The sequence below is a fragment of the Alteromonas sp. Cnat3-28 genome, assembly GCF_022348265.1.
Taxonomy (GTDB): Bacteria; Pseudomonadota; Gammaproteobacteria; order Enterobacterales; family Alteromonadaceae; genus Alteromonas; species Alteromonas macleodii.
This window is the reverse complement of sequence record NZ_JAKREY010000026.1, coordinates 1-41,702: the sequence shown is the minus strand read 5'-3', so window position 1 is coordinate 41,702 and position 41,702 is coordinate 1. Positions and strand designations below refer to the sequence as shown.

The 41,702-nt window shown below is 46.0% G+C and carries 28 protein-coding genes and 1 other RNA gene; 16 read left to right on the top strand and 13 right to left on the bottom strand.

What is annotated here, in order from left to right; genetic code table 11:
* Positions 1-439 precede the first annotated feature (439 nt).
* A complete protein-coding gene (locus MHM87_RS18335) occupies positions 440-1,162 on the top strand; it encodes a YebC/PmpR family DNA-binding transcriptional regulator (RefSeq protein WP_014948360.1) in 723 nt (240 codons plus the stop codon).
* Positions 1,163-1,297: 135 nt separating this feature from the next.
* On the opposite strand, the gene MHM87_RS18330 is transcribed toward MHM87_RS18335, so the two are convergent.
* Together MHM87_RS18330 and MHM87_RS18325 are read right to left on the bottom strand one after the other, a co-directional pair.
* On the bottom strand, positions 1,298-1,729 hold the full coding sequence (locus MHM87_RS18330; RefSeq protein ID WP_014948363.1) for a group 1 truncated hemoglobin: 432 nt from the start codon (positions 1,727-1,729) through the stop codon (positions 1,298-1,300).
* Between the two features lie 12 nt (positions 1,730-1,741).
* Positions 1,742-2,689: a DUF3034 family protein gene (locus MHM87_RS18325; protein WP_039224570.1), complete on the bottom strand. Its 948-nt coding sequence runs from the start codon at positions 2,687-2,689 to the stop codon at positions 1,742-1,744.
* Positions 2,690-2,962: 273 nt separating this feature from the next.
* Here MHM87_RS18325 and MHM87_RS18320 point away from each other — a divergent pair, with 273 nt between their 5' ends.
* Positions 2,963-3,619, top strand: coding sequence for a nitroreductase family protein (locus MHM87_RS18320; protein WP_239260539.1), 657 nt, complete (start codon positions 2,963-2,965; stop codon positions 3,617-3,619).
* Positions 3,620-3,771: 152 nt separating this feature from the next.
* Here the strand turns inward: MHM87_RS18320 and MHM87_RS18315 are convergent, their stop codons facing one another.
* The 5 genes from MHM87_RS18315 to MHM87_RS18295 are packed head-to-tail and all read right to left on the bottom strand — an operon-like array spanning position 3,772 to position 12,967.
* Positions 3,772-4,692: an alpha-E domain-containing protein gene (locus tag MHM87_RS18315; protein ID WP_014948366.1), complete on the bottom strand. Its 921-nt coding sequence runs from the start codon at positions 4,690-4,692 to the stop codon at positions 3,772-3,774.
* An 11-nt stretch (positions 4,693-4,703) separates the two neighbouring features.
* Positions 4,704-6,179 (bottom strand): circularly permuted type 2 ATP-grasp protein, encoded by a 1,476-nt coding sequence (locus MHM87_RS18310; protein ID WP_014948367.1) that lies wholly within the window; start codon positions 6,177-6,179, stop codon positions 4,704-4,706.
* 10 nt (positions 6,180-6,189) lie between these two features.
* Positions 6,190-7,068: a transglutaminase family protein gene (locus tag MHM87_RS18305; protein ID WP_014948368.1), complete on the bottom strand. Its 879-nt coding sequence runs from the start codon at positions 7,066-7,068 to the stop codon at positions 6,190-6,192.
* Complete coding sequence (locus MHM87_RS18300) at positions 7,065-9,647, bottom strand: circularly permuted type 2 ATP-grasp protein (protein ID WP_239260537.1); 2,583 nt, start codon at positions 9,645-9,647, stop codon at positions 7,065-7,067. The genes MHM87_RS18305 and MHM87_RS18300 overlap by 4 nt, the downstream gene beginning before the upstream one ends.
* 20 nt (positions 9,648-9,667) lie before the next feature.
* The gene (locus MHM87_RS18295) at positions 9,668-12,967 is read right to left on the bottom strand and encodes a transglutaminase family protein (protein ID WP_239260535.1); all 3,300 of its coding nucleotides are present in this window, start codon (positions 12,965-12,967) and stop codon (positions 9,668-9,670) included.
* A gap of 288 nt (positions 12,968-13,255) precedes the next feature.
* Here MHM87_RS18295 and MHM87_RS18290 point away from each other — a divergent pair, with 288 nt between their 5' ends.
* The 4 genes from MHM87_RS18290 to rnpB all read left to right on the top strand — a co-directional run bounded on the left by MHM87_RS18290 (position 13,256) and on the right by rnpB (position 18,236).
* Entirely contained in the window at positions 13,256-13,570 is a 315-nt protein-coding gene (locus tag MHM87_RS18290; protein WP_239260533.1) for a hypothetical protein, read from the top strand.
* An 85-nt stretch (positions 13,571-13,655) separates the two neighbouring features.
* Positions 13,656-16,223: a protein translocase subunit SecD gene (gene secD / locus MHM87_RS18285; protein WP_239260531.1), complete on the top strand. Its 2,568-nt coding sequence runs from the start codon at positions 13,656-13,658 to the stop codon at positions 16,221-16,223.
* A 161-nt stretch (positions 16,224-16,384) separates the two neighbouring features.
* Positions 16,385-17,848, top strand: coding sequence for a potassium/proton antiporter (locus tag MHM87_RS18280; RefSeq protein WP_039230861.1), 1,464 nt, complete (start codon positions 16,385-16,387; stop codon positions 17,846-17,848).
* 37 nt (positions 17,849-17,885) lie between these two features.
* Positions 17,886-18,236: RNase P RNA component class A (gene rnpB / locus MHM87_RS18275), an RNA gene on the top strand.
* 68 nt (positions 18,237-18,304) lie between these two features.
* Here the strand turns inward: rnpB and MHM87_RS18270 are convergent.
* Positions 18,305-20,701 carry a TonB-dependent receptor gene (locus tag MHM87_RS18270; protein ID WP_239260529.1) on the bottom strand — a complete coding sequence of 799 codons (2,397 nt, stop codon included), beginning with the start codon at positions 20,699-20,701 and terminating at the stop codon, positions 18,305-18,307.
* Positions 20,702-21,101: 400 nt separating this feature from the next.
* Between MHM87_RS18270 and MHM87_RS18265 the strand changes: the two genes are divergently transcribed.
* Entirely contained in the window at positions 21,102-22,046 is a 945-nt protein-coding gene (locus MHM87_RS18265; protein ID WP_239260527.1) for an EamA family transporter, read from the top strand.
* Positions 22,047-22,065: 19 nt separating this feature from the next.
* Here MHM87_RS18265 and MHM87_RS19910 read toward each other — a convergent pair whose 3' ends face one another.
* The 3 genes from MHM87_RS19910 to MHM87_RS18255 form a co-directional block, all read right to left on the bottom strand.
* Positions 22,066-22,191: a hypothetical protein gene (locus MHM87_RS19910; RefSeq protein ID WP_275443921.1), complete on the bottom strand. Its 126-nt coding sequence runs from the start codon at positions 22,189-22,191 to the stop codon at positions 22,066-22,068.
* A 133-nt stretch (positions 22,192-22,324) separates the two neighbouring features.
* Positions 22,325-25,204 carry an ATP-binding protein gene (locus MHM87_RS18260; RefSeq protein WP_239260525.1) on the bottom strand — a complete coding sequence of 960 codons (2,880 nt, stop codon included), beginning with the start codon at positions 25,202-25,204 and terminating at the stop codon, positions 22,325-22,327.
* A complete protein-coding gene (locus MHM87_RS18255; RefSeq protein WP_239260523.1) occupies positions 25,201-26,379 on the bottom strand; it encodes an ABC transporter substrate-binding protein in 1,179 nt (392 codons plus the stop codon). The genes MHM87_RS18260 and MHM87_RS18255 overlap by 4 nt, the downstream gene beginning before the upstream one ends.
* A 336-nt stretch (positions 26,380-26,715) precedes the next feature.
* On the opposite strand from MHM87_RS18255, the gene MHM87_RS18250 reads away from it, so the two are divergent.
* The gene (locus MHM87_RS18250) at positions 26,716-27,213 is read left to right on the top strand and encodes an exonuclease domain-containing protein (protein ID WP_239260521.1); all 498 of its coding nucleotides are present in this window, start codon (positions 26,716-26,718) and stop codon (positions 27,211-27,213) included.
* A gap of 88 nt (positions 27,214-27,301) precedes the next feature.
* Here MHM87_RS18250 and MHM87_RS18245 read toward each other — a convergent pair whose 3' ends face one another.
* Positions 27,302-27,772, bottom strand: coding sequence for a hypothetical protein (locus tag MHM87_RS18245; RefSeq protein ID WP_014975740.1), 471 nt, complete (start codon positions 27,770-27,772; stop codon positions 27,302-27,304).
* A 239-nt stretch (positions 27,773-28,011) separates the two neighbouring features.
* Positions 28,012-29,157, bottom strand: coding sequence for a methionine adenosyltransferase (metK, locus tag MHM87_RS18240; RefSeq protein WP_014948382.1), 1,146 nt, complete (start codon positions 29,155-29,157; stop codon positions 28,012-28,014).
* 427 nt (positions 29,158-29,584) lie between these two features.
* Between metK and tkt the strand changes: the two genes are divergently transcribed.
* The 8 genes from tkt to MHM87_RS18200 all read left to right on the top strand — a co-directional run bounded on the left by tkt (position 29,585) and on the right by MHM87_RS18200 (position 41,588).
* Positions 29,585-31,576 (top strand): transketolase, encoded by a 1,992-nt coding sequence (gene tkt, locus MHM87_RS18235; RefSeq protein WP_239260519.1) that lies wholly within the window; start codon positions 29,585-29,587, stop codon positions 31,574-31,576.
* Between the two features lie 18 nt (positions 31,577-31,594).
* The gene (gene epd / locus MHM87_RS18230; protein ID WP_039219548.1) at positions 31,595-32,605 is read left to right on the top strand and encodes an erythrose-4-phosphate dehydrogenase; all 1,011 of its coding nucleotides are present in this window, start codon (positions 31,595-31,597) and stop codon (positions 32,603-32,605) included.
* Between the two features lie 116 nt (positions 32,606-32,721).
* Complete coding sequence (locus MHM87_RS18225) at positions 32,722-33,897, top strand: phosphoglycerate kinase (RefSeq protein WP_014948385.1); 1,176 nt, start codon at positions 32,722-32,724, stop codon at positions 33,895-33,897.
* A 301-nt stretch (positions 33,898-34,198) separates the two neighbouring features.
* Complete coding sequence (locus tag MHM87_RS18220; protein ID WP_131136011.1) at positions 34,199-35,098, top strand: fructose bisphosphate aldolase; 900 nt, start codon at positions 34,199-34,201, stop codon at positions 35,096-35,098.
* A gap of 222 nt (positions 35,099-35,320) precedes the next feature.
* Positions 35,321-35,635 (top strand): hypothetical protein, encoded by a 315-nt coding sequence (locus MHM87_RS18215; protein ID WP_230633693.1) that lies wholly within the window; start codon positions 35,321-35,323, stop codon positions 35,633-35,635.
* Between the two features lie 195 nt (positions 35,636-35,830).
* A complete protein-coding gene (locus MHM87_RS18210) occupies positions 35,831-36,916 on the top strand; it encodes an efflux RND transporter periplasmic adaptor subunit (protein WP_039224934.1) in 1,086 nt (361 codons plus the stop codon).
* Between the two features lie 9 nt (positions 36,917-36,925).
* Positions 36,926-40,111, top strand: a complete 3,186-nt coding sequence (locus tag MHM87_RS18205) for an efflux RND transporter permease subunit (RefSeq protein WP_075176026.1) — start codon at positions 36,926-36,928, stop codon at positions 40,109-40,111.
* Positions 40,101-41,588, top strand: coding sequence for an efflux transporter outer membrane subunit (locus tag MHM87_RS18200; RefSeq protein ID WP_239260517.1), 1,488 nt, complete (start codon positions 40,101-40,103; stop codon positions 41,586-41,588). Before MHM87_RS18205 ends, MHM87_RS18200 begins: the two co-directional genes overlap by 11 nt.
* Positions 41,589-41,702 lie beyond the last annotated feature (114 nt).

Here is a 41,702-nt window from a genome sequence, read left to right as displayed (position 1 = left end):
GCATTCATGGCTGTTTGGCCTCAGTGAAGTTTGGCGATTGATCTGATCACCAAACGTCATGAATGTTCCTATCTTTTTTTATCTCACTGATATCGTTATTTTATTTGTGGGGATACCTCAGGGTCAGAGTACATTTTGACCTCATTAAAAATGTGAAAGCTACCAACCTACCCCCTTTCTAGGGGCGTTCACATTGGTATTACACGAAAATTAAGGTAGAATTTCGCCCAAATTTTTTGTGTCGCTTAGCCTACCGTTATTTTGGGCAGTGTTTCGCTTGGCAATTTTTAGCACCGTCGCGTTCGACCATTTATTGAAACGTCGAGTTCGGCAATGCTACCAAGTAAGGCAGAGCGATGCGCCTGATGAACGGTCAGGCAACAGGTAGCCCGATAAAACCCAACGCAGCATTTCAAATTGCGAGAAAGAGAATTTTAAGATGGGAAGAGCATTCGAAGTTCGTAAAAACGCCATGGCAAAAACTGCCGGCCAAAAAACTAAAGTTTATTCTAAATACGGTAAAGAAATTTACGTATGTGCGAAAAATGGTGGTGCCGATCCAGACACCAACCTTTCACTTCGCCGCCTAATGGAAAAGGCGAAGAAAGACCAAGTACCAAGCCACGTTATTGAAAAAGCGATTGATAAAGCCGCTGGTGGCGCTGGCGAAGATTTCCAGCCTATGCGTTATGAAGGTTTTGGCCCAGGTAACTGCATGGTCATTGTTGACTGTTTGTCTGACAATGCAAACCGCACCATCACTGAAGTACGTAACTGCTTTACTAAAACCAACGCGAAACTTGGTGCACAGGGTGCGGTATCGCATATGTTCGACCACCAAGCGGTATTCCAGTTTGAAGGTGATGACGAAGACGCTATCCTAGAAGTGCTAATGGAAGCCGACGTAGACGTAACTGATGTTGAAGTTGAAGACGGTAAAGTTACAGTTTACGCGCCACACACTGAATTCTATCAAGTAAAAACAGCGCTAACGGAAGCCTACCCAGACATTAGCTTTATTGCAGAAGAAATGAGCTGGATGCCTCAGACCGAAACTGAGATAAGCGAAGAAGACATGCCGATGTTTGAAAAATTCATGGACATGCTTAACGACTGTGATGACGTGCAAGACGTTTACCACAACGCGATTACGCCTAACTAAGCTTCAGCTAATTTAGATTGATATAAAAACCCTCGCTAAGACGAGGGTTTTTTATTGTTGTATCTATAAAAAGAACTAGAACGTTAACGTACCTGCTTTATTCAACGTGTACAGGACAGATAAATACACGCTTCCCTACAGGTATACCGTTTCGTACTTGATTGGCGCTAGCAGCTTGAGAATACGATTTTCTTGTTGATAGGTTAGCCCCACATCGCGCATCGCGCCTTGGACATACTCCACCAATATGTAAAATTCACGCTCCTTAATATTGAGGCCCGTGTGAGACTCCAACATTGTTTTTCCATCATATTCGCAAGGCCCACCAATAAGCTCGCATGTTTGCAATACAAGTTGATCTCTTAAATGTTTTTTGGGAACACCTTTGAAGTAATGACCAATTACGGGGTCAGTGTAAATTCGCGTAATCGCTACGCCGTATATGGTATTGAGCGTTTTATGGCCTCCAATTTCTTCATAAAGGCTTTGTTCAGGAGCGCTGGCGCATGCGGTTATCAATACGCTTAACGCAGCAATTACCATCAACCGGAAGCAGTGTCTGATCATTTCGTTCCCCTATCAAAAAGTGCTGTTTACCGTTAGATAAAATCCTGAAGAACTTTCTTGCAAAGGTAAATTACCCAAATCCACATAGGCAGCGGTAATCGAAATAGATTTATTTGGGAAGTAGGCAATAAATGCATCAACAACGGTGTCTTCTTCAGCTAAGCCTCCTAATCGATTGGTTTGCGTTCTAAACTCTGTGCCAATTGCTGTGGTAGGGCTAATTAATACCGCTAAAGAGCCCTCCCATTCGAGCTTAGCGCTATCGTTGTTTTCAGAACCAAACCCAAGTAAGCCAAACACATTCGCCTTTGTATATCGCGCGGTAAGATTGGTGAGTAAATTATAACCTGATGGAGTGCCTAACCACAGTTTCGTGGCTGAAAGGTAAACGTCGGTACCACTGTCGTCTTTCGCACCTAGCAGCATTGGTACGCCTACGCCGGGCAAGGGGGTCGTACCGTCGGGTAGCGAAAGAGAGCTGTCGTAGTCTCTGTTTTTCTTGTATTGTGCGCCGATGGATACTTGGGGTATCCATGAGTTTTGAGTAAAGACGCCATCGCCAAGAACCTTAACTTTTGCACCGATTATATCTTGCTCAATGGTGGTGCTGTTGGCGTTTGTAATAGCACCTTCTGTGAGTAACGCGAAAACGTTGCTTGTTAACCCTGAAGCAATATCGAGGCGCTGTCGCTGCACGCTAAGCTCTATACGGTCAAACAAACTAACACTTGCCCCTGCTGTTGTAAGGGAATAATCGCTTAGGCTTAAGTACTGAATATTTGCCGAATAACTGACCTCTTCTTTACTCGCGTATCCGCCAATAAATGCCCAAGGCGTAATGCCGCCACCCGCAGTGCCCTCGAAACCTGTAATACCACCAGATGCAATTAAGCGAGATCCACTGTCTGCGAGTACGGGAGAAGATGCGAGAAAAAGAGGGAGGAGCAAATGCCTAATCATAAGGTAAACCTAATGTTTTTAAATGGTTTTTTGTAATTCTATTTATCAGCATAGCGCTTAACCCATGAATTGTGAAATGCACGCTGCTGGCGGTATTAACTATTATCGAATTTTTATTATCAAAAAATATTTGAAACTGATTCGTTTTTTATGGGGCTTATCATTGAAAAGCTGAATCTATACCATACACGCCATATTCATTGAGTACTTTAATTTTCTGTTCGCAGCATTCATGCGTGAACAACAAATAGCAGACGTATTGAGGAGTTAGTTGTGTCTCATCCAATTATTGAAGATTTAAATAAGCGTTACACGGTTAAACAGTACGATGCGAGTAAACGCATTTCAGCTGATGATCTGGCGACAATTCTTGAGGCGTTGAGACTATCTGCGTCTTCAATCAACTCTCAGCCATGGAAATTTATGGTTGTTGAAAGTGATGAAGCCAAGCAGCGTTTACACGATAGCTTTGCCAACAAGCATCAGTTCAATCAGCATCACGCAAAAGAAGCATCGCATACCATTCTGTTTGCCTATGATCCTACATTTACAAAAGAGAAATTTGTAAAGCGTGTCGATGCAGAAGTAGCGTCTGGTCATCTACCCGAAGATATGCGTGAAAACTTCATGGGCGCTTACGCATTTGCGGAAGCGAACACCGATGAAAACGGTAACAACGCGGCTTGGACCAAAGCGCAAGTTTATCTAGCATTAGGCAATGTTCTTCACACGCTGGCGCGTTTAGGCATAGCGTCTACGCCGATGGAAGGTGTTGACGCCGAATTGCTTGGCGAACAGTTTAAAGATGAGCTAGAGGGCCACGTTTGCGAAGTGGCACTTGCCATGGGCTACCCAGATACAGAACAAGATTGGAACCATGGTTTACCGAAAGCGCGCCTTGCAAAAGAAGATGTGATCGCGGTTGTGTAATACCTGACAACACAAGCTTGCTATGAATATAACAAAGCCCGCTTAGTGCGGGCTTTGTTTTGCTTTCTTACTTTTGTGTTCTGGCTTCCATTTCCTGTGTTCACTTATAACTTCTTTTACTTTGCGCACCGACAGACGCGGAAAAACGCGCACTAATGTAAGAAGTATTGCTCTGCGAGTTGTTGATGAATGTCGGCAAAATCAATTTGAAGCTCGTCGATATAGTTGTGCAGCGCTCGTCCTCGAAGTGTCGCAACAGGCTGCTTTTCTAAATCACTAATACTGTGGTCAATTCGCTCTATCATCGCTTCATTGTCGGGCAAGTTGAGGAACAAACTCTTTAGTTTGTTCAAGCAGAACAACACACTTCGCGGAAACTCCTTGCTATGTAGCATAAATAACAACACATCGCCCGGACGTATGCGAACGCCCATTTTCTGGCGATACATTTGGTAGCCGCTCAGGCTTCTAAGTACACTCATCCATAAGATGTTTTCGAATGGCAGGTCACTCATGTCTTCGGTAAGGGTCGATGAGCGAACGTCAATTATCCTTGATGTCATATCAGCCCGTTCCAATGCCGCACCAAAGCGCCAGAAGAAATAGCCTTCGTCGTGGCTCATGCTGGCATCCATGGTTCCAAACATTAGTAAACACTGATTGATTACCTGTTTTAAACTTGCAAAGCGCCCGCGTTTACTTAGAAAGCTTGTACTGTTCTCTTTTACCGATAAGTGAAGTGCGTTCAGCGTTTCCCACACTTCTCTTGGAATAACGTCTCTGATTGTGCGCGCATTATCTCTTGCGTATTGAAGGGAATTCAATATGGAAGACGGATTGCGTGTGTCTACCGTCAGGAACTTAACGACATTCTTCTCGCTGTATTCATTATAAATGGCTTCAAATGGCTCGCGATTTCCTGTTATGTCTAGCAATGGCTCCCAGCCTGGCGAAAACCCTTTGGGTAAGTCCATCAGCAGGAGGTTGTTAACATTGATCAAGCGGGCGAGATTTTCAGCCCTTTCAACGTAGCGCGCCGTCCAATAAAGCGTTTCAGCAACTCGTGATAACATGTCAGTCCCTCCTAATCCACAATCCAAGTATCTTTACTACCACCGCCTTGTGATGAATTGACCACGAGGGAACCTTTAACAAGGGCAACCCTAGTGAGGCCTCCCGTTGTAACATAGGTGTGAGTACCTGACGAAAGGATGAAAGGGCGAAGATCCACATGTCGCCCTTCAATTGTAGAACCGTCAATAGTAGGGACGGTAGACAAATTCAATGTAGGCTGTGCTATCCAGTTTCTGGGGTCAGCCTTTATTTGAGCAAGGGTTTCTTGCTGCTGCTTTTTGGTTGATTTCGGTCCAATCAGCAAGCCGTAGCCTCCCGATTCATTGGCAGGCTTTATTACAAGTTTGTCGATATTGGCTTCAACGTATTTGAAGTCTTCTGGCTCGTAACAACGGTAGGTTTCTACGTTAGGCAGCTTAATCTCTTCATCCAAATAATAGCGAATCATGTCAGGTACATAGGTGTACACCACTTTATCGTCTGCCACGCCAGCCCCCGGCGCGTTGATCAGCGTTACCTTGCCTTTACTCCACGCTCGCATTAGCCCGGGAACGCCCAGCATCGAATCAGGGTTAAACGCTTCTGGGTCTAAAAACATATCGTCAATACGGCGGTAGATAACGTCCACTCTGCGTAGGCCTTTAATCGTCTTCATATATACGCAGTCGTCTTTTTCTACGGTTAGATCTCGACCTTCTACTAGCTCACACCCCATTTCCTGAGCAAGATAGCAGTGTTCAAAGTAGGCAGAGTTGTAGATACCGGGTGTAAGTACCACAACTTCAGGCTTATCCTGAGGACGCGGTGATAGACTCGACAACATGTCGAACAGCTGTGAGGGATAGTCGTTTACGGGAAGAATATCCATTTTCTCGAACATGTCTGGAAAGACACGCTTCAGCACCGAGCGGTTTTCTAACATGTAAGATACGCCAGAAGGTACGCGCAGGTTGTCTTCCAGTACGTAAATCGTGCCGTCGCTATCTCGCACTAAATCAGAGCCGCAGATATGTGCCCAGATACCGTTTGGGGGAGAAACACCTACGCACTGCTTTCTAAAGTTCACGGACTTATCGAGAAGCGCTTTAGGAAAAACGCCATCTTTAATAATCTTCTGATCGTGATACAGATCGTCGATGAACATATTAAGGGCTTTTACGCGCTGTTTAAGTCCTTCTTCTACGCGTTGCCATTCTTTATTTGGGATAATACGAGGAATGATATCGATGGGCCACGCTCGGTCAATTGAACTTCCTTCACCATAAACCGTGAAGGTAATACCCATTTCTTTCACCACCAACTCGGCGGCGTCTTGCGCGTTTTTGAGTTCTTCTTCACTTAATTGCGACAAATAATCCATTAACGGCGCACCGTGAGGGCGGGGTTTTCCATTTTTATCTATCAGTTCATCGTAAAACTCGGAAAAATTGCAGTGTTCCAGACTCACAGCTTTCGATAACGTCTGACTTTGTTTTTGACTACTCAAACTACGCTCCTTATTGTCCGCGATTCATATCCACTGAAACGTCTAAAACCTGATTTCCACCACCAAACATAATGCCCTTAAGCGGTGTGATATCTGCAAAATCTCGTCCGACAGCTAACGTAACGTGCTGGTCGTAGGGTTTCAAATTGTTGGTCGGGTCGTAATCAATCCAACCAGAGCCCGGTACAAAAAGCGCAACCCAAGCGTGGGTGGCGTCTGCACCAGTAAGCTTTTCCTGACCCGGTGGTGGAATCGTTTCGATATATCCACTTACATAGCGCGCCGCCAAACCAATACTGCGTAAGCAAGTAAGCGTTAGGTGGGCATAGTCCTGACATACGCCCCGCTTGTGCTCAAACACGTGGCTTACTGGGGTGTTAATCGTCGAAAAGGATGGGTCAAAGGTAAAATCGTTAAAAATGCGGTTCATTAAGTCGTCGCACGACTCCACGATAGAGCGGCCAGGCGTAAACGACATCAAGGTATAGTCTAATATCGCTTTATTGGCCTGTGTTAAGCGAGTAGGAATACTGAAAAACTGCGCTGCCAACATGCTCTGATCTACTGGGTAGCGGATTTGATCTCTCACGCTTTCCCATTGCGTATTGTGCGCAAACAGACCTTGTAATGGTGCTCCTTGAATTTCAACTTCACTGGTTGCGATGACCTGCATTTCTTCATGCAAAGTGGGTATTTCAAACACCGTTACCGTGTTGTCGAAGTAGTCTTTAAACTCTGCCTGATAGTCAGGTTCAGGCACAATGGTGACACTGGCGCTAATTCTCTTTTGATTAAAGGTGTTTAGCGGTATTAGGCGGGCATGGTTTTGTGTCAGGCTCACCTTGTCGGAATACTTGTAGGTAGTGACGTGACGAATGGTGTACTTCATTTTTTCACCTCACTTTCATTCGGACTACTGGCATCAGGTGCACTGACTAATGGAACTGTCGCTTCCTCATCTATTGGTTTTTCGACGATCTGTACAGACGCGGTGCCAATGCCAGACCAGTGCAGTTGTGACGCAGGCTTAGTGTGGCTGAAGTATTGAGTTTGCATCATTTCGCTAAATTTCTGCAGTTGTGATGTCACGCTTTTTAGTAAAGACACCAAGCCCGAAGGTGCTTGATTAGTGTTGATATTTAAGGTCTGTCTGTCAGCCAGCGCGAAGCTTGCTTTTAACTGCAACAGAATTTTCTCTGTGGTACTTAAAAAGCCGGGCTTGGCGCTTACCGGCAAGCTTTCGCAAAGCTCGGTAATTTTTTGGATTTGATGGGCTAATGAGCGTGGGTACTCGGCATCTAAAAGCAATAGCTCTAATCCCGTTTCAATACTTTGAAACGCTCGGTATCGGCGTCTGTGGGTAATAGCGCTCACTTGCGCCACCAACACGATTTCCAGCACGTTTTGTTGCTCAGCCTCGGGCAGGGGGAATTGCAGCAGATTTTGCACCATAGACACAAGCTGTTTACTGCGCTCTAACCGTCGTCCAATTTCTATCATAAAGGCGCCGTTACTTTTAGATAGGCTGTCTTGAATAGAGCCGTTAAACGCCATGGTAAGCCCAATTAATTTATCCAGCGTACTTTGTAATCTGTGCGTCGGCGTCTGCTCGGTAATGGTACTAAATTCGTGATGTTCCTCTTCTAGGCTTTCGATAATGCGCAAGCTGTCATAAGAAAGTAGTTCTCTCACTTGCAGCGCGCTTTGCACCACCATATTAATGCTACTGTAAAGGCCGCCGGCGAAGGAATTATCGTTAATTAGCGATATCACTAATTCTTTGAATCCTCCTTCGTTCACGGTTATTTTCGCTGCGTCTGGTGTAAGGTAAGGGTAAATTAATGCCTGCTGTTCTAACCCAGATTTAAATCGTAGCAGGGCATTTCTGTGCGCCTCATCGGGATAAATGGCAAGCTCAGTGAATTTGTCTATAAATACCCTGACCAACCGAATCACGTTTTCACTTCGCTCTACCGCACAGCCCAACCAAAATAGGTTTTCCGCCGTTCTGCTAGGCAGTAGCCCCTCGACTAGCGCTAAGTCTGCATCTGATTGCAGTGATTTGGGAATAGAAGGCGCACGCTCTTGTGGCGGACCTATGGTTTCTACCCACGTGTCCTTTATTTCTGTTTTGCCATCGGTGCGCGCTGCCTTGGGCGTAAAACACATGGCTGAGGGGAGAATAAAAACCTGCCCTTGTGAGTACAACGCATAGCAACGCATAATGACTGGCTTACTTACCAGCCCTTTATCGTGCCAAAATGGCGTATGCGAAAGATTCACCTTTTTTCGCCAGAATAGGTCGGTTAACGCTACCGTTTGTAGTGTATTTGCAATAGCGTCAGCGTCTTTTTCACCGTCGTATTTTAATTCAGGGTCAACATAGCTTAATAACTCATATCCCGACCAATCACTTTGCGTAAGGTTTTCTGCGGGAAAGGTTTCTTGTTGGCGAAGCAGTAAAGATTCACCATCAAAAAACTCAGCGGCCCTATGCAAATTGTTTTTGATGGCAGGAATTTGAATAGCGCCATTGCCCAAGGGGTTGAGCAATACCACGTTCTGAGTTCGGACTGCGTGAATTAGACCCGGGATTCCGAACGCTGAGTAGTCAACTTGTTCCAGTGAATCTAAGAATCTGTCCTCAATCCAGCGCAAAATGACATCAACTTTTCGTAATCCGTCTAAAGCTTTAAGCCAGACTTGTCCTTTCCTCACCGTTAAATCAGCGCTTCTTACCAGGGTGTACCCCATGTAAGTGGCAAGATAGGCTTGCTCAGAATAATACTGATCGTCTGGACCTCTGCACAAAATAACAATGCGCGGGTCATTAATCGCAGCGGTTTCTTGGTCAATAGCATGTTGAAGTTGCTCAAAAAAGCCTGCTATTCGCTGCACACCACATTCAGCAAACTCCTCACTCATTACCCTTCTTGCCACAATCCTGTTTTCCAGCAGCAGTCCAAGACCGCGAGGGAACTGGCAGTGATCGTTCAGCATGAAATACTCGCCGTTTACATCTTGGGCTATGTCAAACGCGCTTAGAAATACACCGTTGTTTAACGAGGAAAGCGTGTGGCTCTCGGCAAGATAGTAAGGATGACGCATCAAGTGGTCTGTAGAGAAAACGCCGTTGGTTAGCGTTTGCCGGTCTGAGTTAAGGTCTAATAGCACTTTATTGAGCAGTAAGACTCGCTGTTCAATGCCGCGGCTGAGCATTTCCCAGTCTTGGCTTGAAATGAGCATAGGCAAGGGATCTAGCTGCCAATTCTGGCGTTCATCGATATCCGCAAAACCACTGTTTCGCATTAGTCGGCGAATTTCATTTGCTCTAAAGGACAGCTCGTCACTGTTAAGGCCTGACAAACGAGAAAATAACGTATTGAGCAGACGTTTGCTCTCATCCGCAGCAGTGCTCGAATTGATATAGCTGCTAAGCCATTCTGGCATGGTGAAATCTTCACTCATAAAATCGATTGTCACTTAAACTATAGTGTAGGAGGCCGGCGCAAATCCAGCGTATTTGGATATTCTTCATTCTCGGCTTCCTCTAAAGGTAAATCAAAATCACTGTGACCTTCATGGTCAACCACATACTGTGTAGCAAAGTGAGGCGACCACTCAGGCATGGAAGGCGATGCCACCGACGGGGTATGACCGTGATCCCAGAATCTGGCAATACGCCTTCCTTCTGCCTCAAAAGCGTTCACAGGCATAGTAGAGAAATTGCGCCCGCCTGGGTGACTAACATGATAGGTAAATCCGCCTAATGAGCGACCCGCCCAGCTGTCGTAAACATCAAAGACCAACGGCGCATGTACGCCAATGGTCGGGTGAAGCGCTGATGCAGGGTGCCACGCTCTAAAGCGAATTCCGGCTACATGTTCTCCGCGAATATTGGTGGGTTTTAACGGTAATCTGCGGCCGTTACACGACACTATGTAACGGTCTGTATGCATGTTTGAAACAGTGAGCTGGACGCGTTCAAGGGAGCTGTCAACATAACGCGCAGTTCCGCTGCCTGTCGCTTCTTCACCCAATACATGCCATGGCTCTATAGCGCTAAAGAGGTCTAGCTTAATTTGACCGACTTCACGGCTACCGCAGCGAGGGAATCGAAACTCAAAAAACGGATCGAACCATTCAAGCTTAATGGGAAAGCCCGCTGCGTTTAGGTCGCTACATACCTCAGCGATGTCTTGCCGAACGTAATGGGGCAGCATAAAGCGGTCGTGAAGCTCAGTGCCCCATCGCACCAGCTTCTTCTTGTATGGTTGTTTCCAAAACCACGCTAGCAGCGTGCGCAGAAGAAGCATTTGCATCAAACTCATTCTGGCGTGAGGAGGCATTTCAAAACCGCGAAACTCTACAATGCCCAATCGCCCCGTGGGCGAGTCGGGGTTGAATAGTTTATCGATACAAAACTCTGCACGATGGGTATTCCCTGTCAGGTCAGTCAGCAAGTGCCGAAGGAGGCGGTCAACTAACCAAGGTGAGGGAACTTCGCCATCGGGAATTTGAGAGAATGCAATTTCTAGTTCGTACAGCCTTTCATCCCGAGCTTCATCGACCCGAGGCGCTTGGCTAGTCGGGCCAATGAACAGGCTCGAAAACAAATAGGAAAGCCCAGGGTGATGCTGCCAATAGGTAATAAAGCTTCGCAGAATGTCTGGACGCTTTAAAAACGGGCTCTCTAACGGTGTCGGCCCACCCATTGTCACGTGATTTCCACCTCCAGTGCCGGCGTGCCGTCCATCAAGCATGAATTTTTCTGTACCGAGTCGACATGACTTTGCCATGGCATAAAGGGCATGGGTGTTTTTTACCAGAGTATGCCAATCGGATGCAGGGTGAACGTTAACCTCGATAACACCTGGGTCGGGGGTAACCGCAAACTTTTCAACGCGACTGTCGTAGGGCGGAGTATAGCCTTCTAATATCACGGGAATATCAAGTTTATCAGCGATGGACTCAATAGCGTTCAGCAGCAGCGCATAATGTTCAAAGTGGCTTACAGGCGGCATAAATACGCATAACTTTCCGTCGCGCACTTCTAAACAAAGGGCGGTTAATACAGACTTTTCACTAATATACCCTTTGTGAGACGTTGGGGATGAGAGCGTGCCGGTCATGTCAGCAGGATCCCGTTCTGCTAGCGCATCTGGACTGCCTAAGCTGCTCAACGGCAGGCGATAACCTAATGGAGAGTCGCCCGGTAATAAGAAGCAGTGCCCTCGTTTAAATGACCATACGCTACTTTGCCATCCGTCAAAAACCGTGTCGTAGGCGAGGGGAATAATAAAGCCCACGGGTGTATCTAAACCCTGTTCCAACTTGGCTAAAAAGCCTTTGCGGGTCATTGCGTGAAGCAGTTCTGGGGCGTCGGGTGACGGGTCTTGCGGCAGGTTACCCTCTTGCCATAAATGATACAGCACGTCTTCATAAGCGGTGACGACAACCTTTTCACTTAAACCCAACGCCGTGGCTAGTTGAGTAGCAAATGTTTGCGCTTCGCTTTGCGAGAAAGAATAGGTGGCGTTGTTGTCAGCAAGTAGCGCTTGATTATGCCAGATAGGCGCTCCGTCTTTACGCCAGTAACAGGCATATTGCCAGCGAGGTAATGGCTCTCCGGGATACCACTTACCCTGTCCATAATGGCGAAAGCCACTATTACTAAAGCTTTCCACCATTTTCATGAAAAGCGTGTGCGCTAAAATGCGTTTCTCCTTGCCGTCGGCGGCGGTATTCCACTGTTCGCTTTCCATATCATCAATGGAAATAAACGTGGGTTCGCCGCCCATGGTGAGGGTTATCCCTGCATTAACTAAGTCCTTGTCTATTTGACCTCCAAGCCTATCGATAGCGGCCCACTGGGCATCGCTGTAAGGCTTGGTTACACGGGGCGGTTCGTGCAAACGTTGTACGTTGTTGTAGAAGCTAAACGACGATTCACACTGATCGATGGCACCGGTGACTGGCGCGGCCGACAGTGGTTCAGGGGTACAGGCCAATGGAATGTGCCCTTCACCCGCGAAAAGTCCAGACGTAGGGTCGAGGCCAATCCATCCCGCACCGGGAACGTATACCTCACACCATGCGTGCAGGTCGGTAAAGTCTTTTTCCGGGCCACTTGGCCCATCAAGAGACTTTTCATCACTTGCCAATTGAACCAGATAGCCGGAAACAAAGCGCGATGCTAGCCCTAAATGCCGAAATAGCTGAACCAATAGCCAAGTCGAGTCACGACACGAGCCGCCTTTTTTCTGCAGAGTTTCGTCGATACTCTGGACTCCGGGCTCCATGCGCACACCGTATTCAATTAGGTCGTATACCGCGCGGTTTACACCCACTAAGAAATCTACGGTAGCAACAGGCTCTTTAGGCTGCTGATTGTCAATTAATTGCTGAAACAAAGACGATGCATCTTCTGTCTCAAGGTAGGGTGTTAAGTCTCTCGCCAGCCGTTTTTCGTACGAAAACGGAAAGGTTTCAGCGTAAGACTCTAAAAAGAAGTCAAAGGGGTTAATAACCGTCAGTTCGGCAACAAGGTCTACGGTGAACCAGAACTTTTTAGTCTTCTCAGGAAATACTACGCGTGCAAGGTAGTTACCAAACGGGTCTTGCTGCCAATTGATAAAATGATTCTCAGGATAAACTTTCAGAGAGTAACTTTTTATTGGTGTTCGACTATGCGGAGCAGGGCGAAGGCGGAAAGTGTGCGGTGACATACTGATACTTCTATCGTAGTGGTATTCAGTATGATGTGTGATCCCTACAGTGATTGTCATGCTATGGCTCCATTGCCAATTGATATACAAACAGCACAAAAAATCACCTTATATCCAAGTGAGTAAACTTACAAGAAGAAGCGATGGGCAGAAATGTAAAACCCAAAAATTATGTGCTTCAACGGTAATCTCGTTACTCACGATATTGAATAATGTATACTCACCCCAATATATGCGCTATAAAACAGCGCGTGTTTTAAGCGCGACTTTTCCTTCACATATAGACAATTCACTACTTTGAGAGCACTAAACTTTCGCCACGGGTTTTCGTCCTACATGCCGCTTTTCATGGCATGGGTACTCTCGTGTCTCATCCTTAGTGCAAGCTTCCAAAGTGGTCAAATTAATAATGAAGTTGAAGTAAGTCAGCAGTCACCACTTGCCCAATTTAACTATGCGGGCAAGAGCTATTCGTTACGGTTTACCGGCACTAAGCTAGAAAACAGTGACGATCAAGGCGATGGACCTGAGGCAATTGTTGAATTGACCTTGGGGTTTATTGCTCTGGCTATTGTGCTGTGTTTGGGTATGGCAAATGTTGTACCCCGTGCTCGCCAATACTACCGCCAACCTTCTCGCGGCCCACCTTTATCCCTGAGCTAATTCTCTTTTTGCCTTAATGCGCTAGCACGTTCGCTTAGCTGCAAATTAAGGTGCTTCAAAAAATTAAATTATTCAGGATTTTAAAATGGCACGATTTTCATTTCGAGGCTTTGTGTATGTGCTCATCGTTATGCTCGGTTTACTGAGCGCTGCGCCCAACATATTGCCACAATCAATTAAACAGCAGTTACCTACGTGGTACACCACTTCCACACTATCTTTAGGCTTAGATTTGCAAGGTGGTTCGCATCTGCTATTAGCCGCAGACACCAACGCCTTGTTTGAAAAGCAACTCAACAGCTTTTCGAGCGACTTACTTAGCGAATTGCGCAGTCAAAACGTGCGCTATACAAAAACGTCTCATTCACTCACTCATAAAGATAGTCGTTCTGGAAGTGTCGTCTTTACATTGCGTAGTGCAGATGATGCGAGAAAGGTAAAAGACACCGCATATCAAATTTCCGCTCAGCCAAATGGTTCAAGTGCACTTGATGTAGAGATAAAGCAAAGCACCGTTACCCTTACGCTTAACGAGCTATACACCGAACAACTGGTTAAAGACACGTTAAGCCGAAGTGTTGAAGTAGTTCGAAAGCGTTTGAACGAAACGGGGCTTACTGAGCCTAGCGTTACGCTACAAGGTAAAGACGCCATTTTAGTTCAGATGCCGGGTATGTCTGACCCCACTCAAGTTAAAAAATTATTGGGCACTACCGCACAAATGACTTTTCACTGGGCCGCGAATAGCCAGTCTGAGCAGGTTATGAATAAGCAAGATGCGGCGGGTAATACCTATCGCTTAGAGCAAAAAGTGGCGCTAGAAGGTGAACATATTACTGATGCGGCAGGTGTCTTAAGTAGTGAAAATGGCCAGCCAGTAGTGACGTTCCGATTAGACAGTGCAGGTGCCAAGCAGTTTGCCACTATGACACGTGACAACATCGGCCGTGTGCTTGCTATCGTCCTTGACGACAAAGTGGTTACAGCCCCCGTTATTAATAGCGTGATCCCAGGTGGTCGTGGCGAAATAACCGGTAACTTTACATTGCCCGAGGCGGGCAACACCGCATTAATGCTTCGCACTGGTGCGTTACCTGTGCCACTTACCATTATAGAAGAACGCACGGTGGGGCCAGATTTAGGCAGCGATGCAATTCAAACCGGAGTGGAAAGCGGCGTGGCAGGCGCGTTACTGGTATTGGCATTTATGGTAGCGATTTACGGCAGGTGGGGCGCTATCGCAAGTTTTGCTCTTTGTATCAATATGGCGTTGGTGTTTGGCGCATTAACCCTGTTTGGCGCAACACTGACGTTACCGGGCATTGCAGGTTTGATCCTAACCATGGGCATGGCGGTCGATGCGAACATTTTGATTAATGAACGTATTCGTGAAGAAAGTAAAAAAGGTCGTCCGGCAGCCAGTGCAATAGAGGTGGGTTTTGATAAAGCGTTCGCGACTATTGTGGATTCAAACTTCACCACACTAATAGCGGTAAGTTTGTTGTTTATGTTTGGAAGCGGCCCTATTAAAGGGTTTGCAATTACAATTGCCCTTGGTCTGGTGTCTTCGGTATTTACTGCTGTAGCCCTAACTAAAATGTTAATGCTAAGAGTGGTTAAGTCGAAGCAAAAGAATACGCAAGATCGCGCGCAGCAGCGCGTTCCTTTGCGCTTTTCATCACCGCTTTTGCGGTTAAGCGATAAGCTTAGCGGTATTAATTTTCTGGCAAAGCGTAAAATTGCACTCGCTGTTTCGGTAGTGCTAACAGTGCTTTCAATTGGCTTGTTTGCCAAACCAGGCTTACATTATGGCGTCGACTTTACCGGTGGCACCATGATTGAGTTGACCGCACCAACCCTTACTACCGATGAGTTAAGGAATGTGATTGAAAGCAATGGCTTTGATCAGATAGCAATTCAAGAATATGGCAGTGAACATCACTATTTATTGCGAGCCCCTGTTCTAGATAGCAGTGGCGAGCTTGAAAATAGCAACGCAAAGCAGACTGACGCACTAAAGCGTGCGATTTCGCAAGCCGACAGTGAGGTAAGTTTTGATAAAATTGATATGGTTGGACCCAAAGTCAGCGGAGGCTTTGCCGAGCTATCCATTCTAGCATTGCTTATCGCAGGTGGCGGCATGTTGGTGTATCTGTGGGCACGCTTTGAAGCGCATTTTGCGAGCGCAGCGCTGCTAACCGTGATACTCGATTTAACCAAGACCATAGGCTTTTTCGCGCTTACGGGTATCGAATTTAACTTAACGGCTGTTGCAGCACTGTTGGCGCTCATTGGTTACTCTATAAACGATAAAGTGGTGGTGCTTGATCGCATCCGTGAGTTATTGCGTTTAGACCCAAACAAGCCATTGGCAGATACCATTAATGAAGCAGTAAACAGTACGCTAAGCCGCACGGTATTTACTTCCGTTACCACGCTGCTAGCGCTGCTTCCAATGGCTATCTTTGGAGGGGACGCGGTAGAAAGTTTTGCTGTTCCTATGGTTTTTGCTGTCGTGATTGGCACGTCATCAACCTTGTTTATCACCTCTACGCTGTTATATTTATTGGGCAGCAGAAGAGAGAAACAAGGTAAAGCACAGTTAAAGCCCACTTCAGAAGAGATTAAGGCGTCGTTGTCGCACATCCCTTAGGCGGCACAAGTTCCTTAACCCCAATAGCTCAGTGGGCTTTTGTACCTCAATACATTGATGCAAAAACGCGGTAAGGTAGCAGTATTAACAGGAACCCTTGATGCATTCACGCATACATGAATAACTTGCGTGAGAGCATCAAGGGCAATAAGGAACGTATAATGTTTGCAGTTGATCACATTATTTTGCTCAGTGCAGTGCTTGCCATTTTGGGCGTGCTGGCGAGTAAATTGTCCCCGCGCTTTGGCGTACCTGTTTTAGTTTTATTCCTTGGTGTAGGTATGTTGGCTGGAGAAGATGGTATAGGCCGAATCTTCTTCGATAATGCTGATGCTGCACATGCTATTGGTACATTTGCTCTTATTCTCATCCTATTTGATGGCGGTCTGCAAACGTCAAAAAAATCCATAGCGCAGGCGTGGAAACCCGCCGCGTTACTCGCCACCTTTGGCGTAATTGGTACGGCAGTAGTCACCGGTATTGCTGCTATGGTTATTCTCGATTTACCGCTCTATAAGGGCTTATTGCTTGGTGCTATTGTCGGGTCGACAGACGCCGCAGCAGTGTTTTCTGTTTTGCGCAACGCTGGTATACGCATTCCTTCAAAAATAAAATCCACACTAGAGCTTGAAAGTGCGTCGAATGATCCAATGGCCATATTCCTCACAATTGGCCTTATAACGCTTATTCAAGACAGCACCACTAAGCCAGTTGACTTACTTTCGCTGTTTGCCAGTCAAATGGGAGTGGGAGCGATAGTGGGCCTTGCCATCGGTGGTATTGCAGTATGGCTTTTCAGACGCGTCACCTTAATGGCCATCGGTTTGTACCCGGTATTTGTGATGTTGTTTGGTGTATTGTCTTTTGGCCTTGCTGCGAACTTAAATGGCAGCGGCTTTCTCGCTACCTTTATTACGGGTGTTATCGTGGGTAACAGCCGCTTTGCTTATCAGCGTAATACGTTCGTGTTCCTGGATGGGCTGGCGTGGCTTGGGCAAATTGCCATGTTCGTTATCTTAGGTTTGTTGGTAACGCCCACCGAGCTGTTTGTTAATTGGAAAGAAGGCCTTTTAATTGCGTTTGTGCTTATTTTTATTGCACGTCCGCTGGTGGTTATGCCTATTTTGTTGCTTTCGAAATTTTCGTTCAAAGCATCAATGCTAATCTCATGGGTAGGCTTACGTGGTTCGGTGCCAATTATACTCGCTATATTTCCGCTAATATTCGGCATGCCATACGCCGAGCTCATTTTTAATGTGGTGTTCTTTATCGTGCTTATTTCTGCCTTGTTGCAAGGTTCCACCTTACCTTATGCGGCGCGTAAGTTAGGCTTAGTATTGGACGATGAAGTAAAGGAATCGAGCACGCTGGAGATTGTAAAAGTTGCTAAGAGCAAGCGCGAGCTTATAGAAATAGAGGTATCGAAGTTATCACCGGCACTACATAAAACCATTAGCGAATTAGCTCTTCCCGATAATACGGTAGTGGCGATGATTGCCCGTGGTGAAGAAACCCTTATACCCAAAGGAAGTACCAAAATAGAAATGGGCGATCAAATTTTCATTATCACCAAGCTGCTCGATAAAAGCGCCGTTGAGCACTGCTTTTACAGCGAGCAGGAATAGGGTGCTATTGTAGGGGACTTCATGTAGAATGCGCCGCGGAGTTGGCCAGGCAATCGCCGCTTTCGTAAGAAAGGGGAGGAAAGTCCGGGCTCCAAAGGGCAGGGTGCCAGATAACGTCTGGGCGGCGTGAGCCGACGACAAGTGCAGCAGAGAGAAGACCGCCTAAGCATGTTTACATGCCGGTAAGGGTGAAAGGGTGCGGTAAGAGCGCACCGCACCTCTGGTAACAGAGTGTGGCAAGGTAAACTCCACCCGGAGCAAGACCAAATAGGATCCCTCAACGTGTGGCCCGCATGGGGATCGGGTAGGTTGCTTGAATCAGTGAGCGATTGCTGATCTAGAGGAATGGTTGCCCACGACAGAACCCGGCTTACGGCCAACTCCACTCTTTTCCCAAAAGAAAGTGAAGCCTCTACCTGAAGGGATATTTCCTCAGGCAGAGACATTTATCACTCTTTACTGAAAGAAATAGCGGAACGTCGCACCAATGGTGCGTGGCTGGTTCACCGTAAATCCAAGTCGAGCTCGTCCACCACGTTCTCTATCAAAGGATAGCTGCGCGTTTTCGTCGAACAGGTTGTTTGCATACAGTAATATTTCATAGTCATCGTAGGTAAGACCGAAGCTCATATTAAGCGTGCCGTAGTCGTCTAACAACAAGTCTAATTCCGTTGTTTCTGCGCCAGTGGCACCGCCAAAGGCAAGGCCTGAAGTGAATATACCTGCGCCTGCAACTTGGTCACTAGGCTGGGTTATACGGTCTCCCACGTACTGGTAAGAGCCTTGGAAATAGGTGCTGTTTGAAGAGAATAAAGGCTGCGCTAAATCGTAGGTAAATGCGATGGCAAAGCTCTCTTCAGGTACTGAAGCTAAGCGGTTACCGTCTTCTACGCCACCTAGTACCGCACCATCACCATCAACAACGGTTGAATCGAACTCGGCTTCAATGATGCTACCCGTTAATGAGAAAAAGAGCTGGTCAGTAAACTGACGCGTAAGCTCAAATTCAATACCTTGGGTGTGGGCGTCCGGCACGTTAAATGATACACGTGACGAGCAAGAACCAGCATCCAATGTAACCTGAAGATCTTCAATATCGTTATAGAAAGCTGAGATGTTAGCTGACCATCCACGACCTGATGATTTCATACCGATCTCATAGTTGGTGAGCTTTTCATCGTCATAGTCTTGGAACGAACCAAAGATTGCTTCATCTTGGTCGGTACACAGGCTTCTATTTAGCGGGTCATTTACACCGCCAAGTCTAAATCCTTGAGACACCTGAGCATTTAAGTTCACGTTTTCGTTTACGCTATACTGGCCGATAACGCGAGAAGTAAAGCCATCTGATTCTGTAGAATCGGTCTGGTTGTCGCCGTTGGCAAATAAGCCCCCAGAGATAAACTGACGCTCTTCTTCATAATCGTAAAAACGAGAGCCCACGGTCATTTTAAAGTCATCGTTCACTTGATAGTTCACTTCACCAAACACAGCAAGCTGCTTCAAGTCGTACGGTAAATAGGCGTTGTAGGGAGAATCAGCTTCAAAACCATTGGCAACCGCTGCTGACGTGCCTTCACCTAAGGTGGCGTCGGTAAATGCGTCGTACCCAGGGGTAGGGAGTGATTGGTCGTAAACACGCTCTGTAGAAGAGTAGAAAGCGCCAACTAGCCAGTCTAGCGCGCCATCGCCATTGGATGCGGCGCGAAGCTCAAAGGTATCTTGCTCTACTTCCGTTCTGTCTAATAAGTTCGACGGTAATAGTACGGCTTCATCAGGAAAACCTAAGTCGATACTTACTGAGCCCGAAAGCGCGCTGGCATCACGACTTACAAGAATATCGCGGTCGGTATAGCTATAAACAAAGGTAAAATCAGCAACGTCGGCTTGATATTCAGCAGTTACGTCAGCAATCAAGGTATCGTCAGAGAAGCCTTCTTCAAGCAGCAGGTACTGTTCTCGTTCACCCAATTGAATAGCTGGGCGGGTCGTTGTGTAAGGGTTAGCAAACACATTATACACTTCCTGTCTATTAAACCCGTTCATTTCCAATTCTTGGAAGATAAGTCGTGGTGTAATCGTGAGCTTATCGTTGGGTGCGATAATGAAAGCTACGCGTCCGCCAGTTCTATCGCCGTCGTTAACGTCTTCGCTAAACGCGCCGTTTTCACCTAACGCATCTATAAAGCCTGCGTAATCAGTGCGGTATACCACCGCGCGCATGGCGATGGTGTCGGAAATAGGTATGTTTACCATGCCCTTAACGTGACCGCCCACACCACCGTCTGTCACACTATTAAGATTAGCTTCAAACTTACCTTCAAAGGTATCTAACTCGGGCTGATTGGTGATGTAGCGAAGGGTTCCGCCGATAGAGCCAGATCCAAAAAGCGTACCTTGCGGACCGCGCAGGGTTTCAATGCGGTTAAGGTCGAAAAGGTCGAGATCTGGAGTAAATAAAGACAGCGAGATCACGCTTTCATCGAGGTATACGCCGACCTGCTCCTTAACGCCTGGTTGGTCTCGTACAATTTGACCCGCTGAAACGCCACGCATAGATACTTGGCTTTGGCCTGGTCCTAAGTTTTGAATTGAGACGCTCGCCACGTTTCTAGCGACGTCTTCTAAGTTTCCTGCACCGCTGCGTTCAAAGTCTCGCTGCGTTTGTGCGTTGATTGAAAAAGGAATGTCTTCAATGGATTCTGCACGCTTTGTTGCAGTTACTATGATCTGCTCAAAGTCATCGTCATCCTTTTGTTGTGTGTCCTGCGCCATTGCACCGGAGCTAAGCAGCCCCATTACCGCAACGCTAAGTGTGCTTCGTCTAAACGACGATTTTTCTATTTTAAACATAAGTCCATCCAGGTTGGTTGTTTCTATTTTGTTATCAGGCAAGGGCGTAATGTGGCAAAAAAGTTGGGCTATTTCCATAACTTGCGAAACAAATATTTCATTTTTTGTTGTATCTAATGCGGTACGTTTTGCTTGTTAAATTTGTGTTAATTGGAAGTGTGTGGGGAATGTGCGTCTAAAAGGTCAAAAGAAGCGTCTATCTGGCTAATTACAAAAGCAATAATCTAAGTATCATCTTTATGAGAGAGGTGTTGACCCTAAGAGCAAAAATGACTGAGTGATAAAAGCAAGCGGCAGCAATCGGTTTATATCAGCGTCACAGTAAAAGCTGATGGGTTAATTAGAAAGTACAACATGAAAGCATTGTTCAACAGTTAAAGCTAAGAAGGCGAGTAATAGAGTGGAGAAGGCAGTGAATACAAGCGGTGTAGTAAAAGGGGTCTTAGCAATTGTTATCGCAAGCTTTCTGTGGGGGACAACAGGCACTGCCGCTCAGTTCGCTCCAGAAATCAGTCCTCTGGCAATCGGTGCCTTTGCAATGGGTATAGGCGGTGTATTGCTTTATGTTAGTGCCCGAAAATCACTAGTAAAGGATGCACCTATTCTTTTTTCTACACCACTGACCTTTCTGTTTGGCAGTGCATGTGTTGCAATTTATCCGCTGGCCTTTTACAGCTCAATGCGTTTGTCAGGCGTTGCCATTGGCACCGTGGTTTCTATCGCCAGTGCACCACTATTCGCTGCGCTTTTAGAGTACTTTTTAAGTAAAAAGCCCGTGCCTTTAAAATGGTTCATTAGTTTTGTATTTGGTGCGTTTGGGATTGGCATGTTAGCCATGGGTAAGGCACACGACGCAATGGCGTTGTCAGCATCTAAAGATGATCAGGTGTTCGGCGTTATATTGGGTTTAATTGCAGGTTTAACTTACGCTGGATACTCATGGGCCGCGAAGCAACACATTGACGCTGGCGCAAATTCAAAATCTGCCATGGCCGGACTTTTCGGTTGCGCTGCCGTTGCTCTGTTGCCTTCCCTCTGGTTTACCGGTCAAAACTTGTTTGCTAACACTATCCACATTAGCGTTTCACTCTATATGGCTGTTGTGCCGATGTTTCTTGGTTATTTGCTATTTGGCTATGGTCTTCGCACTACCGAAGCGAGTAAAGCTACGCTTATTACGTTAATTGAGCCACTGGTTGCGACACTTTTCGCTATTTTTCTGATTGGTGAAGTATTCAAGCCGGTGGGGTGGGTTGGCATGACGCTGGTGTGTCTTTGCCTTTTAATCCAATCGATAAAATTTCCCTTTGCTTTAAAGCGCTATGGCAAAAAAGCAACGGCGTAATGTTGAAACTGCGTGTGGCTTATAATGAAAAGTCAGAATACTTGTTAAGTATTCTATCAATTTGACCCGTTTGTTTTAATTCAGCAATGGCGCGGTTAATGGCGGGGAGCTTATCTTTATGTCGATTGTGAATACGCAACGCCATATTGCCTGCGGTATGGATGGGGCCCAGCGCTAAGAAAAGATTGCTCTCGGCTTGAAGTCCATTCTGACAAACTTATCAGAATCAAAATACACATAGCCGAAGACCATCCCTACGGTTTCTCCGTAAACAGAACTTAATGAACGGCGCTTTCTTCGCTATTTCTTTCAATACTTGCCCAATGCTCAACTTTGTCGATGAGGTCAATAGCATCAAAAGGTTTACTTAGGTAATCGTCCATTCCGGCGTTAACGCAGCGCTCTTTGTCACCTTTCATGGCATTGGCGGTTAGTGCGATGATCGGCACGTTTAAATAGCGTTCTCCGGCCTCACCATTTCTTATGCGTTTAGTTGCTTCAAAGCCGTCCATTTCCGGCATTTGACAGTCCATCAAGACAACATCAAAGGTCACTTTCATTTTGTTCAACGCTTCAAGTGCCTCTAGGCCTGATTTGGCACTCAATGTAGTGTGGTTATTTAGGTGCTGTTTAACAATAACCTGATTAATGTCGTTGTCTTCGACAATTAATACTTTGCGTTTTTTCCCTTTTTCCCGTTTCACTCCTGAGGAGTGGTGAACTGGCTTAAGCAGGGCTTCGTCGGCTTGTTCAAGCATAATAGTAAAAGAAAACGTGCTTCCGTGACCTTTAACGCTCTCAAGTTTTATATCGCCGCCCATGAGTTCGCATAATTGTTTGCTAATAGAAAGTCCAAGGCCTGTTCCGCCGAATTTGCGAGTTGTAGAAAGGTCTTCTTGGGTAAAGACATCAAAGATTGTACTTTGCTTATCTTGTGCGATACCAATGCCGGTGTCTTTTACGCTACATAAAAGCTTAAGGCTGTTATCTGCGTTTTGCTGAATGCTGGTGGTGACTTCAATGCATCCACTGTCGGTGAACTTCACGGCATTACCTAACAAGTTCGAGAGTATTTGTCTAAAGCGTACATCATCGCCTTGTACAACGTGAAAGCCTTGTAAATCAAAGTGAAAATGTAGCGCTAACCCTTTTTCTTGGCACATAATCGCGTACTGACTTTGAAGGTTTTCAAGCGATTCTAAAATGTCGAATGGGTGTTCTTCAATTTGCAATTGGCCAGCTTCAATTTTAGAGAAGTCCAAAATATCATTTACGATATGTAAAAGGCCTTGGATACTAAACTTAGCAAGAGACAGGTAGTGCTTTTGCTCCTCAGTGAGTTCAGAGCTAGCCATTAACTGCAAAACACCAGAAATACCGTGTATTGGCGTGCGTATTTCATGGCTCATACTAGCGAGGAAGCTCGATTTAAGACGGGCAGACTCTTCCGCTTTTTCTCGCGCATCCTGAAGATACTGTTCGGTTTGTCGTTGTTGAGTAACGTCCTGTTGAAACCCGATATAGTGAGTGACTTCACCATTTATTTTTACCGGCGTTAAATTCAAACGATTATAAAAGGCGCTGCCGTCTTTTTTATAGTTGAGCAGCGTCGTTTCAATAGGCTCGCGCACTGCAATAGCCTTGCGGATTTGGTCAACTGTCTGCTTGCTGGTTTCATCGCCCTGCATCGACCTGCAATTATGACCGATTATTTCTTCACGATTGTAGCCTGTAAGCTCTTCAAAGGCACTGTTTACGTATATTATTGGTTGGCCGACGCGCTTAATGTCCGAAATGATGATCGACACGGTTGCTTCATCCATAGCGTGAGTGAGCACTTTAACGTGACTTTCAAGAGAGCGTTGTTCAGTTTCGTCGCTACCAACATAGATATCACCACGAATATTGCCATTAGCATCGGCCAGTGATGTTTTAGTCCAATGAACATACCGCTCTTGGCCGGTTGATACCGAAAAGTGTGTAAGTTCATTGCTCTGTGAAGAAGCGAGCTTTTGCATAATGAACTTCAAAATACCGTTCTTTTCACCGTACTGGTCATGACAAAAGTCGTCGAAGCGCTTGTTAGAAAGTAAAATTTGCTTGTCTTGATCAACCACAACAAGCATATCGCCCATTGACTCCAACACGTTGGAAAACTGTTCGTTAGACAGTGAAACCTCTGTTAGATCCCAAATCAGTTTGTCAAACGCTTCGCGAATATCCGCAAGTTCTTGGGCCTCAACGTCACTATCAAGGCGTAGTGAGGTCTTATCATCACTGTTTAGTCGATTCTTAATGTCATTGTACAAAGTCGAAAGTGTTCGCTCGGCAAGCGTTCCCGTCATACTCACCATATGCAAAATGATAAATACGAAGCCTACAATCATTGCCAGCAATACAATCCCAGTCCATGCGGCTTCTCTGTATGCGGTGATGGTGGGTTTCACGCTGTATAAGGTTAGATTTTGCCAATCAGCCTTTTTTATAGCGTAGCCGCTGTCATCAAAATCGGAAAAGCTTGAGTTGGGAGCAATGAGTGAGGGCTCACTGCTAAACAGGACATGCCCACTAGAGTCGGTAACAAGCTGGTTAGTCAGTCTGGGATAGGGCGCGAGCAAAGACTGCAAGCTATCCACATACATGACAAGTGCGCCTTCCGCTACGCCTCTAAGTAACACTGGAACGCTTATTAAGACGCCGTACTTTGATACCGAGGAGTATGCATTAGATGAACCAAGGGTTTGCTGGCGCCATGCACTACTGAGCGACTCGGGGACAACAGCATTCCAGTTTTTATCAATCACCCGGTTCCCGGCAAAATCAAATAGCGCAAACTCGACACTTTTCGCCTGAGTTAAATTTAACGAGCGGAAAAACATGGGAAGGTAATTATCCCTTTGCTCGAAATCAACCAAAGAATTGATGATGATATCGTTAGCTGCCAAGTCTGCTAGCTGTCTAGTGGTGTCGCTAACAATGTAATTGATATCTTGTTCTAAACCATCAACGGATTGTTGTTGAAGCTGGTCGGTTTGTTTAACAATGAAGTGGAAAGAGAGAGCAAACAGAATGATAGACAAAACCGCGACGAGTAAAACCAGTCGCGGTAACATGCTTGAAAGCAGAAGAGAGCGTAACCTTGGGGGCTGCTGCATCATTGCACGCCCGTTGTTACCAAGTGACCTTTTTCGTTAAACGTAGTCATAAAATAATCCTTTGCCCAGAGTGCATCGTGTCTGTCCTCTGAAAATGGAGCTGTGTAGTGCTTCACTGCACCTTGCACATTTTGAAGAGACTCTAGCGCACCGCGTAATGCGTCTACTTCTATACTACCAGCTTTCGCGGCAGCTGCCGCGATTAAATGAGTTAAATCATAAGCATGAGCCAAACCTGTCACACCACCAATCGCAGTCGCATCCACCAAGCCATACTTACTATAATAGGCTTCTAACAAGCTTTTCGCCTTGGTATTTTTCTGGTGGTTGAAGTGGAAGGTTTGAAGTACTGAAACATTGTAGTTAGCGATGGGCTTTGCAAGTAAAGAGGCGAACTGACCCGACGCGACTCCCCAATGCGACACAACAGGGAGAGAGGCGATGCCTTGTTTTGCCATCTCATCGAGTACCACAACACCTTCAGGAACGTTAGTGACAAGAATAATCGCTTCCGCTTTCGCGCTTTTTATTGCCGCGATATCCTCAGAAAAGTCTTTCTGCTGCCAATTTATCCATTGGGTTGCTGTTATATCAATATCATTATTACTTGCAGCTTGTGTTAATGATTCAAGGTTTGAGCGTCCCCATCCTGTTCTTTCCAATACCAACGCGATATTTGAAAGCCCCATATATTTGACGTGATTAATTAGGACTGACGCTGCTTCAGCGTCGCGTACCGACACGCGAAATATGTTATTCGGTGAGTGCCCGTTGTCGATAATAGGCGTCCCCGCTGCCCAAGGAACCAACATCAAAATGTTTTTTTCGTGTATTGGGTCGACTTCAGCGAGAACTACAGGTGTATGAACGCCGCCTACTACCGCAAGTAAATTGGGAGTTTGGGAAAATTGCTCAATGTTATATACACCTCGAGCTGGGTTGCCGCGATGGTCTTTCGCAATAACTTTTATTTGACGACCTAGAATCCCACCAGCGGCATTTATTTCGTCGACGGCAAGCTCGACCCCTCTTGTAATAGCGATGCCACCTTCAACAGCTACCGCTGAAAGATCGGCATCAATACCAATCACCAGAGGTTCCGTTGAACTTAATGCTTTACTTGCAGTAAAAATTGAAAAGACGCAAGCCAGCGAGAGAAAGATAGAAAGTGCACGCATGAATAGGCTACCTAAATGTTAACCTTAAAAGTGTATAGCAATGCGCTCAGTCTTTTAGCGTAAACGTCTTATCCTTTAGTATAAGTTTGATGCTTTTTTGAGAGCTTTTACGAGATTTTTGAGCGCTGGCGACGGGTTGGTGTACTAAACGAGTGCGCATTAATTGTGGCACGATTCTACTATTAGCTTATATTTCGAGAAGAGTGGTTGTACATTTGCTAAACAGTGCTCGACGTTGTTTAGTTGTTCCTCTGGTGACGAGGTAGCAGTAAAACCGCCTGATAAAAATGGTTTGCGTATGTTGCAAGCAAGGATAAACAGCGGTTTGGAGCGTGAGTGCGAAAGAATACCCTGCCAACAATAATAGACATTGAAGCAAGTGGATTTGGCGCAGCGAGTTACCCTATTGAAATAGGTATCGTGCGCTATGATGGTGCAAAGTGGTGTAAGCTACTTCGGCCCTTTGACTCGTGGGTTCACTGGGATCGAAAAGCGGAGTCACTGCACGGCATAACGCAGCAGATGCTGCAAACTCGAGGAGAAGAGCCTCGAAAAGTCTGTTTTGAGTTAAATAACTTCCTTGGCAATACGGTGGTTTACAGTGACGGTTGGGTCGTTGATAACCCGTGGCTAATTAAGCTCTACGCCGCAGCGCAGGTAGAAATGTCTTTTACGTGTAGAGCATTGGAATATATTTTGTCTGAAGCACAAATGAATCAATGGCATGAGGTGAAAAGCCGTCTTGCGAGCCAACTTGATGTTAAGCGTCATAGAGCGAGTTCCGACGCGATGGTAATTCAACAGACTTACGCAAAAACCTTATCATTGGCATAACGGCAACTACGTTTCGTCTTTATGATGGGGTTTAATACTAAAAGCACACTGTGAATGCAATGTAGCGGTGACCTAAAACAAGGATGACTTAAAACAAGTAATTGACGCCCAATGAGAGAGCCATATTCTCTTCTTCCCCAACTTGCCTATGTTCAAGTTCTACCGCCATGTTTAAACCCTCGCTTTTGCCAAGCAGCCAGCCCAACCGAGTAAAAGTACCTACATCATGAGGTAAATAAAGCCACTCTGCGTAATGCTGAAAGGCGGTATTGTTGGTTTTGTACGTTGCATAGACCTTTTGCGGAACCCAAGTGTTAAACCGCCGGCTGGCGCTAAACATACCTTGTGACCCCGCTGGGTAGGTATAACTGTTGTCGTATAGATAAGTTTCGGTTGTAGATTGAATGCGGTACATACTATTTAGCTGCCACCGGGCTATTTTTTTGCTTTTGAATTGGATAGGGCTGTAGTGGGGAGCATTCATTTCCGCGAGCACGGGGGAAGCCGCCATAGACGCAGCCAAAGTAAGTGCCAGAAGAATACCAGTAACCACATTCATGGAAGAGCCCAAGTTGTTGTTATCATGGCTTGTAAACAACCAGAAACTACAAGCGATAGTGTGTTCGTTATTTAAGCATAGCTGCAAAAAATAGATGATGAAAATATTCTTTGCTGTTTTTTATTTGTTTCGTTGATTTTGCGAGCCAAATAAAAACGCCGCTAGTTTATACAAACACTTTTTTGCAAAGCGTTATAAAAACTGAGCGGCGTATTTAAAAGCGTTATTGGGTTATCGAATTAAATCGATGCTTTTAACGCTTCTGCTTTATCTGTTGCTTCCCATGGGAATTCGTCACGACCAAAGTGACCGTACGCAGCCGTTGGGCGATAAATAGGGCGCTCAAGGTCTAGCATTTGAATAAGTCCATACGGGCGTAGGTCGAAGTGTTCACGGACCAGTGCTACTAACGTTTTCTCATCTACCACACCTGTACCGAAGGTATCGATGCTGATAGACGTTGGCTCTGCCACACCAATTGCATAAGACACTTGGATTTCACAGCGCTTAGCAAGACCTGCTGCAACAATGTTCTTAGCAACGTAACGACCCGCGTATGCTGCACTGCGGTCTACTTTTGATGGATCTTTACCAGAGAACGCGCCACCACCGTGACGGGCCATACCACCGTAAGTATCAACAATGATTTTACGACCTGTTAAGCCACAGTCGCCCATTGGACCACCGATAACGAATCGTCCCGTTGGGTTAATGTGAAAGCGTGTATTTCCATCAATCCATTCACTAGGCAGCACTGGCTTAATAATTTCTTCCATTACCGCTTCGCGAACTGTTTCAGTGCTTACTGAATCACAGTGCTGGGTTGAAAGCACAACCGCGTCGATGCCAACAGGCTTGTCGTTTTCATATTTGAAAGTAATTTGGCTTTTAGCATCTGGGCGTAACCAGTCTAGCTTACCAGATTTACGCACTTCGGCTTGTTTTTGAACAAGGCGGTGAGAGTACGTGATTGGCGCAGGCATTAGTACGTCAGTTTCGTCGCTAGCGTAGCCAAACATTAGACCTTGGTCACCAGCACCTTGTTCTTCAAGGCTTGCGCGATCAACACCTTGATTGATGTCAGGTGACTGTTTGCCAATAGCATTTAATACCGCACATGAATCAGCGTCGAAGCCCATATCTGAGTGCGTGTAGCCAATTTCTTTAACTGTTTTTCGGGTAAGCTCTTCAATATCTACCCATGCAGAGGTAGTTACTTCACCACCCACCAAAACCATACCGGTTTTTACATACGTTTCGCAGGCCACCCGAGCGCGAGGATCTTGTTCTAAAATAGCGTCAAGAACCGCATCTGAGATCTGATCAGCAATTTTGTCCGGATGTCCTTCAGACACTGACTCGGATGTGAATAAATGCGTGGCCATAAATGCTCCGTAAGCGTTAAATTATCAAAATAGTCGTATATTGTACTAAAACAAGTTATAAATACCAGTCTTTACTTCTAGACGTCTAAAAGTCTCTTCGTTACGAATAGTTGACACAACCCGATCACTAATGGGGTTATCCAGGACGAAATTGGTAAAGCGAATGATGTACTAGTAAAACCAGACGTTAGATATAACCGTTTTTGATGTATTGGGAATACGTGATGGATAAGGTATAGACCATTTTTTACTAAGACTTTCACTATTGGCAATCAAAACCCATTGAACTGTAAGGTGGCATAGGTAAGAATAACGCCACATTCATTCGTATAAAGAAGTAGAGCGAACGCCTTACCTCTACGCTCGTCTAGCTTGCCTAGCCCGCTAAGATACGAAACAAAAGATACAAAATAAATCAGGAGACAACATGCCCTCTCGTCGTGAACTCGCCAATGCAATCCGTGCATTAAGCATGGATGCCGTTCAACAAGCTAAATCTGGTCACCCAGGTGCCCCAATGGGGATGGCTGATATCGCACAGGTACTATGGGGTGATTTCTTATCACACAACCCTGCAAACCCATCTTGGGCTAACCGCGATCGCTTTGTGCTTTCAAATGGTCACGGCTCGATGCTGTTGTACTCTCTTCTTCACCTTTCGGGCTACGAACTGCCAATAGAAGAATTAAAGAACTTCCGCCAATTGCATTCAAAAACGCCAGGCCATCCTGAGTACGGTTATGCGCCAGGTGTTGAAACGACCACTGGCCCACTAGGCCAAGGTATCAGTAATGCTGTGGGTATGGCGCTTGCCGAGAAAGTGCTAGCGGCACAATTCAACAAAGATGGTCACAATATTGTTGACCACCACACCTACGCATTCTTAGGCGATGGCTGCTTGATGGAAGGTATCTCACACGAGACATGTTCACTAGCCGGCACACTAGGCCTTGGTAAGCTTATCGCGTTTTGGGATGACAACGGCATTTCAATTGATGGCGAAGTAGAAGGCTGGTTCACTGACGATACACCAGCACGCTTTAAGAGCTACGGTTGGGAAGTGATCGATGGCGTTGACGGTCACGATGCAGAGCAAGTAAAAGCCGCTATTGAAAAGGCGCAAGCGAACACCGCGCAGCCTACGCTTATTTGTTGTAAAACCACTATTGGCTTCGGCTCGCCTAATAAAGAAGGTACCGAGTCTTGTCACGGTGCACCACTAGGTGAAGATGAAATTGTAGCCACTCGCGAAAAGCTTGGCTGGAGCCATGGCGCGTTCGAAATTCCAGACGATATTTACGCGGGTTGGGATGCTAAAGAGAAAGGTTCAAACGCGGAGAGCGCGTGGAATGACGCTTTCGCGGCATACGAAGCCGCTTACCCAGAGCTTGCGGCAGAGTTCAAACGCCGCGTAAATGGCGAGTTGCCAGCAGATTTCAGCGAAAAAGCAGATGCAATTATTGCTGAGCTTCAAGCTAACCCACAAAATATTGCTTCACGTAAAGCGTCGCAAAATGCACTAAACGCATTTGGTCCACTACTTCCTGAGCTATTAGGCGGCTCTGCTGACCTTGCTGGTTCTAACCTTACTATTTGGGAAGGCAGCAAAGGCGTTGAAGCGAACGATGCGTCAGGTAACTACATTTATTACGGTGTACGTGAGTTTGGTATGTCTGCCATGATGAATGGTATTGCCCTTCACGGTGGCTTTAAGGCATACGGTGCAACCTTCCTAATGTTCATGGAATATGCACGCAATGCGGTACGTATGGCAGCGCTAATGAAGCAGCCTGCAATTTTCGTTTACACCCACGATTCAATTGGTCTAGGTGAAGACGGCCCAACACACCAGCCAGTAGAGCAGGTGGTTGCGCTACGTGCAACGCCTAATCTTGATAACTGGCGTCCTTGTGATCAGGTTGAGTCTGCTGTGTCGTGGAAGTCTGCTATTGAGCGCACTGACGGCCCAACAACACTAATCTTCACACGCCAAGGCTTAGCACAGCAAGAAAGAACGGCTCAACAAGTTGCAGATATCGCTAAAGGCGGTTACGTACTTAAAGACTGTGAAGGTACGCCAGAGCTTATTCTTATTGGTACCGGTTCTGAGGTTCAGCTAGCCGTTGAAGCAGCAGCGAAACTGACCGAGCAAGGCAAAGCCGTTCGCGTAGTGTCTATGCCATCAACTGACGTATTTGACCGACAGTCTGCTGACTACCGTGAAAGTGTACTACCTTCTAGCGTAGTTAAACGCGTAGCGGTTGAAGCCTTGTCTAAAGATAGCTGGTACAAGTACGTTGGCTTTAATGGTGCTATCGTAGGCATGGACACCTTTGGTGAATCTGCACCTGCGGGCGACCTGTTCAAGCACTTCAACATTACCACTGACGCTGTAGTAGAGGCTGCACTGTCTCTGTAAGAGGTAATAGATAAGCCTATGGTAAATATTGCCATAAATGGGTTTGGTCGTATTGGTCGTAACGTGTTGCGCGCGCTGTATGAAAGTGGGCGCAACAACGAATTTAACGTGGTGGCCATTAACGACATTGCTAAACCCGAAGGCATAGCACATTTACTTAAATACGACACCGCCCACGGGCGGTTCCGTTTTGATGTGGCCTTAGAAAATAACACGCTTAATGTCGCAGGTGACGATATTACGCTGCTTGCGGTAAACGATATTAAAGACCTACCCTGGAAAGACTTAGGCGTTGATATTGTGCTTGAGTGTACGGGCAAGTTTGATGACAGAGCATCGGGGCAAGCACATTTAGATGCAGGCGCTGGCAAAGTGCTTTTCTCGTCACCCGGGTCACCAGATTTAGACAATACGGTCATTTTCGGAACCAACGAAGACACGTTGACCAGTGAACAAAAATTAGTCTCCAACGGCTCTTGCACCACAAACTGCATTGTTCCTGTTATCCAAGCGCTAGACGCTGCGTTCGGTGTTGAAAGTGGTACGATCACAACCATTCACGCGTCTATGCACGACCAGCAAGTTATCGACGCCTATCACGAAGATTTGCGCAGAACCCGTGCTGCAAGTCAGTCGATTATTCCCGTTGATACCCGACTTGCTGCCGGTATAGAGCGCATTCTGCCTAAGTTTGCGGGAAAATTCGAAGCCATTGCGGTTCGAGTGCCAACTATCAATGTTACTGCCATGGATTTGAGTGTAACGCTTCAATCTAAGGTAACGATTGAGCAAGTGAACCAAGCCCTTCGCAATGCAAAAGCGGGGCGTTTACAGGGCATTTTGGACTACACCGAAGAGCCTTTGGTGTCGGTAGATTTCAATCACGACCCTCACTCGTGTATTGTAGATGGCACACAAACAAGAGTCAGTCACAAACAACTGGTTAAAACACTAGTATGGTGTGACAACGAATGGGGTTTTGCAAACCGTATGCTCGATACCGCAAAAGTGATGTTCGACGCAAAATAAAGCATTGATGCTGCCAAGGGTTGGTAGCACCAGCCCGCGCAGCTTTCACAGTTAATTTGAGCGTGTCTTACCTTCAAAACACGCTCTACTGAATTTAAATTAACATAGGAAAGACGATGGCAATTCCAAGCATGAGCGATATGGCCCTAAAAGGTCAGCGCGTATTAATTAGACAAGATTTAAACGTGCCGGTAAAAGACGGCAAAGTAACTTCTGATGCGCGTATCAAAGCATCAATCCCTACGATTAAAGCAGCCCTAGACGCAGGTGCGGCAGTTATGGTGATGTCTCACCTTGGTCGCCCTACTGAAGGCGAGCCTGCTGATGAGTTCTCCCTTCAACCTGTTGTTGATTACCTTAACGACGCCCTAGATGTGCCGGTAAAGCTAGTAAAAGATTACCTAGACGGTGTTGAGCTTAGCGAAGGTGAGCTCGTCATTCTTGAAAACGTTCGCTTCAATAATGGCGAAAAGAAAGACGACGAGACACTGGCAAAACAGTACGCAGCACTTTGCGATATCTTTGTTATGGATGCGTTCGGTACTGCTCACCGCGCACAAGCGTCTACTCATGGCGTTGCTAAGTTTGCACCAAAAGCCTGTGCTGGCCCATTACTTGCTGCAGAATTAGACGCACTTGGCAAAGCGCTAGACAACCCTAAACGTCCAATGGTTGCTATTGTGGGTGGCTCTAAAGTATCTACCAAGTTGACCGTGTTAAAAACATTGGCTGAAAAAGTTGATCAGCTGATTGTTGGTGGCGGTATTGCCAACACTTTCATTGCTGCTCAAGGCCATAATGTGGGTAAGTCACTAGTAGAGATGGACCTTACCGAGCAAGCCACGCAGCTTATGAATGAAGCGCAGGCGAATGGCGGTAATATTCCAGTACCTACAGATGTGGTCGTGGGCAAAGCGTTTGATGAGAATACCGAAGCGACGCTAAAAGTAGTCAGTGACGTTGCCGACGACGATATGATTTTTGATATTGGTCCAGATTCTTCAAAGGCGTTAGAGGACATTATCAAGAACGCGGGAACCATTGTATGGAATGGCCCTGTAGGCGTATTTGAATTTGAACAGTTCAGTGCTGGAACAAAAGCGCTGTCTGAAGCGATTGCGGCAAGCGACGCATTCTCAATCGCAGGTGGTGGTGATACACTAGCAGCAGTTGATAAATACGGGATTGCCGATAAGGTCTCTTATATTTCAACAGGTGGTGGCGCGTTCCTAGAATTCTTGGAAGGCAAAACACTACCAGCGGTAGCAGTACTAGAAGAAAAAAATAAATAAGCCTGGGCGCTGCATGTAAACGCAGCGTTTTAAAGCTCTAGATAGCTGAGGCCTAGTACAAACGTTACCCCATAAGTGTCACGCTCAGTAACAGCATTTTTGAGCGTGACCTTTTAATCGGAAACGATTACACCTGCGAAACAGTGAAGTACGCAGGCATAAATACCAACTTTATTACAGATGTGTTTACTTAAGGTGCTGGCATGCTGCGTCTGAGACAAACAGATCTTTAATAGAATTGGTATAACAATAAACCCTACACCTGTCTATTAAGGCAGTAATATACAAAAGGAGTGTTGCAATGGCATCACAAGCTCAGCAGGCAATGCTGGATAAACTGAAGACGCAAACCGGTTTTATTGCAGCGTTAGATCAAAGCGGCGGTAGTACCCCTAAAGCGTTGCGCTTATACGGCATCGAAGAGTCAGAGTATAGCTCAGACGAAGAGATGTTTAATCTTGTTCACGAAATGCGTACACGCATTATCACCAGCACCCCTTTTAGCGGCGAGCGCGTTCTTGGCGCAATCTTGTTTGAAAACACCCTTGATAGAGAAATTGAAGGCATGTCTTCTGCACACTACCTGTGGCAGAAGAAGCGCGTAATTCCGTTCCTAAAGGTAGATAAAGGATTAGCTGAAGAAAGCAATGGCGTGCAGGTAATGAAGCCAATGCCAGGTCTTGATGCACTGCTAGCTAAAGCGGTGGCGCAAGATGTATTCGGCACTAAAATGCGCAGTGTTGTTAAGCTTGCGAATCACCAAGGTATTAAAGACGTTGTTGCTCAGCAATTTGAAGTGGGTAAGCAAATTTTAGCTGCGGGCCTTGTTCCAATCATTGAGCCAGAAGTGGATATTCACAGTCCACAAAAAGCGGAAGCAGAAGCATTACTTAAGCTAGAGATTTTGACCCAGCTTAATCTGCTAAACGAAGGTCAGGAAGTCATGCTTAAGCTTACGCTTCCGACAGAAGCAAACTTCTATAAAGAGCTTGTTGACCATCCTCGCGTACTCAAAGTAGTGGCGCTATCTGGTGGCTATAGTCGCGAGGAAGCAAACGCGAAGCTGGCAGAAAACCAAGGTATGATCGCGAGTTTCTCTCGCGCACTGACAGAAGGCGTATCTGCACAGCAAACTCAAGAAGAGTTTGAAGCAACGCTTGATACTGCAATTGAAGGTATCTACCAAGCGTCTAAAGCTTAATTCTCTCCTTTTAAATTGATTGTAAAGAGCGCCTAATGGCGCTCTTTTTCGTTGTGCGGTTTTATCACTTCTTATTCCATTTCGCTTTTGTCGATTCTGAAAACGTGCAATCGCTTATTGCCTGCGTTTACTAGCAAGAATGTTTCTTGTAAAAGCGTAATCGCCTGTGTAGCATAACGCCTCAATTTTCCTTATATAATTGAATTTCTGGAATAATCATCGGTGAATAATCATCAGTACATGAAGCAGTACACCATATACGCATTAATTGCGTTGTTGTTTACTTGCTTATCTGGACTTAAACAGGATTACAAGCCGATCACGTTCAAGCATCATTTTGATGCTTCTATCTCAGAATATTCATTTGAATTTGATACTGAGGAAAGTGCGCCGGAAGAGCCCGTCCCGCCACAAAATGTTGTGCTGGATTACATTACGGACTCCTTCACGGATACCGCAAAACCACGTCCGCGTGGGCTTTTCAAAACATCCCTTAACTACGCAACGCCGTTAACCCGAGCGCCGCCTATTGCTTAGTTTTTTAGGTTTAGCGGTTATTGGCTACCTAAAAAACACGTTAATTCGATATTCCTAACAACGCGCCAGCGCTTTGCTGGATGTTTTTGCGTGCTTAATTATCAGCGGTGAACCTATTTGCTGAAAGCGCGCTAGTGGCATGCTGTCTTTTTATAAGGCATGTCACGATTAGCCTTTTTATTACGAATTTACATTATGAGCAAAAAAGCACTTCTTGCAGTAAGCATTGTTTCCGCACTTTTAGGTGGTTGTGGACATGAAGAACATGCTGCGCATCACGAAAAACTTCAATTCAACGTTACTCATCCTATCGTACAAGACACAACGCTGGTAAAAGAGTACGTCAGTCAGATACGTGCCATTCAACATATTGAAGTTAGAGCTATGGAAAAAGGCTATCTTCAATCGACCTTTGTTGATGAGGGACAAACGGTAGAACGTGGCCAGCCCATGTTCAAAATAATGCCGAACGTATATGAAGCTGAACTACACCGCGCTGAAGCCGAGGCTAAATCGGTAGAGATGGAGTACAAAAATACAAAGTCGCTTGTTGAACAAAACATTGTTTCTCCTAACGAACTTGCCGTCATAGAAGCACAGCTTCAAAAAGCTCAGGCTGAAGTTGAACTGGCAAAGACTCACTTAGCATTCACAGATATCAAAGCGCCGTTCACAGGCAAAATGGACCGACTGGAAGCTCGAACGGGAAGTTTGCTTGATGAGGGCGAACTGCTCACCACATTGTCTGATATCAGCACAATGTGGGTGTATTTCAATGTGCCTGAATCAGAGTATTTAAAGTACGCGCAGAACAGCGCATCAAATGATCAAACGTCAGTGCGATTAAAGCTTGCCGATGGCAGTATTTACGCGCATCAAGGCGTGATAGATGCCATTGAAGCTGATTTTGATAATCATACCGGTACCATTGAAATGCGTGCGTCTTTCCCTAACCCAGACCAACTGCTAAGACATGGGCAAACCGGTAATGTCATGGTGGATATTGCCTATCCGGATGCTTTAGTTATTCCTCAGAAAGCCACATTCGAAATTCTCGATCAAAGCTTTGTATATGTGCTGGATAGCGAGAACAAGTTAGCAACCCGCCACATTAACATCGCTGCAGAACTCCCTAACATCTATCTGGTTTCAGACGGACTAGCGCCGGACGACACTATTTTGATTGAAGGACTGCGAAGAGTTTCGAACGGCGATGAGATAGAGCCTGAACTTATTTCAGCCAGCGACACATTAGCTGAACTGTCACTGCACGCAGAATAAGGGGGCGCTATGTTTGGAGTTTTTATTAAACGTCCAGTGATGGCCATCATGCTATCGCTGATGATTATATTTTTGGGCGTGTTGTCGGTGTTTAGCCTACCCACGTCACAGTTTCCAGATATTGCTCCGCCGCGAGTGCTTATTTCTCTGGCATATCCCGGTTCGAGCGCTGATGTATTGGTGAAGTCATCGCTGGTTACCATTGAGCGTTCAATCAACGGTGTGCCGGGCATGAAGTACATCGTGTCTGATGCGACCAGCGCGGGTGAAGCCACCATTCAAGTTATCTTCGATTTAGATGTAGATCCGAATCAGGCGCTCATTAATGTGAAAACGCGGCTTGACCAGATCATGAACCGGCTGCCCCAGCTCGTGCAGTTAGAAGGGGTGGTACTAGAGCGGGTTCAGCCTAGCATGTTGATGTACATAAACGTTTATAGCACGGACGAAACGGCTGATGAAAAGTTTCTGTACAACTATTCCAATATCAACCTTATCCCAGAGATACAGCGGGTAAACGGTATTGCCAGTGCAAAAATATTGGGAAGTCGCCAGTACGCCATGCGAATTTGGTTAAAGCCTGATCGCATGCGTGCTTACAATGTTTCTGTAGATGAGATCATGGAATCGATAGACGAGCAAAGCTTGATTGGACGCCCTGGACGACTTGGCAGAAGCTCAGGCATTACTGCTCAGTCCAAAGAATACGTGCTTATTTACGAAGGACGTTACGACGAGCCTGAAGAATATAAAAATATCATTATTCGCGCCGATTCCGACGGTCGCTTGCTCAAATTAGGTGATATTGCCGATGTTGAGTTAAGTAGTGAATTTTTCGATATTTATTCAAACAAAGACGGATATCCTTCCGCTGCCATAGTACTTAAGCAGAACTACGGAAGCAGTGCCAACGAGGTTATTTCTCAGGTGAAAGCCACTATGGCTGAACTAGAAAAAACGTTTCCAGAAGGCATGAAGTACGAAATCAACTACGATGTTTCCAAGTTTCTAGATGCCTCTATTGAACAAGTGCTGCATACCTTGTTTGAAGCCTTTATTTTGGTTTCCTTGGTGGTGTTCATCTTTCTGGGTGACTGGCGCTCCACATTGATCCCGCTTCTTGCTGTGCCGGTTTCACTGGTAGGGACGTTTTTCTGCATGCAGGCCACAGGGGTGAACATAAACCTTATTACTCTGTTCGCATTGGTACTAGCTATAGGGATTGTGGTGGATAACGCTATCGTTATCGTAGAGGCCGTACATGCGAAAATGGAAGAGAGCAGCAGCCTAACCCCTTATATGGCGACCCAACAAGTACTGGGCGAAATGGGGGGAGCTATTATCGCGATTACACTGGTGATGACGGCGGTTTTTGTGCCCCTTATTTTTATGACGGGCCCGGTAGGTGTCTTCTATCGCCAGTTCTCTATTACCATGTCATCGTCAATTATCATCTCGTGTATTGTTGCGCTTTCATTAACGCCAGTGCTGTGTGCAATGTTGCTTAAAAACCCTCATTCACACACAAGGAAAGCAACGCCATTAAGCAAGTTTATTGATGGATTCAACCATTATTTCAATAAGTTAACCGGTCGTTATACAGGCATTATCAAAGCTATCGTTACGCGCCGCAGTGTTACTGTAGTGCTGCTTGCGGGCTTTGTGGTAAGTACCTTTGGCGTTAATCAGGCATTACCTACAGGCTTTATTCCCGGTGAAGACCAGGGGCAAATCTATGCCATTATTCAAACACCGCCAGGCAGTACCCTTGAAGCGACGAATACAGTAGCCCGAGAGTTGCAAAGCTTGGCGCTGGACGTTGAAGGCGTCTCCTCGGTGTCCTCGCTTGCTGGCTATGAAATCCTTACGGAAGGTCGAGGTTCAAACGCGGGTACCTGCTTGATTAACCTTGAAGATTGGGCTAATCGCGAACAGTCGGTACGTGACATTATTGAAGAACTAGAAGCCAAAACACACCACTTAGGTGCAGTGATTGAGTATTTCGAACCGCCTGTTGTGCCGGGTTATGGCGCGTCGTCAGGGTTATCATTTCGTTTACTTGATAAAACCAACACTACCGACTATCAAGAGTTCGACCAAATCAACAAAGCCTTCATGGAAGAACTCGGTAAACGTGATGAGCTAAAAGGTTTATTCACGTTTTACGCGGCCGATTATCCTCAATACAAAATTGAGATAGATAACCAAGCTGCAATGCAGAAAGGGGTATCTATTGGCGCGGCCATGGAGAATTTGAATATTCTTATTGGTAGTACTTATGAGCAAGGCTTCACGCGCTTTAATAACTTCTTCAAAGTGTACACACAAAGTGCACCGGAATATCGTCGTTATCCCAGTGACTTATTGGATTACTACGTGAAAAACGAAGAAGGTGAAATGGTGCCTTACTCGGCCTTTATGAAGCTGATTAAAACCCAAGGCCCTAATGAAATTACACGCTACAACCTTTATACCTCGGCAGCAATTCGTGCAGAGCCTGCAGCAGGGTATACCTCGGCGCAAGCGATAAAAGCAGTTGAGGAAGTAGCGGCTGCAACCCTGCCAAAAGGATATGACATAGGTTGGGAAGGCCTGTCATTTGACGAGGCTAAACGAGGCAATGAAGCCATCGTTATCTTTGCCGTAGTATTGTTGTTTGTATATATCGTGCTGGCATCACAATATGAAAGTCTGCTTCTACCTTTTGCAGTCATTCTTTCACTACCTACCGGTATTCTCGGCTCATTCCTGTTTCTCAAAGGAATGGGGCTGGCCAACGACGTTTATGCGCAGCTTGGCTTAGTTATGCTGGTTGGGTTACTCGGCAAAAATGCCGTGCTTATTGTGGAATACGCAGTGCAAAAAAATCAGCAGGGCTTATCGATTGCTGACGCGGCAGTTGAAGCGGCCAAACAGCGCTTCCGTCCAATCTTAATGACATCGTTCTCGTTTGTAGCAGGGCTAATTCCGCTTGTTATTGCAACGGGGGCAGGCGCAGTGGGAAATAGAACTATTGGTGCTTCTGCCTTAGGCGGTACTTTGTTCGGCACTATTTTTGGTGTGCTGGTTATTCCTGGGCTTTACTACTTGTTCGCCAAACTTGAAGAAGGTAAGTCATTAATCAAAAACGAAGATCATGTCCCTCTTACTGAAACTTACCACTATAACGATGAGGTGCTAAGCGATGACAAATAAAAAGCGATTTACCTATAAGCCGCTGTGGTTAGCGCTTAGTAGTGCGTTGTTAGTACAGGCATGTGCCATTCCTACCATTGAAACGCGAAACCCTAAACTAGATTTGCCAGAGCAGTTTAACGCGAGAGTTTCGCAAATGGATACTCAGGCTGGTCAAGGGATTAACCAGAGTACACAAGCAAATATTCGATGGAGTGAGTGGTTTAACGACCCTACGCTTTCTGCGCTGGTGGATACGGCGGTTAAGAACAACCAAGAGGTGTCTATATTAATTCAACGCATTAATATGGCGTCGAATGAAGTGTATGCACGGGAAGGGGAATATTTGCCTCGACTCTCTGCGGGGGTAGCCGCTGAAACCGAAAAGGTAGGCGAATATACCCGGGAAGGCGCAGTAGAAGAACAGTTAAATATCAAGGAGGATAAAGAATTTCCCGACCCGCTGGCAAACTTAAAGCTAGGCCTTAATGCATCGTGGGAAATTGACGTTTGGCATAAGCTGAGAGATGCGTCTAAAGTGGCCTCGCTTGAATACTTGGCGTCGGTTGAAAGTAAGAACTTTTTCGTTACCCAGTTAGTATCTGAAGTTGCGCGTACTTACTATGAACTGCTGGCGCTAGATAACAAGCTAGAGAATCTTGACTCGACCATTTCGCTACAGCGCAATGTTATTCACACTATTAATGCGTTGAAAGAATACGGGCGGGCGTCATCGCTACCCGTTGCGCGCTTTAACGCGGAAGTGAAGAAAAACGAGAGCGAGCGTTACTTGATTGAGCAGGAAATCCTAGAGAAAGAGAACACGCTCAATCTGTTATTAGGACGCACTCCACAGCCCATTCAAAGGGACAGTAACGTGTTGCTCAGCGCCGAGCTAAAAAGCCCGCAGGTGGGTGTACCCTCTACGCTATTAGACAATCGCCCTGATATAAAACAAGCTGCACTCACGCTCCAAGCAGCAGAGTTAAATATCGATGTGGCTAAAGCCAACTTCTACCCTTCTTTTGAGCTAAAAGCAGGGGTAGGTTTATCGGCGTTTGATAGTCGTTACTTGTTTAATGTGCCTGAGTCATTGGCATATTCCTTATCTGGTGATGTTTTTGCGCCATTAATAAACCGCAGGGCGATTGAGGCGGTTTATCAAAATGCCAGCGCCGAACAAATTGAAGCGGCTTACGAATATGAACTGACCGTTTTAACGGCGGTAGCTGAAGTAACAAACAGTTTATCGAAGCTTGATAATTTGGAGAAAAGTGCTGAAGCACGGCGTCATCAAATTGCTTCACTCGAACAGTCGATTGATATTGCCAATAGGCTTTTTTCGTCAGCTCATGGTGAATATTTAGAGGTGCTGCTTGCGCAACGAGAAGCACTGGAAGCGCGTAGCGAGTTTATAGAAACTCGTCAGCAGCAAATGGCCGCACTGGTCGATTTGTATCAGGCACTCGGAGGCGGATGGCAGTCTGACCCGTCCTAAGATAGGTTGACAGTTTTTAGGCCAGCTCCAGTAGCTGGCCTTTTTGTTTGTGCACCTGATTAGGAGTTTTCATATCCAAACTAAGGTGCGGCCTCATTTCGTTGTAAATCTTAA

What these genes read in the sequence shown, in the direction of transcription:
- MHM87_RS18335 (WP_014948360.1), top strand. Translation starts at nt 440, where the DNA reads ATGGGAAGAGCATTCGAAGTTCGTAAAAACGCCATGGCAAAAACTGCC.
- MHM87_RS18330 (WP_014948363.1), bottom strand. Translation starts at nt 1,729, where the DNA reads ATGATCAGACACTGCTTCCGGTTGATGGTAATTGCTGCGTTAAGCGTA.
- MHM87_RS18325 (WP_039224570.1), bottom strand. Translation starts at nt 2,689, where the DNA reads ATGATTAGGCATTTGCTCCTCCCTCTTTTTCTCGCATCTTCTCCCGTA.
- MHM87_RS18315 (WP_014948366.1), bottom strand. Translation starts at nt 4,692, where the DNA reads ATGTTATCACGAGTTGCTGAAACGCTTTATTGGACGGCGCGCTACGTT.
- MHM87_RS18305 (WP_014948368.1), bottom strand. Translation starts at nt 7,068, where the DNA reads ATGAAGTACACCATTCGTCACGTCACTACCTACAAGTATTCCGACAAG.
- MHM87_RS18300 (WP_239260537.1), bottom strand. Translation starts at nt 9,647, where the DNA reads ATGAGTGAAGATTTCACCATGCCAGAATGGCTTAGCAGCTATATCAAT.
- MHM87_RS18295 (WP_239260535.1), bottom strand. Translation starts at nt 12,967, where the DNA reads ATGACAATCACTGTAGGGATCACACATCATACTGAATACCACTACGAT.
- MHM87_RS18290 (WP_239260533.1), top strand. Translation starts at nt 13,256, where the DNA reads ATGGCATGGGTACTCTCGTGTCTCATCCTTAGTGCAAGCTTCCAAAGT.
- secD (WP_239260531.1), top strand. Translation starts at nt 13,656, where the DNA reads ATGGCACGATTTTCATTTCGAGGCTTTGTGTATGTGCTCATCGTTATG.
- MHM87_RS18280 (WP_039230861.1), top strand. Translation starts at nt 16,385, where the DNA reads ATGTTTGCAGTTGATCACATTATTTTGCTCAGTGCAGTGCTTGCCATT.
- MHM87_RS18270 (WP_239260529.1), bottom strand. Translation starts at nt 20,701, where the DNA reads ATGTTTAAAATAGAAAAATCGTCGTTTAGACGAAGCACACTTAGCGTT.
- MHM87_RS19910 (WP_275443921.1), bottom strand. Translation starts at nt 22,191, where the DNA reads ATGGCGTTGCGTATTCACAATCGACATAAAGATAAGCTCCCCGCCATT.
- MHM87_RS18260 (WP_239260525.1), bottom strand. Translation starts at nt 25,204, where the DNA reads ATGATGCAGCAGCCCCCAAGGTTACGCTCTCTTCTGCTTTCAAGCATG.
- MHM87_RS18255 (WP_239260523.1), bottom strand. Translation starts at nt 26,379, where the DNA reads ATGCGTGCACTTTCTATCTTTCTCTCGCTGGCTTGCGTCTTTTCAATT.
- MHM87_RS18245 (WP_014975740.1), bottom strand. Translation starts at nt 27,772, where the DNA reads ATGAATGTGGTTACTGGTATTCTTCTGGCACTTACTTTGGCTGCGTCT.
- metK (WP_014948382.1), bottom strand. Translation starts at nt 29,157, where the DNA reads ATGGCCACGCATTTATTCACATCCGAGTCAGTGTCTGAAGGACATCCG.
- tkt (WP_239260519.1), top strand. Translation starts at nt 29,585, where the DNA reads ATGCCCTCTCGTCGTGAACTCGCCAATGCAATCCGTGCATTAAGCATG.
- epd (WP_039219548.1), top strand. Translation starts at nt 31,595, where the DNA reads ATGGTAAATATTGCCATAAATGGGTTTGGTCGTATTGGTCGTAACGTG.
- MHM87_RS18225 (WP_014948385.1), top strand. Translation starts at nt 32,722, where the DNA reads ATGGCAATTCCAAGCATGAGCGATATGGCCCTAAAAGGTCAGCGCGTA.
- MHM87_RS18220 (WP_131136011.1), top strand. Translation starts at nt 34,199, where the DNA reads ATGGCATCACAAGCTCAGCAGGCAATGCTGGATAAACTGAAGACGCAA.
- MHM87_RS18210 (WP_039224934.1), top strand. Translation starts at nt 35,831, where the DNA reads ATGAGCAAAAAAGCACTTCTTGCAGTAAGCATTGTTTCCGCACTTTTA.
- MHM87_RS18205 (WP_075176026.1), top strand. Translation starts at nt 36,926, where the DNA reads ATGTTTGGAGTTTTTATTAAACGTCCAGTGATGGCCATCATGCTATCG.
- MHM87_RS18200 (WP_239260517.1), top strand. Translation starts at nt 40,101, where the DNA reads ATGACAAATAAAAAGCGATTTACCTATAAGCCGCTGTGGTTAGCGCTT.